The 57671-nt window shown below is 58.4% G+C and carries 41 protein-coding genes and 1 tRNA gene (2 of these 42 cut by a window edge); 21 read left to right on the forward strand and 21 right to left on the reverse strand.

Annotation, left to right across the window (positions count from 1 at the left end):
* Positions 1-2370, forward strand: the 3' end of a protein-coding gene (locus ACQK2L_RS19660; RefSeq protein ID WP_425398745.1) for an FG-GAP repeat protein. It extends 3225 nt beyond the left edge of the window; the window shows 2370 of its 5595 coding nt (coding positions 3226-5595); the start codon falls outside the window, past its left edge; the stop codon is at positions 2368-2370.
* A 182-nt stretch (positions 2371-2552) separates the two neighbouring features.
* On the opposite strand, the gene ACQK2L_RS19665 is transcribed toward ACQK2L_RS19660, so the two are convergent.
* The 6 genes from ACQK2L_RS19665 to ACQK2L_RS19690 form a co-directional block, all read right to left on the reverse strand.
* Complete coding sequence (locus ACQK2L_RS19665; RefSeq protein WP_425398746.1) at positions 2553-2723, reverse strand: hypothetical protein; 171 nt, start codon at positions 2721-2723, stop codon at positions 2553-2555.
* A gap of 514 nt (positions 2724-3237) precedes the next feature.
* Complete coding sequence (locus ACQK2L_RS19670; RefSeq protein WP_425398747.1) at positions 3238-4854, reverse strand: sialate O-acetylesterase; 1617 nt, start codon at positions 4852-4854, stop codon at positions 3238-3240.
* 6 nt (positions 4855-4860) lie between these two features.
* Entirely contained in the window at positions 4861-7119 is a 2259-nt protein-coding gene (locus tag ACQK2L_RS19675; protein ID WP_425398748.1) for a sialidase family protein, read from the reverse strand.
* An 81-nt stretch (positions 7120-7200) separates the two neighbouring features.
* On the reverse strand, positions 7201-11271 hold the full coding sequence (locus tag ACQK2L_RS19680; RefSeq protein ID WP_425398749.1) for a PEP-CTERM sorting domain-containing protein: 4071 nt from the start codon (positions 11269-11271) through the stop codon (positions 7201-7203).
* 245 nt (positions 11272-11516) lie between these two features.
* A complete protein-coding gene (locus ACQK2L_RS19685; protein WP_425398750.1) occupies positions 11517-12173 on the reverse strand; it encodes a PEP-CTERM sorting domain-containing protein in 657 nt (218 codons plus the stop codon).
* A 206-nt stretch (positions 12174-12379) separates the two neighbouring features.
* Positions 12380-13513 carry a substrate-binding domain-containing protein gene (locus ACQK2L_RS19690; protein ID WP_425398751.1) on the reverse strand — a complete coding sequence of 378 codons (1134 nt, stop codon included), beginning with the start codon at positions 13511-13513 and terminating at the stop codon, positions 12380-12382.
* A gap of 304 nt (positions 13514-13817) precedes the next feature.
* On the opposite strand from ACQK2L_RS19690, the gene ACQK2L_RS19695 reads away from it, so the two are divergent.
* The 4 genes from ACQK2L_RS19695 to ACQK2L_RS19710 all read left to right on the forward strand — a co-directional run bounded on the left by ACQK2L_RS19695 (position 13818) and on the right by ACQK2L_RS19710 (position 20404).
* The gene (locus ACQK2L_RS19695) at positions 13818-14837 is read left to right on the forward strand and encodes a DUF1559 domain-containing protein (protein ID WP_425398752.1); all 1020 of its coding nucleotides are present in this window, start codon (positions 13818-13820) and stop codon (positions 14835-14837) included.
* Positions 14838-15394: 557 nt separating this feature from the next.
* Positions 15395-16387 (forward strand): dihydrodipicolinate synthase family protein, encoded by a 993-nt coding sequence (locus tag ACQK2L_RS19700; protein WP_425398753.1) that lies wholly within the window; start codon positions 15395-15397, stop codon positions 16385-16387.
* A gap of 226 nt (positions 16388-16613) precedes the next feature.
* Positions 16614-19169 carry a sodium:solute symporter family transporter gene (locus ACQK2L_RS19705; RefSeq protein ID WP_425398754.1) on the forward strand — a complete coding sequence of 852 codons (2556 nt, stop codon included), beginning with the start codon at positions 16614-16616 and terminating at the stop codon, positions 19167-19169.
* Between the two features lie 11 nt (positions 19170-19180).
* Positions 19181-20404 (forward strand): AGE family epimerase/isomerase, encoded by a 1224-nt coding sequence (locus ACQK2L_RS19710; protein ID WP_425398755.1) that lies wholly within the window; start codon positions 19181-19183, stop codon positions 20402-20404.
* Here the strand turns inward: ACQK2L_RS19710 and ACQK2L_RS19715 are convergent.
* Positions 20401-22032 carry a sialate O-acetylesterase gene (locus ACQK2L_RS19715; protein WP_425398756.1) on the reverse strand — a complete coding sequence of 544 codons (1632 nt, stop codon included), beginning with the start codon at positions 22030-22032 and terminating at the stop codon, positions 20401-20403. The two genes, ACQK2L_RS19710 and ACQK2L_RS19715, sit on opposite strands and share 4 nt — an antisense overlap.
* Here ACQK2L_RS19715 and ACQK2L_RS19720 point away from each other — a divergent pair.
* A complete protein-coding gene (locus tag ACQK2L_RS19720; RefSeq protein WP_425398757.1) occupies positions 22031-24775 on the forward strand; it encodes an exo-alpha-sialidase in 2745 nt (914 codons plus the stop codon). The two genes, ACQK2L_RS19715 and ACQK2L_RS19720, sit on opposite strands and share 2 nt — an antisense overlap.
* Positions 24776-24997: 222 nt before the next feature.
* Positions 24998-26431, forward strand: coding sequence for a hypothetical protein (locus ACQK2L_RS19725; RefSeq protein ID WP_425398758.1), 1434 nt, complete (start codon positions 24998-25000; stop codon positions 26429-26431).
* Between the two features lie 513 nt (positions 26432-26944).
* Here the strand turns inward: ACQK2L_RS19725 and ACQK2L_RS19730 are convergent.
* The 9 genes from ACQK2L_RS19730 to acnA all read right to left on the reverse strand — a co-directional run bounded on the left by ACQK2L_RS19730 (position 26945) and on the right by acnA (position 35807).
* Positions 26945-27017, reverse strand: a tRNA-Lys gene (locus ACQK2L_RS19730).
* 357 nt (positions 27018-27374) lie between these two features.
* Entirely contained in the window at positions 27375-27923 is a 549-nt protein-coding gene (locus tag ACQK2L_RS19735) for a hypothetical protein (protein WP_425398759.1), read from the reverse strand.
* 27 nt (positions 27924-27950) lie between these two features.
* Complete coding sequence (locus tag ACQK2L_RS19740; RefSeq protein ID WP_425398760.1) at positions 27951-28394, reverse strand: hypothetical protein; 444 nt, start codon at positions 28392-28394, stop codon at positions 27951-27953.
* 54 nt (positions 28395-28448) lie between these two features.
* Positions 28449-29891, reverse strand: coding sequence for an NAD(P)(+) transhydrogenase (Re/Si-specific) subunit beta (locus ACQK2L_RS19745; protein ID WP_425398761.1), 1443 nt, complete (start codon positions 29889-29891; stop codon positions 28449-28451).
* A gap of 23 nt (positions 29892-29914) precedes the next feature.
* The gene (locus tag ACQK2L_RS19750; protein ID WP_425398762.1) at positions 29915-30187 is read right to left on the reverse strand and encodes an NAD(P) transhydrogenase subunit alpha; all 273 of its coding nucleotides are present in this window, start codon (positions 30185-30187) and stop codon (positions 29915-29917) included.
* Between the two features lie 29 nt (positions 30188-30216).
* Positions 30217-31380: a Re/Si-specific NAD(P)(+) transhydrogenase subunit alpha gene (locus ACQK2L_RS19755; RefSeq protein ID WP_425398763.1), complete on the reverse strand. Its 1164-nt coding sequence runs from the start codon at positions 31378-31380 to the stop codon at positions 30217-30219.
* A 207-nt stretch (positions 31381-31587) separates the two neighbouring features.
* Complete coding sequence (locus tag ACQK2L_RS19760) at positions 31588-32034, reverse strand: RrF2 family transcriptional regulator (protein ID WP_425398764.1); 447 nt, start codon at positions 32032-32034, stop codon at positions 31588-31590.
* A gap of 216 nt (positions 32035-32250) precedes the next feature.
* Entirely contained in the window at positions 32251-32937 is a 687-nt protein-coding gene (locus tag ACQK2L_RS19765; protein ID WP_425398765.1) for a lysophospholipid acyltransferase family protein, read from the reverse strand.
* 101 nt (positions 32938-33038) lie between these two features.
* Entirely contained in the window at positions 33039-35807 is a 2769-nt protein-coding gene (acnA, locus tag ACQK2L_RS19770) for an aconitate hydratase AcnA (protein ID WP_425398766.1), read from the reverse strand.
* 575 nt (positions 35808-36382) lie between these two features.
* Here acnA and ACQK2L_RS19775 point away from each other — a divergent pair.
* The gene (locus tag ACQK2L_RS19775; RefSeq protein WP_425398767.1) at positions 36383-36982 is read left to right on the forward strand and encodes a hypothetical protein; all 600 of its coding nucleotides are present in this window, start codon (positions 36383-36385) and stop codon (positions 36980-36982) included.
* On the opposite strand, the gene ACQK2L_RS19780 is transcribed toward ACQK2L_RS19775, so the two are convergent.
* Positions 36951-37700 (reverse strand): hypothetical protein, encoded by a 750-nt coding sequence (locus ACQK2L_RS19780; protein ID WP_425398768.1) that lies wholly within the window; start codon positions 37698-37700, stop codon positions 36951-36953. The genes ACQK2L_RS19775 and ACQK2L_RS19780 overlap by 32 nt on opposite strands.
* A 255-nt stretch (positions 37701-37955) precedes the next feature.
* On the opposite strand from ACQK2L_RS19780, the gene ACQK2L_RS19785 reads away from it, so the two are divergent.
* Positions 37956-39047 (forward strand): CAP domain-containing protein, encoded by a 1092-nt coding sequence (locus ACQK2L_RS19785; RefSeq protein WP_425398769.1) that lies wholly within the window; start codon positions 37956-37958, stop codon positions 39045-39047.
* Between the two features lie 50 nt (positions 39048-39097).
* Here ACQK2L_RS19785 and ACQK2L_RS19790 read toward each other — a convergent pair whose 3' ends face one another.
* The gene (locus tag ACQK2L_RS19790) at positions 39098-41029 is read right to left on the reverse strand and encodes a chloride channel protein (RefSeq protein ID WP_425398770.1); all 1932 of its coding nucleotides are present in this window, start codon (positions 41027-41029) and stop codon (positions 39098-39100) included.
* Between the two features lie 129 nt (positions 41030-41158).
* Between ACQK2L_RS19790 and serC the strand changes: the two genes are divergently transcribed.
* From serC to ACQK2L_RS19830, 8 genes are all read left to right on the forward strand, one after another.
* Positions 41159-42250 carry a 3-phosphoserine/phosphohydroxythreonine transaminase gene (gene serC / locus ACQK2L_RS19795; RefSeq protein WP_425398771.1) on the forward strand — a complete coding sequence of 364 codons (1092 nt, stop codon included), beginning with the start codon at positions 41159-41161 and terminating at the stop codon, positions 42248-42250.
* Positions 42251-42421: 171 nt separating this feature from the next.
* Positions 42422-44044, forward strand: a complete 1623-nt coding sequence (serA, locus tag ACQK2L_RS19800) for a phosphoglycerate dehydrogenase (protein WP_425398772.1) — start codon at positions 42422-42424, stop codon at positions 44042-44044.
* Positions 44045-44095: 51 nt separating this feature from the next.
* A complete protein-coding gene (locus tag ACQK2L_RS19805; RefSeq protein ID WP_425398773.1) occupies positions 44096-44410 on the forward strand; it encodes a hypothetical protein in 315 nt (104 codons plus the stop codon).
* A gap of 180 nt (positions 44411-44590) precedes the next feature.
* A complete protein-coding gene (locus tag ACQK2L_RS19810; protein WP_425398774.1) occupies positions 44591-44821 on the forward strand; it encodes a BON domain-containing protein in 231 nt (76 codons plus the stop codon).
* 107 nt (positions 44822-44928) lie between these two features.
* Positions 44929-46317, forward strand: coding sequence for a zinc-dependent peptidase (locus tag ACQK2L_RS19815; RefSeq protein WP_425398775.1), 1389 nt, complete (start codon positions 44929-44931; stop codon positions 46315-46317).
* A gap of 78 nt (positions 46318-46395) precedes the next feature.
* Positions 46396-46899: a DinB family protein gene (locus ACQK2L_RS19820; protein WP_425398776.1), complete on the forward strand. Its 504-nt coding sequence runs from the start codon at positions 46396-46398 to the stop codon at positions 46897-46899.
* Between the two features lie 84 nt (positions 46900-46983).
* On the forward strand, positions 46984-47685 hold the full coding sequence (locus ACQK2L_RS19825) for a SirB1 family protein (protein WP_425398777.1): 702 nt from the start codon (positions 46984-46986) through the stop codon (positions 47683-47685).
* Positions 47675-49444, forward strand: coding sequence for a matrixin family metalloprotease (locus tag ACQK2L_RS19830; protein ID WP_425398778.1), 1770 nt, complete (start codon positions 47675-47677; stop codon positions 49442-49444). The genes ACQK2L_RS19825 and ACQK2L_RS19830 overlap by 11 nt, the downstream gene beginning before the upstream one ends.
* Before the next feature lie 144 nt (positions 49445-49588).
* On the opposite strand, the gene ACQK2L_RS19835 is transcribed toward ACQK2L_RS19830, so the two are convergent.
* The 3 genes from ACQK2L_RS19835 to ACQK2L_RS19845 all read right to left on the reverse strand — a co-directional run bounded on the left by ACQK2L_RS19835 (position 49589) and on the right by ACQK2L_RS19845 (position 53113).
* Positions 49589-50536 carry a hypothetical protein gene (locus tag ACQK2L_RS19835; RefSeq protein WP_425398779.1) on the reverse strand — a complete coding sequence of 316 codons (948 nt, stop codon included), beginning with the start codon at positions 50534-50536 and terminating at the stop codon, positions 49589-49591.
* 151 nt (positions 50537-50687) lie between these two features.
* A complete protein-coding gene (locus ACQK2L_RS19840; protein ID WP_425398780.1) occupies positions 50688-51899 on the reverse strand; it encodes a hypothetical protein in 1212 nt (403 codons plus the stop codon).
* A gap of 62 nt (positions 51900-51961) precedes the next feature.
* On the reverse strand, positions 51962-53113 hold the full coding sequence (locus ACQK2L_RS19845) for a sugar kinase (RefSeq protein ID WP_425398781.1): 1152 nt from the start codon (positions 53111-53113) through the stop codon (positions 51962-51964).
* A gap of 273 nt (positions 53114-53386) precedes the next feature.
* On the opposite strand from ACQK2L_RS19845, the gene gnd reads away from it, so the two are divergent.
* From gnd to zwf, 4 genes are all read left to right on the forward strand, one after another.
* Positions 53387-54829: a decarboxylating NADP(+)-dependent phosphogluconate dehydrogenase gene (gene gnd, locus ACQK2L_RS19850; protein ID WP_425398782.1), complete on the forward strand. Its 1443-nt coding sequence runs from the start codon at positions 53387-53389 to the stop codon at positions 54827-54829.
* 17 nt (positions 54830-54846) lie between these two features.
* Positions 54847-55326: an SMI1/KNR4 family protein gene (locus tag ACQK2L_RS19855; RefSeq protein WP_425398783.1), complete on the forward strand. Its 480-nt coding sequence runs from the start codon at positions 54847-54849 to the stop codon at positions 55324-55326.
* 103 nt (positions 55327-55429) lie between these two features.
* Positions 55430-56209, forward strand: coding sequence for an SDR family oxidoreductase (locus ACQK2L_RS19860; protein WP_425398784.1), 780 nt, complete (start codon positions 55430-55432; stop codon positions 56207-56209).
* 80 nt (positions 56210-56289) lie between these two features.
* A protein-coding gene (gene zwf / locus ACQK2L_RS19865; protein WP_425398785.1) for a glucose-6-phosphate dehydrogenase crosses the window boundary here: on the forward strand, positions 56290-57671 show its 5' portion. It continues 70 nt past the right edge of the window; the window shows 1382 of its 1452 coding nt (coding positions 1-1382); it begins with the start codon at positions 56290-56292; its stop codon lies beyond the right edge, outside the window.

Below are 57671 nucleotides of genomic sequence, written 5' to 3' on the forward strand. Positions count from 1 at the left end.
GGCGACGTGGGAGCCGTCGACGCCCATGTCAGCTACTTCGGTGCCGGCGGCAACGACGCCTTGATTGTCGACGACACCAATGGCCTCGTCGGCCGCGACTACCTGTTCGATCGCATCGACAACGCCGGTACGGTGATGGCTCAGGATGCCGGACCGGTACAATTCGAAGACGACGTGGAATACGTTCGGCTAAACGCCAGCGACCTTGTCGACCACATCAACGTCGAAGCACTGGCCGAAGTGACCGCCCTCGAATTGTTCGGCTATGCCAGCAGCGACGAATTCCGCGTCGCCGAACTATCGCAAAGTGTCGAACAAGTCGTTGGCGAGCTCACCATCCACGGCGGAAGCGGCAAAGTCCAGGACTTTGTAACGTTCGAAGATTTTGACAATTGGAAGCCTGAAAACAACGACCGAGTCTATGTTTACGACCGCGCGAATCCCATCGTCGGCAACTACAAAGTCGACGCCAGCGGCATCTACAACGACTACGAATTCGAAGGAACCATCGCCCGCTCACAGCCGGGCGTTGACATCAACGGAATGCCCATCGAGGAGCAGGTGTTCTTGGTTACCTACGACGAGATCGAGTTCACTTACCTTTACGCCGACCAAGGCAACAACGATGTCGACTTCCGCGCAGCGCCGCGATTCAATACGCATTCCGTCGAGGCGAACGATGGCAAAGACCTGGTGATCGTTCGATCGACCCCAGCTATGGGACCTCTCTACGTCCAGGGCAATGGCGGAAGCGATACTATTAGGGTCACCGAGACTGCCGATCTCCGCTCGTTACGTAGCGCCGTGCATGTCGATGGTGGTGCCGACGCCGAATTGGACCGGCTGTACGTGAACGATTACGACTCGCCGACGTCGAGCTATACGCTCACCTCTTCCGAGTTCCACGTCACCACCCCCGCGAACCTGGGTCCCGATTCGCTGAAGGTCGACTACTCGGCCATCGAGTACATGGACATCCAGCTTAATAGCCTGCACAACCAGATCACCGTGGTGTCGACCGATGACGACACCCAAATCGACATCGACGGCCGTGAGGGTAGCGACACCATCACCATGCTCTCGACCGATTCGCAGGTGACCTTCTACGGAGGCGTCGATGTGAGCCCGACAAATCTCGATCGGGCGATTTGGCAGGGAGACGGCGAGGACAACGAGTTTATCGTTGCAGGTAACGCCATGGGACAGGGAGCCGGGTGGCTGACTACGGACAACAGCGTCGAACGGCGCGAGATCAACGGCCTTGGTGGAATCGATCTGTTGCGCGTCGAAGGCGTCGCTACCGCCAGCGAGGTGTTCGAGATCCTCCCCAATGGGTTCGAGGCCCACGAAGGCGAGGTCTTGGTTGGCAACTGGCAGCCGGTGTACTACTACCTGGAGGATTTGGCCGTCGTTGGCAACCTGGGAAACACCGATCGACTGCGTGTTCATGGACCAGGTATTGAAGAGAACTATTTCGACATCAACTTAGGTGCGCACGGCACGCACGCCTCTCCGCTGGCCGTGCTAAGCTACATCGGCGGCGAACTGATGCGTTTGCGAAGTGCAACCGGATTGACTTCCGGCGGCACCTTCGCAACCCCAGCAGTGGAGTTCCATGCACCGTCTCTGTATGGCGAGTTCAACGTCATTGCTCCCAATAGTGCGCCGCCCGCCAGCCCCTTGGAAATCTCGGTCTACGGCGAGGGTAGCCTGGCCGAGTTGAACGTGGTCCACATGGCGGGCGCGACGGTCGATCACCAACTGCCCGACGACGCAATTCCCGGACAGGTGACGGTCGACTACGATCCCCTCGCGTACGAGGTGACGTACTATGGCATCAATGCAGTGGCCACCGACGTATTGCTGCCCGGCGACTACGACGGCAACGGCATCGTCGACGAAGGAGACTACGACGTGTGGAAAGACCACTTCGGCGAGATGGTCGAGCCCTACACCAATGGCGATGGCAATGGCGATGGCAAAGTGAACATCGGCGATTACCCCGTGTGGAGAAACAATCTAGGTGCCATTTTGCCGAAAGCACCCATCGCGGCTATTTCTGTCCTCGCGCAGGGAGCACCGTTCAGCGGGAACTTGGTGCAACCCGATAGTTGGATGTTGTCGAATCATGAACGGAGCAATTCAAATGAGGACTATCAAAACCTGCAGTCCACGGCAGAGCCGTTTCGAGGGGCGGGCTCCGATAAGCCACTGACTCTGTTGCCCGTCCCCATAACAGACCGAACTGTGATATTGAAAGCAAAGCCTGGAACGATGCTCTCAAACGATGCTCGAACGGCCAAGCACGCCGCAGTACTGGATACGCTATTTGAGGAGCTAGGAGAAAACCGCTCATACCTTAGCCTGTAAGCGAATGCAGGAAGACTATCTGGAGAACTTCTACGCGAGGATGCTGCATTGCTGGACGTTTGTGGGTGACGAACGAGCTTCCAGTAGACCAGTATACGGTCAGTCTCTTGGATGGCATGTGTACGCACGGCGTTTTCAAGCACGAAGGCCGGAGTACGTTCTTTCTGGACCGGTTGGTCGACCTAGTAAGGCATGAGCGTACACTCGTTGCTCACGTAGTCGAAGGTTTTATCGAGGAAGCGACAGCCGAGTTGGCAGACATCAGTACCGCTTTCGCCGGGGCCGCCCCGCAGTTGGCAGATATCGCCCTGACACTTCAACGCTACGACGATACTCGCGACGATGGTCTGCAAATCTTCGAGAGATTGCTTGAGCTAGACGCTTACGGGGCTCAAGACGCCCTCAACGAACTTGACCAGATACCGAAGAATGCGGCTGCCCATCGCAGTAGAAGGCGTAGGCGACACGGGCCTCGAAAAAAGCGTTCATTTGAGTGAGATGTACTCTTACAACTCGGGAATATCGCAGCCCACAATTTCAAAGCTACTTCTCATAACTACGCAGGACGTAAACGCCGGTGCTCTTTCACAATGACTCCTGGCGGCCGAACTTGGACCCTCCCGCCCATGAACACCGCACCTTCCTACTGAGAGACCGCTGGCAAGTCGCAGAAGAGCAATAGAACCCGCAGCACGAGAGGCCATCGACTACGTCGACAGCATCGAAGGCAAGAAGGCAATACTGATCAGCGGCTGGGAGCTTACACGCCTGATGATCGACTACCAGGTGGGGCGTGCTTCGAGGAACAACTGACTTTGACGCTCTGGTAGGGAGGGGTGTAGCTCTACGGCCTGAACTGCATCGCAGTCACAGTGATTTTCGTAGCGCTAGCTTGTGGATGAGCATCGCTAAAATGAAACTGGTTGCGCCCAGCCAACAACTCGAGGGCTCTGGTACGACGTGGAGCGATACCTCGCTCCAGTACACGTCGAGTCCCGTGCCGCCAACGGAGCCACTGTTAAACACAAGTGAATTCTGAAATCCAGCAAGGCCCTCGCCACTAGTGAGATCGAGGTCTGCGCTCTGGAGTTCTCCATCAATGTAAAAATCGAACAAGCTTGATTCGGCAGCACCCCGAAGTTCGAGCGTGTGATAGTGGTCGGCCGAGCCAGGTCCCAGGTTCACCGGCGTCGCGCCTGACCACAGAGCGACTTCCAACTCATCGCCATTGACTCGCTGGAGCTTGAATCCGTTTAGATTGCCGCTGGTCCCCGCGACTCCCCAGCCGGGATCATTGGCCGTGTCGACTCCCCAGAGCACAAGCCCGCCTCCGCGAACGACTTTGGCAGTTGCGGTTAGGACCCATCCCTGGTCAAACATCTCTTGGAAGTCGACCGCGCCCAGAGTGTCGCGGTACCCTGGATTAGCGTTACGGCTATTATCGAGAATTCGCCACGCAGGCGTGCCGCCATCGTTGATCTCCTGCATCGTCACCCCTGGTACTTGTGCTCCGGTCTCTATGAGCCCCTGGGCAATCGGGTGTGGAATTGCATTGACGCTGCCTTCACTAGCTGAATAGCCGCCGAGCCGATGCGGAGCCTCGACCCACGACTGGCTGTTGAAGGCGTCGGCAAAGCGGCGGCCGATCTCAAGTTTGGCATTTCGACCAAAGTGAATGGCATCGCTCTTGAGTGAAAGGTCGCGAGTGCGAAAAAACGCAATGTCATCTCTGTTATCGCCCAGTTCTCCTTGAAGGTGGGCAGTAGTAACACGATTGGCGGTGGATTGGCTGGCGGCAGGCTCGGCAACAACTGTGTACATGCTTTCCGCAGCATTGGAATAGTTGGCATTGATGTGCGACCGCACGTCTGTGACCAACGATTGAAGTCGGATATCGGCCTCGCCGGCTTCAATGGCGTTGTTGCTCTCTCCTTGTAGGTACATGAATCCCTTCACCTCAAAAGTATGGCCAGCACTTTGTGCTGCATTCAAAGCCAAGTCGATCTGAGCCGTCGCGGAGGCCGAAGTCGAGGCGAGCAGGTGATTGTGCATATGTCCAGTAGTAGGTAGCCAGAACGAATTGCCACCACCTCCTCGACTCAGCTTGACAATGGCGACATTTCTAGCACCCGAGTCGAAGAGAGTGCGCGCGAAGCCGAACTCAGGTCCCCAAAAGTTGGGGCTAACACCATCGCCTTGCTGTATTTGCAAGGTCGAGAATACACCACCAGAATCTCCATACAGAACGATGTGCTTCGGATCTGAGGAAGCGGTTGAAACGTTGGACCAGAAGAGAGCGGTTTGGGAATCTGCGGGATGAACTCCTGGCTCAAAGTCACTACCCTCCAGATTCGTTGTTCCGAGAGAATTACTTTGGCCCGTCAGAACATAGACCTCCAGGTGCTCAGAAGCCGCGTCGACCGCCGAAACAGCCAAGAACACTACAACGAGTGCAGCCCTGTTATTTCTGGTAGAGAAGTGCATGTTGAATCATCGGTGCAACACCCGATTTACAGCGGCCCTCAGGTTTCGCGGGAGTCGTCGGCTTCGACACACCCACAGCAGGAAAATGGCCTGCACCGTCAGTAGCGTCGTCCCAGGTTCGGGAACGATTGTCAGAGCATCAAATGGAAACGCACCCCCCTGTGCCTCTAACGCGGTGTGCAGAATGAACACGTCGGGCAAGTTCGTTTCACCATCGAGATTCAAGTCCCCCAGCTTGACCTTGTCGACAGCTGGCAGTCCTAGGGTGGTAACTCTCCATCCCTCGATCAAGGCCGTGACATCATCTGTGTCAGCAGGGCCCGTTCCGTCGCCAGATACGATACCATCCTGGTTGACGTCGCCCGCGAGCCCGTTGGGGATTTCGCCGTCCCCCAACATGCTCGTGACTGCATCGAAAGTTGTCCCTAACCGCAGATCGTCGACCGACCAAGTTGCGTTGGAGTCTCCTAGCAGCGCCACCGACTCGATGATAGACGATAGATTCTCGCTATCACTACCGACCAGAGTCCAATCGAGTGAAACATCGTCAGTGGGAATGGCATCGACACCGGATTTGAACGCTTTCAAAAACACCTGGTCAGCCGGATTATTTACTCCGTCGTGCTGCGAGACAATCTTGGCTACCAAGAAGTAAGTTCCGCCTCGCTCGAATGCGTCTGTGGCTGTGGTAAGTCGGTCGCCAAGTCCATCAACAAAGAAAGCCTCATTGTCATCGACACCGAAACTAGCTTGTGTTGTTCCGGAGCTGTCGCGGAACTCAACAGCGAACGACTCGTCGCTGCTGTCGTCAGGTGTAGTGTCCAAAGCGCCGGACAATACTAACGAGAGATAGGTCGTCTGCGACTGTCCCAGTGCGAGTTGTGCCACGAGTGAACGACTGACTTCGCTAGCCTGGCCCGCGAGGAAGTCGACACGTCCGCCCAGATTGGTTACGCCGAGTCCAGGGAAAGGCACACTGCTATCGGCGTTGAACTCAGGCTGGGGAACGTTGGTAAACTCAGCGTTTCCTTGCCAACTTCCAGACCAGCCAACCCCACCACGCATGCGATCAATAGAGTTGCTAAAGCCATCATAGTGGGTCATTGCGGCCGAGTACTCACCATGCTCTAACTCCGCTACATCGAAGTTTACGTAGCGGATGGTGTTGTGACCAACCTCGTAAATCAGCCCGATGGTTCCATCCTGCAGTCGATCGATAACCGAGTAGGCGGCAGATCCGCTCTGAATTTGGACCGGATTGATGAATGTTTCTCCTTCATCATAGCTTGTCCACACTCCGATGTTAGAACGCCCGTTGCCGGCGCCGGCTGGACTTCCTAAGGGCCCTGAGAACAGGATGCGATCACGATCATCACCTGAACGTTGAGCCGAGTAGCGAACCAGCGCGCTATCGACGGCCGAGATCGGTATGTCACCCTCGTGTGCATCTACCCAAGTATCGCCGCCATCATGGCTGATTGAACGATTGCGTCCTGATCCACCACGTCGGGTGTCCCACAGAAGATCGCCATTCGTGAGCTCAATGACCTCCGATTCGTCAGCATAGTGCGGTGTCACGCCTGTTCCACGTGTCCATGTGGTGCCTCCATCATCACTGTAGATGGCAACGCCGCGATACGAAGGGGGGCGTTGATGAGCGGGGATGAGAAGGCGACCATTTCGGTCTGGGGCGCCGTCTTGCCACTGGAGTTGGATTCCGAGCCCCGGTCCCGTATTCAGCGACGCCCAACTTGGGTCCTTGACCTGGGCATTGATGTCCATCGGTCCCGACCAAGTCAGTCCGTTGTTGGTGCTTGATTGATAGTAGATTACCGAGGAATTGTTGCCTAATCCCACTGGAACACAAGTTTGCCCACATGTCGTAGGCCATTGGACGTACTGTAGATGAACTGTGCTACTTGAATTGTCGACGAGTGCTCGCGGATCGGAATAGTCAAAACCCGATTGCGCATGCAGAACGGACAGATTCGACCAAGTCGCCCCTCCATCTTCACTTCTTTTGAATACTAGATCGATGTCGCCAGGCGCGCCAGGATCGGCTCCTCCAGGACGCCCTTCGGCAAAGAGTAGAAGTGAACCATCTGCGGCGACGCTGAACCCAGGAATGCGATAAACGCTGTACCCCTCTTGGCCGGCTACTAGTACATCTTGCTCGGTCAGTATCTCAGCACCAGCTTTAGGACTAGGGAGAATCGCTGTCAACAGCACGCCAAATGATACGGCGCGGCAAAGGAACTGAATCACAACTGCCTCTTGTTCTTCTCTATACCACCCTGCAGAAATAGCTGCCCAATGACGACGTTCGCCACTTGGATGCTATCTTGCTCACGCTCTTGATCGTTTGCGGAGCAGGGTGCCGACTGAAATGACTACGATGCCCGCAAGGATGGCCGTCGATGGCTCGGGAACGCCAGTGCCGTTCAAGAGGCTGAAGTTGAATCCGCCAGCTCCGGACGCGGTCAAGCTATCATGCAGTATGTAGACGTCGAGGAGATCGACGTATCCATCGTAGTTCAAATCTCCTTCCTGGCGACTGTTCCAATCGCCAACTTGAACTCCATCGATCACTTGCCGTTTCCGCCAGTGGGTTACAAACGCCGCCTCGTCCGCGGCATCGGCAAGTCCGCCGCTCAGGTTCACATCACCGGGATCAGTCACGCCCATCGATGCCAATTCCTGGGCGATCCACTCATTATTGACACCTCCTGGTCGATCAAGGCTTTCAGGCCTCAGGAAACCAATATCACCCCAATCCTCTCCGTCGGCATTTAGCACGATAGGGGTCGGATCGGGACCACCCGAGTTGGTTCCACCCACGACGCCATCGGCGCCAAGTTGGTCGCTATTGTCACCCCAGAAGAACAGCCTGACGTCGTCGATGACTCCGTCGTAGTAGTTTTCGAACCCCTCTTCGCCGTCGCTGTTGGCGCCGATAACTAGCGGCGTTGCCTCGGGATCGTAGGAAGTGGAGCGAGTGATGACCGCGACGCCGTTGATAAGCAGGGCACCGCCGAAAGCTGCACCGCCAGGATGCGTGATCTCCATTACGTGGGCCCAACCATTGCTGTCGAGAGTATCGACGACGGCCACACCGGTATCGAATCTCTCGTCATCGTACAGCAGCTCCCAGTTGCCAGCGGCCGAGATTCCGATGCCATGCTCATTGGTATCGCTTACCAAAGTTTGTGTCGCCGTGCCAAGCGCGGTCTGATCGGGCTTGGCCCACAGTTGGATACCGTGCGAGAAGATCCCCTCGTAATTGTGTGGAAAGATTTGCGGTGGTGGACCGGGAAAAAACGTTGAGTTGTCCCACATCTGCGCTGGAGCGTTCATGCTGATGCCAGTATTGAGTGCATCAGACGATCCATTGAAGGAAGCGCCAAGGTCTGCTCCCAGAGCGCCAGGGCGATCGTTGACGCTCACGTACATCGGCGAGCCAACGACCGCCAGGTCTTGAAGGTCTCCAGCACCTAGAGATCCCGCGCTGTCAAACGTTGCGCTACTCATTGGTGTGTTCGCCGACGCGGTCTCGCCCGGATCGTCACCGAAATCGTACTGTCGATCATTCTCTACAGCAGTCACCGGTGCGGCGCAGGCAATCATGCACAGCAGAACCAAATATCGTCCTACGCTGGGAACGCGTCGACGAACCACTAGAGCCGCGGCGGCAAGGCCTAGCATGGCCAACGTCGTCGGCTCGGGAACGGTGGCTGGGCTGGTTGCGAGGGCTCCGGCGGTATTTCCAAATCGCTGCTTCCAGTAGGAATAGTCCGAAGTGGTCACTCCACCACCGTCTCCGTTGTTATTGAGCGCCGACTCGTCTGCTGCGCCCAAGTTGTTGCGCCACACTGTATAGTCAGCCAAATTCACCGTTCCATCTCCGTTGTAGTCGCCGGGTACTCCGGCAGTGCTCACGTATTCCACCAGTGCGTCGAACTCCTCGCCACTGGAGGTAGTCAGTCTCAATGTCAGATCCCGATCACCGGGAGCGGTGGCTGTGTTGAAGATGTTTCCAAGTGACAAGCTGGTGGTGTTGTCAAATGTCGTGAATGTCGTCAGGTGACCTTCGGCGATTTCCGTCGCGTTGGGAGTGCCAAGCACCTCAAATCCGATTCCATCGTCGGGTGTCATGCTGGGATCGCCAATTCCTTGGCTTTCGAGGCTGCTCAAACTCCCTGACAACAATTGCCCCAGTGCACTGGTAAGCGAGTATCCAGTGATGTCGAAATCAAAGACGTCGTCGCCAAACAGCGACACATTACCTGTCGTGGTGTTAACACGTGCCCCGATCTCGGCCTCAGTGGTAATCTCCACTTCGTCCACTCCAACGAATGGATTTGTTTCGTTCGTTCCATCAAAAGCGATCGAAATAAACAACTGGTCGCCTGCGTTGATCGTGCCACTGTTGAAGTTGAGCGTAGTACGCTGATCGTCGTACGTGTCATCAATACTACCTTCTACAGCCGCGTTAACGTCTCCCCGTGCTGTGAATGCCTGTGGGCCACCAATCACGCTAGTAGCGGTGCCTTGGGTCTGTCCGACCAGCACGTCGAAGGTCCCAGTTGCGGTGCGAGTGGCCTCGAATGTCTCAGCAACGAACGCCGCGCTAAAGCTGTAGTCAGTGTTGCTAAACAAACCTTCGGCCTCGGTTATACCCCGACTATCGATGCCAGTACCTGCTGCAGCGTTGGCGGCACTTGCAATCCAGAGGCGAGTGCCACCGAAGTTAACTGTGTCGAAGATGCGGCTTGCGTTTGGAGCAGTTCCGACTCCGTTGTGCGTCCAGTTGCTGGTCGGCGAAAAGTCGGCCGGATCCGACAGTGGATACGCCTGAAAGTCGTCCGAGAATATCGATACGGATACCTGAGCGGTTGCGATATTGGACAACAATGTCACGCATGCAATCGCGACTAAAGCAACGGGGACTAACTGAGCGAATCTGGGAGTTCTTTGGCAGCGCAGTGCAACTAAGCCAGCGCCCATTAGGGCCAGAACCCAAGTCGTAGGTTCAGGTACTTGCGCCCCTGAAATGGCCAGCGCAAATGCTCCCGGTCCGTTTGCAGCGTCGAAAAGCGAACGAAACTCGTTGAAGTCGCTGAAATCCGAAGAGCCATCTCCGTTGAGGTCACCGGCAATGTACGCTTCAACTTGTGTAAGTCCAGAGACGTCGCTGCCGTATACGGCCTTGAGTTTCTGCCAGTCGACCAAGTCGATATCTCCATCTGGGCCATCATTAATGGTGGCGCCGGCTAGATCGCCTAGAGCAAACGCCTCATCCCCGTTGCCCTGGTAGCTCAACTGAAAATCGGAGCCGCTGTTCAAGATCGTGCCGTCGTCGAGCAGCAACTCGACTGCCACGTCTTCGAATGGGCTCTTGGTCCAGACGTTTCCGAAGTTCCAAGTACCGGCAGCTGCGGCAAGGTCGCCACCATCGCCGGCGCCTGAAGTCGAAAGTACCGCTTCGGAAAGATCAGTAGTGTCACCGACGGACGTGATGACAGTCCAGTCATCGTCGTCGTTGGCCAGCTGTGTTCCGCTTGCCTGCTGATCCCAACCCGATTGCGTGAGTCCACCAGCGTCGCTCAGGATGGAATAGGCGACGATGTTTTGAATCGGTGAAGACGTCGTGTTCGTGAGAGTGATGTTGCCTGTGTCTCGATCGATAGTAACTGAAGTGACACCTTGATCGGATGTGGGTGAGTAAGCCCCCGTCATGTCGTATCGGATATATTCGATCTCGAAACTCTCTCCAATGCCGCCGAACGTGCTCCCCGCGATATTGGTGCAGCAGTCTCCAACGATTAGCCGCGTACTACCAGTACCCGCTTGTGGAGCGACACCAACAAGCGGGGTCAACTGTACCGCGTCGCGGAAGTAGTGATAGGCGTTGGTATCGGCGTCGTACACCAGGCGAAAGTCGTGGAAGTCATCGGTGTTGCTACTGGTGTTGAAAACCGTTCCACCCAAGTTGGTCACGGCACCTTCCCGAACGGTGAGAATGTCTCGGTTGCCGTTTAGGGCTCCCCAAACAACAAAACCACCGTTGCCGGTTCCCGTAACACCAACTCTCGCTCGAACCTCCATTGTCCAACTGCCACTTCCAAGCTCCCATGGTGTTGAACCGTTATCTTGCTGCAGCCAACCGTTGGTGTCATCGTAAGTCAATGTGACGTTTGATCCGTTCAGCAACAGATCGTCATCCTCTGCTCCTCCGGCGGTACCCCAACCATTAATGGCTGCGGAGCCATCAAAGATCTCGTTGCCGGCGTACTGGTTGTCGAATGTGCTCGATAGCACATTGAAGCCATCAAACGCAGCCCAAAGCGAAGCGCTGCCAGACATCACGGCAAGTACAGCTACTCCCGCTGCAAATCCCTGAACTCGACTAAACAACATCTTATACATCTCCTAAAGATGGATTGGGCTTCAATTCGATCGGATACTTACTAGGTCAACTATGCAAGTGCTCGGTGGTGCAAAATGCTCCATTATGGACCGGTGTTCTCTTGCCCTTGCAAGCCGAAAGCGACTGCCCACGTCACCTTGTAAGGGAATGAAGGCTTGCCGTCGCGTCGCTGCCCAAACGCGACGGCAAGCATCTTCACCCTCGTTGATAGGAGCGAACACCCGCCAACATCTTTTCAAGCTCGCGAACGCAAGATTGCGCACGCCCCGGCTAGTCCAATTCCAAGGATAAGCAATGTCGACGGCTCGGGAACCTCTGTAATCGCCACGTTGTCAATACCGACGAAGGGATTGGACGCGTCGGTGCCGTCGAAGGCGATTGAAATTGTCAGATCGCCACCCGCGCCCGAGTCGAAGACCTCGGTTGTTAATTGGTCATCGTACGCATTGCTGTCGTTAGGGTTGAGCCCATCGGCATCGTCTCCACGTGCGGCAAAGGCCTGAGGCCCACCGATTAGGCTTGTTCCTCCAATCAACAGGTCGTACGTGCCCGTTGCCGTTCGATCGCCGTCAAAGGTCTCTGTGACGATGGCTGCGGAGAATTCGTATGGAGTGTTGGGGGCGAGCGTTATTGTAGCCGTACTATCGATACCACTGCCTGCCGCTGCATTCGCGGCGCTGGCGATCCATAGTCGCGTTCCGCCGAAATTGCCTGTGTCGAAAAGGCGGCTAGCATTCGAGCCGGCACCGTTGCCGTTGTGGACCCAGTTGGCCATTACGGCCGGGTCGGCCGCGGCGTCCGATTCGAAATCGTCGTAGAAAATTGTTGCGCCCGAGGCAGCGACACAACTGGTCGCAGCTAGGGCAAACAGGGCTAGATGAGACCACTTCATTAGAGGCACCTCCAAGGTAGATCGCGCGGGTTTGTACGTGAAGAGAGAAGAGCAAATTGGAGCAGGCAGTCAGATTTCGTGCTGAAGGCCTTTCCAACCCAGTCAGATTATTCCGGCAGTCAAGCGAATATGCTTAGGAAAAGGCGCAATAATTGTCATAATTTGCGCAAGCGGCCGAGCTGGGCACTGAGGCTGCCCGCATCTGGTCAGGGGCGACGCACGAGCACATCCATTTGAATTTGCCGCCGATATTCGCGTGGACTGACGCCAGTCGCCTTCCGAAAAAGACTGCTAAATACCTGCCTGCTGTTAAATCCGCAGGCGAACACAACATGCGTAATTGAGTCCGTGGTTTCGGCCAACAGTTTCTTTGCCATCTCGAGTCGCACACGGCGCAGTTCCATTCCTGGCGTCCGACCGATGGACGTTCGAAACTTGGTTTCGAGAGTTCGTCGTGAGATAGCAGTGTGTTCTGCGATGTCGCTTACTTCAATTGGCAGATGAGCGTTCTCCCGAATGAACTTTAACGCCGCGCGGACATCTTCTTCATCGACAGCAAGCATGTCGGTAGATTGCCGGGCTGCAACTCCCAGTGGGGGCAACCACTTCACACTTGGCTCGGCCTGCTTGCCAGCCATGGCAGCGTCGAGCAGCACCGCGGCCTCATAGCCAATTTGTTCGGCTGGTTGCACGACCGCCGAAAGGTGGGGAACCGTTGACTCGCAGAGCAAAGGGTCGTCGTTGACTCCGATCACGGCAATGTCGTCGGGTACCTCGAAACCGCACTCCAGAGCGACTTCGACAACCAGTCGCGCCAGTCCCGAATTCGGCGTACAAACTCCCAGTGGCTTGCGAGCCAACTTTAGCGCCTTGGCAATCGCATTCAAATCAGGGCGGTAGTGTCCTGAAGAATCTGCGGCAACGTATTCGTTCACATCGAGCTTAAGCCCCTGGCACTGACTTCCAGCTTTAGTGACCGTCTCTTCAAAGGCTTCAAACCGTTGCCGCTCATTCTCCCATCGCAACTCGCTCATGAACAAGAAGTGCTTCAAGCCGCAATGCAACAGATGCTCAGCGGCGAGCTCTCCGATCGCCCGGCTGTCGCACGCCACATTCGCGAATTGGGGGTCGATAATGCGAGATCCAGTGTTAACCGCTGGCACGCCCGCACTGGTTAGTATTTCGAGATGCCGTTCGGAATTCACCACGGCAATCAAACCATCGCCACGCCAGCTTGCAACCTCCTCCCATTGCAGCAATGGATACTGTCCATCGCCTTTGATGCGCCAATGGCGATTGACGCGGAGGAACCGATAGACGCCCCGAGTGATACCGCGCATTAGCTCTTGCCCAGTCTGCATAACTAGGCCTACGCGGAAGGCGTCGGATGTCGGAGATGAGACGCGACGCGCCATACGTTACGACTCGATTGTGACCGGAGATTGGATCCCGTGTTGCGTATATTATGACAAGATTTGCGCCTTTTCGCAAGCATTGTCATCTTCAAATTGAGAGAATCGGAGCCGTATTGGGGGGAAAGTAATTTCGTTTCATATTGTGGCTAACTCGGCTAGGCTTTGTCCGGTTTGTAGATCCCCCGATACGCCTTTTCCAAAGTCATGAGATCATTATAAGGGAAGTGCCATGTGCCGGTCTCGTTCGTTCTTCAAGGTTGAGGTGAAGCGAGGTTTTACTCTTGTCGAGTTGCTGGTGGTTATTGCCATCATCGGCATTCTGGTCGGTCTGTTGCTTCCTGCTGTGCAATCAGCACGAGAGGCTGCTCGTCGAACGCAGTGTCAAAACAACTTTCACCAAATCGGTGTGGCACTGCACAACTACCATTCAACTAACGGGGAGTTTCCTGAGGGACAGATCAACAGACTGACGCCCAGTTACTATCACGCACCCGGATGGGGTGCCAAACTTTTGCCTTTCATTGAGCAGGCCTCGGGGTTTGATGGCTTCCAGGACGGACCGGCTGGCAACATCATCGATCCCGGCATGAGAGAAGTTGGGGGAATTCTCATCGAAGCCTACTTATGTCCGAGTGACGCCTCCGAATCGACGTGGGTCGAAGTTTCTAGCGGCTTCAACGTGGGTCCAGGCCCCAACGACGACTATCGACGCAGCAACATGGCTGGAGTAGCGGGTGCCTTTCTCTGGATCGAAGAGGGATCAATTTCAAAGTGCCGCGACAATGCCCGTGGCATGATGATAAACACCCGCGCGTTACGTGTGAAAGACTGCACCGATGGTACAAGCAACACGGTGATCACCGGAGAAGTGACAGGTGGTCGCGGAAGGCACCCATCGTTTGGTGAAGCATGGATCGGCCACACTTGGATTGGTTGGAATTTGCAGGATGTCAGTCGGGGTATCAATCCTTTTGGTTCGCTACCTGGTGGGCGGGACGATGGCATTGATCCATTCGACGGCGATGGAGGAAATCGGCACCAAGAGTACTACACCGAGGTTGGCTTCTCTTCATACCATCCAGGGGGATGTCACTTTCTGTATTCTGATGGTAGCACCCGCTTCCTAAACGAAGACACCAACCAGAATGTGCTGCATGCATACGCTACGCGCGCAGATGGCGAAATTATCACAGGCGAAAATGCCACCGGAATCCAGGGACCTGATCCGATCTCGCCACCCGTGCGATAGCTCCATTCAAGAGGGAATCGCTTAACCTTCATTAGCCGAACTTGACTCCATCGCAATCCAAAATGAGCTCTTTCCACCCTTTCAACCGTTTCCTCTGGTTGCTCCCTGCAGCGCTGTGCCTAGGATGCGCCGACTCTGGAGGTCTAGACAAAGTCACCGTCGAAGGGACCGTGACGTACAACGGAAATCCGGTACAGAACGGTGAAATCCGTTTTGTTCCCATTGAGGGGACACAGGGCCCTGTATCCGGCGCGCCTATCGTAGAAGGTCGTTATGAGGCGATCGCCAAAGGTGGTGTCCCCGTTGGCAAGCATACGGTTCAAATAGAGGGCTACGACACCAAAGGGGGCGGCGAGAGTCAAGACATGATATCTGGAGGTCGCACAGGCGCGCGTGTCAATTATATTCCCGCGAAGTACCACCGAGAGAGCCAACTGACACTCCAAGTGTCCGGCGACAAGAGTTCCATGAACCACGATTTCAACCTAGACAAATAGAGCGCCAGATGCATCTGGTGCGCAAAATCCCTCACCTGTCATATCACTGCGAATCGCGTCATGCCTATATCCCTGATCGCTCCCCCACCCACTCCTTTTGATGCCAAAGGTAACGTCGATCTATCTCAGATTGAGAAACTGGCTGCGCACCTGAGTAGTTCGGGCGTGTCGGGAGTGTTCCTGTGCGGCTCGACAGGCGAAGGCATGTCACTCTCGGTTCGTGAACGGATGGATATTGCAGAAGCATGGGCTGATTCAGCGCCCAACTACGGTTTGAGAACGATCGCACAAGTGGGAGCCAACAGTCAGCGAGACGCTATTGACCTTGCGGCCCATGCGGCCCAAACCGGCCTCGACGCGATATCGGCTCACGCTCCTTGCTACTTCCGTCCACAGTCGGTCAACCATCTTGTCGCATTCTTCGCCCCCGTTGCGGCTGCCGCAGCGGACACGCCATTCTACTACTACGATATTCCTCAACTGACCGGCGTCGACTTGCCAACGGCTAAATTTCTCAAGGTGGCGCCTACCGAGATTCCCACCCTCGCTGGAGTGAAGTTCACCAACCCAAACTTGGCGTTGCTTCAGGAGTGCTTGCAAGTCGACAACGGCCGCTTCGACATCTTCTTTGGCTGCGATGAAGCACTGCTCGCCGGTTATGCACTTGGAGCGCGAAGCGCTATCGGTAGCACTTACAACTACATGGCGCCGCTGGCTCACCACATTATTCGCGCGTTCGACGCAGGAGACTTTGACCTGGCTCGTTCATTGCAAATGAAGGCCGTTGATGCTGTCAGCATCCTGGCGGAGTACGGCTATCTGGTGGCAGCCAAGTCGATCATGCGAATATTCGATATCGATTGCGGAGGCGTCCGAGAGCCCTTGCACGGCTTGAAGGAAGATCAAAAAGGCGAAATCACTCAACGACTCTTAGATATTGGCTTCCCATTCGTGCACTCAACGCCAGATGAAGCCAGTAGGGTCAATAAGCCTCATATACCTACTTCGCCTTGGAAACGTGATGGCGTAAGCTCTAGAGCGTCATCTCTCTGAAGCAAAGTCACGGGCCAACTGCATTGGCTGCCTTAGTCACTCTCTCTAAACTCGCTTCCAACTCTTGATGGCGTCCTGGCGAGCAAACTGGTGTTTCCGTCTTTCAATCAATGCAGCGTTAGCAAGCGTGCTGCTTTGTCTGGCGAGCAACTGCTCCGCGCGAATCTCTTGGAGCCAATTGCCCCCTCTGCCAGACAAATTTGGCTTCGGTGGACCTGCGGTCGGAGTGCACAACGACGCACTGATAGTCGCCGGTGGCGCCAACTTTCCTGATGGGCCACCATGGACCGGCGGGGCCAAGAAGTGGCACGATGGTATTTTCGTCCTGACGCGGACGGCCGAAGGTGAGCCGGCCGACGAATGGATGATTGGTGGCCGACTGCCTAAGCGGATCGCATACGGTGCGTCCGTGTCGTACCCTCTGGGGGTGTTGCTGATTGGCGGCGAGGAAGATGGCACTCCGGTGCGCGATGTCTTTCGACTTGCCTGGGATGAAAAGACCAAGAACGTCCACGTCGATACGCTCCCGTCACTGCCCAAGGCAGCCAGCTACCTCTCAGGTGCGATGATTGGATCGACTGTCTACGTGCAAGGCGCAGGCAGATCTGAAGGCGCGGATCGGCTAGACGAAAAATTCTTCTGGTCTTTAGATATCGATCAAACTGAAGACGCGGAAGAGTGGAAGTGGACAACGAACCTCCCTGCCTATCCGGGATCTCCGCGACATAAGAGCGTGGTTGCCGCGCAGAGCATTGGTTCTGGTCAAGTTAATCTCTTCCTGATCAGTGGTTCCAATCCTCGTTACCAAGCGGATGGATCGCCCGACTTGGAGAGGTTTGAGCATTTCACGGATGCTTATCGATTCGACCCTATACGTGAGACATGGTCGGCGGTGGCAGAATTGCCAATAGTTCGGGATCCGCGACGAGGCATCCGTTCCACCAAGTACGCCCAATCTAGGTGGCCTGTAGTTGCTGGAGTAGGGCTTGGGCTCGGCCAGAGTCATGTGATGGTTTTTAGCGGCTCTACCGGCAGGTACGTCGTGCTACCGGTAGATGAGCGGCCGGAGTTTCCTAATACCGTTCTTGCATACCATACAATCACCGATACGTGGGCCGTAGTGGACGACATGCCACAGGGCGTTGTGACCACGGGCATCGCTCAATGGGGCGATCGGTATGTGATTCCCAGCGGCGAGGTAAAACCCGGCGTTCGCACCAATCAAGTGCAGTCTTTCAAAGTGTTGACGGCGACTGCCACGTTTGGCGGGTTGAACTATACCGTGCTTGGAGTTTATACACTGGGTATTCTCATCGTGGGCGGGTTCTTTGCGACTAGGACCAAAACCACCAACGACTTCTTCAGAGGGGGGCAACGCGTACCATTTTGGGTGGCTGGGCTAAGCATCTTCGCCACCATGCTGAGCTCTATCACCTTCGTGGCATTGCCAGCCAAGGCATACGCTACCGATTGGAAGTACTACCTTGCACAGTTGACCATTGTGCCCATCGCACTGATCGTCGTCTCCCTGGTAATTCCTTTCTTTCGGCGTCTTGACGCAACAAGCGCGTATGAGTACCTCGAACGGCGATTCAGCTACTCCGTGAGGGTGTTTGCCAGTCTGCAGTTCGTGTTGTTTCAACTGGCCCGCATGGCCATTGTGATGTACCTCCCCGCACTAGCATTGGCCGCCATAACGCCATTCTCGATACTTCAGTGCGTAATGCTGATGGGGATTCTGAGCGTCGTCTACTGCACACTAGGCGGTGTAGAAGCGGTGGTTTGGACAGACGCAATTCAGACCCTCGTGCTGCTGGGAGGGTTACTGCTCGCCTTTGGGGTAGTGGTAGCCAACGTAGAGGGTGGCCTATTGGGCGGTATTGATACAGCCTTCCAGGATGGCAAACTACATCTTGCGGATCTAGACTTCTCCTGGGGAAGCTGGGCGACCACTACCGTTTGGGTTGTAGTTGTAGGTCAGTTCTTCGCCTCCCTCTACTCTTACACCGCGGACCAAGCCGTCGTCCAAAGATATCTAACAACAAGAGACGAACGCGGTGCCCGTCGTGCCATGTGGACTACGGCTTGGATGGGGGTATTCGGTAGTAGCCTGTTCTTTGCAATGGGCTCTGCACTGTACGTCTTTTACAAAACGCATCCCACGCTCTTGGACGTAGGGATGCGAAACGATTCTATCCTACCACTGTTTGTCGCCAACCAGTTGCCGGCTGGAGTGGCGGGGTTGGTGGTTGCGGGGATCTTTGCCGCTGCACAATCCACGATATCTACCAGCATGAATAGCACAGCGACAGCCATTGTCGCCGATTTTTGCATGCCGTTTGGGACCTGCCGCACCGACGCTGGCTACCTTTTGCTGGCTCGCGTAATGACGGCCTCTATTGGCCTTCTTGGTACACTCATTGCCTGTTGGCTCACGGTGGTGGGTGGCTCTATGGCCATCGATTCCTTCATATCCGTGATTGGGTTGTTTGGTGGAGCTGTCAGTGGGCTATTCATGCTCGGGATGCTCACCCTTCGAGGCAATGCAACAGGAGGACTCGTTGGGGCATTCGCGGGCTTTGCGACCGTCTCTTGGGTTATGTTCGATGAGTCTCTAGCGATCAATCGCTTCCTATACGCTGCAATAGGTGCCGTCACCACGTTCGTTGTGGGATACCTGGTTAGCGCCCTCACAGGCGGCAGCAACCAGACTCAGTTGTATGGATTAACGGTCTACGACCACCAGGGCACCCTTCGACAGCAAGTGCGTGCTATCGCGTGAGCAACTCAACTATGAACACTTCACGTCGTCAACAACTAGTTAGTTGCTACCGAGAAGGTCTACTGCACGACGTGCTTCCCTTCTGGATCGAAAATGGCGTGGACCATGAATGTGGTGGTTTCTTTACTGCCTTGGATCGCGACGGAACGCTTATCGACACCGACAAGAGTGTGTGGCAACAAGGGCGATTCACTTGGCTGTTGGGAGAGCTTTACAACTGCGAGTTATTGGTTGAACATGCCTCTCGCGACGAGTGGCTCTCGCTCGCGATTCACGGAGCCGAGTTTCTTGCCAAGCATTGCGTAGACTCGACCGATGGACGCATGTGGTTTCATGTCACTCGCGATGGACAGCCAATTCGTAAGCGAAGGTACGCGTACTCTGAGAGCTTTGCTGCCATCGCCTATGGTGAACTGGCCAAAGCACTTGCGTCTGATGAATATGCGTCGGAGGCTACCAAAGCCTTTGAGCGTTTCATTGATCATAATCTGAATCCCCCTGCTGATCAGGCGAAGTTCACGTCGGTTCGCCCGACGAGGGGACTCGGCTTTCCCATGATCACAATCAATACGGCCCAAGAACTCCGAGAGTCTATCGGGCTAGAGAAGGCCAATGAGTGGATTGATCGCAGTATCGAGTCGCTGCAGCGTTACCATCTGAAGGAAGACTTGAAGTGTGTGATGGAGACCGTCTCCGACACTGGTGAAATAGTCGATCACTTTGACGGTCGTACGCTCAATCCAGGACATGCCATTGAGGGTGCCTGGTTTGTCATGCGTGAGGGAGAGTACCGCCAAGATTCGCAACTCATCAAGATGGGCTGCGACATGCTCGACTGGATGTGGCAACGCGGGTGGGACCTTGAGTACGGAGGATTGCTCTATTTCACCGACGTTCACAATTTGCCCGTCCAGGAATACTGGCACGACATGAAGTTCTGGTGGCCCCACAACGAGGCGATCATTGCCACATTGATGGCCCATCTGTTAACCGGTGAAGAGAGATACGCCGACTGGCACGAGCGGGTCCACGACTGGTCTTATCAACACTTTCCTGACCCTCAACACGGAGAGTGGTTTGGCTACTTGCACCGAGATGGCGGCCTTAGCGTGCGACTCAAAGGCAACATTTGGAAGGGCCCCTTCCACTTGCCCCGCATGTTGCTCACGTGCTGGAAGTACTTGGCTTCGCATGGCGCGACCAATTCGCCAAACACAACGATTGCCCAGAGTTAAGGTTTCACAGGCAGTTTGAACGGCGAGGCCGGTAGGCCCGCCTCGTTGACTAGATTGATCGGAGGTCGCGGGTATGGCAACCAGGCATAACGTACAAACCGAGGAGTGAGCACGTCATCGTTCCACACGACTATCGAATTCCTTTCCAAACTCGCGCTGGCTGGAACAAACTTCCCGTCGTTGCCCGCTATTTCGAAGTGGCGAATTGGATCGCCGTCCTTGGACACTAACGCGTCTCCAGTTTCTTCAAAGGTAATCCATGCAGTCTGCCCCTTTATCCTGGCATCCACAGCAATGGGAAACGAATGCCCGTCCGAACGTGCATACACCGTGTCCAAGGCCAAGTTTGCTAGCCGATTTCCAATCGGCTGTTTGTCGGGTGGATGAACATTGGTTGGGTGGCCGAGATCAATGGTTACGACCATGTCAGCATTCTCAATTGACTCACTGCATTCGTGTTGACTCTGTCGAAAAGCAGGCCAGTGTGGGCGATTTAAGCCAGGTAGTTGTACGAACAGGAAAGGCATGCTTGGGTGGCGAAACTGGGTTCGCCAATCAGTCACTAGCGTCTCCAGCAGTGGCCGATGCTGTGCGACAAGATTCGCTGATTCGGCGTTCGACTCTCCTTGGTACCAGATCACGCCTCGCAGCCGCAATCGACGCAAAGGTGCGACTCCAGCTTGCCACATATAGCCTGGCTGATAAGGGTGATACGGTCCCAAGTCATCGCCAAGCAACTTGCTGCGATCCACGACGCCCCAGTCCAAATTCACTTTGGCGCGCTCGCGACACCACTCGCACAAGCCCTGGTTTTCCAGCCAGGGTCCCTTTACAAGCGTCGATAACTGCTGCGACTCAACCAGAGCGTCGCGCCGAATCCAAGCTTCGGTTGGAGTTCCACCGATCGGAGGGCAGAGGATGCCAATGGGCACCTGTAACTCTTGATGTAGCCGTTTGCCAAAAAAGTAGGCTACGGCAGAGAACGACGCGGCAGTCTCCGGGCTGCATGGCTTCCAATCACCGCTTAGGAAGTCTTCAGGCGCGAGGCGAGAGAACTCCTCGGGAGTATACGCCCTTGCACCGGTTGGAGCTGAACCAGCGAGGTGGTACAAACGCAACTCTGGTTGGTCGCTTTGCTCAATTTCACTCTGAGCATTTTCTACACGACTCAACGGCCACGCCATGTTGGACTGTCCGGCGGCCAGCCACACTTCGCCGACAAGAACGTTCTTCACCCGAATTGCATTGCTTCCTTGCACCTGGATCTGAATCGCTTCACGCGAAGCCGCTCGCGGAGCAAAGCTCACTAACCACTGTCCTTTCGCATTCGCAACGGTACTCCGAGTTGCCTTGCCAAGAGTCACGGCGATGGCTTCGCCTGGGGCGCCAGCGCCCCAAACTTCAATGGGCATATCGGCTTGCAGTACCATATGGTCGCCAAACACATGCGCTAACTCAATTCTGGCGATGGCTGGGTGCGCGATACAGAGCAGCGCAATACAAATCCCCATCAACGTCCCTAGGCTTCCGGGCAACCGCCGTTGCTTGCGCGGCGCAACAAGATAGAAACCGCACCCGAAACGTCTTATTGTCCGACTCACAATTGACATGATCACTGAGAGAGCCATGCGTTTAACAACCTCAACTCACTTTGTTGTCGCGATAACAGCACTAGCTGTCGTTTTCGTTTTCGCCAGTTTGAGTATAGCGAAGGATACATTAACAAACGAAGCTAAGGATGCCAGCAGTCTTCAAGTAACGTCAAGGCCTCTCGTAGAACGGATTCGCGTTGCGTGCATAGGCGACAGCATCACGTATGGATCAGGCATTGAGAACCGCCATCGTGATTCCTATCCCTCGCAGCTGCAGCGCATCTTGGGTAGCGGTTACGAAGTCCGCAATTTCGGCCGCCCTGGCGCCGACGTCCTGAGCATCAACAACGGGCCTTACTCCCGCGCCGCCGAACATCTCGCAGCCCTGGAGTTTGAACCCAGTATTGTGGTCTGCAATCTAGGGATCAATGATCATGCGTTGATAGCCCAGAACCAGAACGCCTTTGTGCGAGACTATACCTCCCTGCTCGGGCAATACGCGGCACTTTCTTCCAAGCCTCAGCTGCTCATCTGGACCAAATTGGCTCCCGTGATGCGCGGCCAGAAGAACTATCGGCAGTGCCTTCAGTTGCAGAACACCTATGCGGCATTGCTGGAGCAGGTGGCAAAGGAATGTGAAGCCCGCGGAATCGACATGCATGCCCCGCTAGCCGGACATCCCGAATGGTTTCCGGATCATCTCCATCCGAACGCACAGGGCGCAGAGGTGGTCTCACAAACGGTCGCTGTGGCAGTCGCTCAGCTTAGCGCCGACTCCTCAGTGGAAACAACCACAAGTTCGCAGCGCTGCGACAACGGATTCGAAGGTGCGCCGGTCGGCGAGTGGCAGCAGATGACTACACCACTAGGCGATTGGCAAGCAGCCCCAGAGCATGCGGAGATCAACTCGCAGCACGTTCGGACAGGCAACCGAAGCCTGCGGATCATGGGCGGGAAGAATCGTCACCTGGAACTTTCCGCCTCTTCGGATGGTCAATCCAGGAAGGTGCTCAGCTTCTGGGCGGAGCGCTGGACGGCCCGCCAGCCCTTCCGTTTCCGCATTGAACAACAAGTCGGAGACAATTGGGTCGAAGTCTACGATGGCGACAAGGAGATTCGTGTTGGTGGATTCAACACCCACATTTCAGTTCCTCTGAAGAAAGTGGAACAAATTAAACTCCGTATGACTCTCACAACTCCCGAATCTACAGGGTTGCTTGTGGACGACGTGGAATTAGCCGACGGCACACCTATGATCGCCACGACTGCTGTCGTGGATCAACCCACACTACCTGCCTTGGTAGGAACCGAGTGGAGTGCTGTCACTCGAGTTCGCGTGGATGTCGATGGCAACCTTGGGCCGGCACCGTCACTGACGGCCTTGGAACTCACAACAGAGGGTACGACTGACTTAAAAGAGATCTCGAAGGTGCAAGCCTACTATACCGGTAGCCAACCGCTCGTGACTGCCAGAGGCAATCCTAATGCCTTCGTTGGGGCGACGCCCTTCGGAAAGGAATACCCGTCCAACAACACTATCTCCATCCCGGGAAATCAGACTCTTTCCCCAGGAGCCAACTACTTCTGGATTGCTTGCCAACTAAAGTCAGACGCCAACATCGACCACTTCGTGAATGCTGTACCGACCAAGGCGCAACTAGCGGGTGGACAGGCCTTGACCTTATCCATTGCAGAGGAGCTTGCCGGACAGCGACTAGGTGTTGCAGTTCGTCGCCGAGGAGACGATGGCGTCCACACCTTCCGCATACCAGGGCTGGCAACCACCAACGATGGAACACTGATTGCTGTCTATGACATCCGTCGTCGCGGTGGAGGCGACTTGCCGGGCGACATTGATGTTGGAATGTCCCGCAGCACCGATCGTGGCCAAACTTGGGAACCCATGCAGGTGATCATGGATATGGGAGAGGACCCGAGATGGCGATTCGACGGCATTGGTGATCCTGCAGTCTTGGTCGACCGCGAGACCAATACGATTTGGGTGGCTGCTGTGTGGAGCCACGGTAACCGTGGATGGCACGGATCGCAGCCCGGAATGGACCCCGAAGACACAGGGCAATTGATGCTAGTTCGCAGTGACGATGATGGCGAAACCTGGTCGGAGCCCATTAATATTACCACCCAAGTCAAGCGACCAGAGTGGTGCTTTCTTCTCCAGGGGCCAGGCAAGGGCATCACGATGAGCGACGGCACTCTGGTTTTCGCCGCCCAGTATCAAGACACATCGGCCAATAAACGTCTACCTCGGTCAACCATCATCTATAGTCGCGATCACGGTGAGACCTGGAAAATTGGTACTGGTGCTTTTGATGACACAACAGAGGCTCAAGTCGTAGAACTGGAACCAGGCGTCCTAATGCTCAACTGCCGCTACAATCGTGATTCTAAGCGTGTAGTTGTAACTTCGAGCGACATGGGGCAAACTTGGCAAGAGCACCCGTCTTCGCGGACCGCTCTCAATGAACCCCGCGCGTGCATGGCCAGCCTCATCCAGGGGCCAACCACTAGAGGCGCATCCTGGCTACTGTTCTCAAACCCGAACAATCTACATAGTCGCCGACAGATGACGATCAAAGCCAGCAGCGATCAGGGCCATACCTGGCGAGAAGACAATCAACTGTTGCTCGACGAAGCTCCGTCAGCTGGATACTCCTGTATGTCAATGACAGACATCGACGCCATTGGCATTCTCTACGAGGGAAGTCAGGGGCATATGACGTTCCAGCGGATACCAATGGATGGCGTCGTTGGCAAGTGATCGGCTTCTAGCGGTATCGTTGGGCTCGATGCGGTGAACAGCGACCTCGTTTCCAGCTCGAATTAAACCTTTTGAATCACACCTGCTGCGCGAATCGAGAGCATTAGCGTCCATGGCCAAGCCTCCTGTTCGTCGTTTGCCCCATACCACTCAACATGTTTTGGGTGGCAGTAGTGGGGCAGACAATTGATAATTCCATTCATGCCACACGGGATTCCTTCTATGTCCAAATGCAAGAGAGTGGGCGCGTTCACCGTGATTGCATTGCTTCATTTTTGTGCGAACTCCGCGAGTTGTAACGAGGCGAAACCGAGCCGTCGGGTTCTCCTGCTATTGGACGATCGCATCATCGAGCAAGCCGAAAATGCAGAGCTTACCCTCGGGCAGATATCTAAACACCCGTCCAATCCTCTGATGGTCGAAGATCAACCATGGGAGAAACGATTCGACAATCTCTACCCAAACATTATGTTCGACCCTCAAGATGGCACCTTTCGGTCATGGCATGGTACGCTAGTCATCGATCACTCTGCCCGGGGCAAATCGCCTGAGGAACGCAAGCAGCGATACCGACCTCCTAAAGACCGGGAGACGAGCCTGTGTTATGCGGTATCTCAGGACGGTCTGCACTGGAAAAAGCCGACTCTCGGATTCATCGAGTATGAGGGAAGCAAGCAAAACAACATCCTGGCCCGTGGGCCTCATGGAGTCGGTGTGTTTGAAGACCCACATGACGCGAATCCCGACCGCCGCTTCAAGCAGTTCTGTAAACGCAAGGAAATGTCCGTCGCCTTTTCTCCCGATGGATTGCGTTGGAGCGACTATGTGGACTGCCCGGAGATCGGCGCACGAGGCGACACACACAACAATGCTTTTTGGGCTCCGACGTTGGGAAAGTATGTCGGCATCACACGAGAGGTGAATTCCGAGTTTGGCCGCCTGGTTGCGCGGACGGAATCAGACGACTTTATTCATTGGACGCCCGCCGAAGTAGTCCTTCACGGGTCTGACCGTAACGTTCAGACCTATGCCATGACCACCTTCTTCTACGGCGACGTATATCTCGGGCTTCTGATGATACACGATCAAAAAAGGGATCGTGTTTGGACTGAGCTGGCGTGGAGCCCGGACACTAAAAAATGGCACCGCATCTGTCCTGGCGTTCCTCTCATCCCTAACTCAAGTGAGGAGGGAGCTTATGATTGGGGCTGCGCCTTCGCAGCGGCAACACCCATATTTTTTCAGGACGAGATTCGCGTGTATTACGGTGGCAGTGACGGACTGCACTTCGGGTGGCGGTGCGGGTCCTTGAACCTGGCGACGCTCAGGCCCGACGGCTTCGCGGGATACACCCAAGCTTCGAAAGAGAAGCCGGCGGTGGTGACCACAGTCCCCATCGACGTCGCAGACCGATCGCTTGCCCTCAATGCGGACATCGCGGAGGGTGGTTATGTCGAGGTTGCTGCGGTCGACCGTTCGGGAGTTGAGATCGCTCGCTGCCGGTTTAGTGACTCCTCAACCCACGTCACCATCAAGTGGGATCGACCCATCCATGCCAAGAAGTTTCGAGTAAGACTGAAGTTCTCCGATGCCACTGTATTCTCGCTTCGCCTGCAGGACTCGGTAGCGCTAAACAGTGCTGGAGCGTCACCGTGAGGGCGATACAGCGCGATTGAACACAAGTCGCATGACTCTTTCTCCGCAACCAAGCCCCGATCATGCCAGGTTTACCACCCCAGTTGTATATACACCTCATAGACGCACTTCAGCGCCCTTCTTGAAACAACTTGGCTACTTGCTTCACAAGCAAAAAAAGCTACTTCCCTCAATCCAATCGGCGAATCAGGTCGTACTACCACTCCGATTGTGGGTCGCCAGAAATAGTGGCCGATTATTTAGCCTGCGAAACGGATGCGAATAGCATTTCGATATTCCTTTGCATCGCGTCTGTACGGATTAGGCATCGGCGCCGCGGGCTTGGCAAACCCTTCTAACACGTGCATCCAACAATTCTGCGAATTACAATTGATGCCAGCCAGAATGCCCAGGACGCTGCTGCCAGCCTATGGGCAGCGTTAGGTAACACTTTAGGTAACACCCAGGCTGACGCCCGTTTACCACCCTCCCCCACAACGAAAAAAGCCCCTCGAAATCGAGAGGCTTTTCCAGTGACCCCGGCGGGACTCGAACCCACGACCAACGGATTAAAAGTCCGTTGCTCTACCAACTGAGCTACAGGGTCAAAACCCCGAAACGGGGATTTTGTACGGGCTTGGCCACAACCGCTTTGCTCCCGGCGGTTGGTGGTAGCACGGTATTCTAGCAAGGCGTAACGGTGCGACAAACCCCGGGCGGGGGGCCACGAAAGCCCCTGGAAAGGAGCAATTGACGTAAGAAAGGTTCACGCGCAGGGACAGTTGGAGAGTTCGCGGCCGAGGCGCGAATCGCCGTCGCTTGAAAAATGACTGGGGCTCCATCCTAGCGACTTATAGGCGATCAATCCCTGATAGGCCGAAGAGGTGGGAGCCGCGGCCCCAGCTGAAATGTGAGTATACCAGCAAGAGTTTGCTCGTGGTGCTGTGGTTTGGCGAAAAGTGTTTTAGCTGGGTTCGGCCTCCACCTTGGTGCTATGTCGCCAAGCGGCGCCGTGCGTGAACTGTTGCCAGCCTTGTTTCAGCCATCGCACTAGTGCACTGGCCAGCCACAAAGCCCAGAGCAGCATCAACGCACGGTACCACCACACGGACACGCTGACCGCAGTTGGTTGCGGCAGGTCGGCTCCGCTGCGAGGTTCGAACCACTGAAGGTGCGTCGGTGACGAACCATTGCCGATGACGAACATTTCGGGGTCGCCCAAGAGGCCTTCGCGCACCACCACCAATAGCACCGCTAGAGCACCCAACGTGAGCAGGACGAGCAAGCACTGAAGCAGGTTGAAGATTCCGACGTTCACCGAACGCGCATCCATGCGTCCGCGCCAGGAGAAGGCCAGTAGCCACACGACTACCAGTAACGCCGCCACCAGGTGTACCTGAGTAAGCTCCAGTCCCAATAGCACCCATTCCCACCAGCGCAGTGGCGAGTGAGGCAGTCGGCTAAGCAGCAGACCGGCGAGTATGGCGACCACGATGATGGTCCAGAATCGCACCGCGGGCCCTCGCAGTGGGCCGGATGCCTACAGTAGCCAGCGATCGTACGAAGGTTGAAGGACGGTCGTAACGTTGGCCGACTCGGATGGCAAGGTCACCGCATCAGGCGAAGCCACTCTCTCCATCAGCGCGACCAGTTTCCATGTGACTTCAACCTGTTGCCTGCCGGGCGTAGTGGGGACGATAAGCTTCTCGCCGTCGCGGCGAATGGGTATTCCTCGGCCAGCCAGCTTGACCGTTGTCACTTCCGCATCGGATGGGATTTGAATGACGAAGTCGCCAGCCAGGCTGCGTTCGATTTCCAGCGTAAGCGTTGCAGTTCGGAGTCTTTCGCCCAGCGATGTCTCGTGACGCACTTCGTGGATGGTGACCGTGTCGCCTTCGACGGCCACTGGTCGAGTGAACGAGAGCTTGGCTTGCTCGCCCATGCGAAGGTCCGAGAAGGTAGTCGTTGGACGCGATGGAGCCACACATAGTTCCCGAGGAATGAGGTCCTACGGGTCTTGTTAAGAGTTGGTCACGCGCTAGCTTTCGATCACCGCCGCTACCAAATCGACCATCGCCTGCTTGCCATCACCAAAAAGCATCAGGCAGTTGTCGGCGGCGAATAGCGGATTGGGAATGCCCGCGAAACCGGGCGAGAGGCTGCGTTTGATGACGACCACGGTGCGGGCTTTGTCGACTTCCAGGATAGGCATTCCGGCGATGGGGCTCGTGGGATCGGTATTTGCCACCGGGTTCACGACGTCATTCGCGCCGAGCACGATCACCACGTCGACTTGGGAGAAGTGGGGATTCATCTCTTCCATCGTTTTTAGCTGGTCGTAGGGCACGTCGGCCTCCGCGAGCAGCACGTTCATATGCCCCGGCATGCGGCCGGCGACAGGGTGGATAGCGTATTCGACGGTTACACCGCGGCTGGCCAACTCATCGGCCAACTCGCGCACCGAATGTTGGCACTGGGCCACGGCCATTCCGTAGCCCGGCACGATTGCAACTCGCTGCACTCCGTCGAGCAACATGGCAACTTCTTCGGGGCTGGTGGCTTTGATTTTGCCTTCGTAGACTTCGTCGGCCGAGGGGCCGTCGGCCGAGGGTTCGAGCTTGCCGAACACCACATTTGCCAGTGAGCGGTTCATCGCCTTGCACATGATATTAGTCAGGATCAAGCCGCTGGCGCCGACCAGCGAGCCGGCGATAATCAACACGTTGTTATCGATCAAAAAGCCAGCCGCCGCGGCGGCCAGGCCCGAGTAGCTGTTCAAAAGCGAAATCACCACCGGCATGTCGGCGCCGCCGATCGGCTGCACTAGCGTAATGCCGAGCACCGCGGCTACGCCCAGCAGCGCCCAGAACGCCCACATGTAGCCCAGCACTAGCAGCACCAACAGCACGACCGTGGCCGCCGCTAGCAGCGCACTGATCACCTGCAATCCCGCGGGCGGCTTGCGATCAACCAACGGGATGCCTTGTAGTTTGCCCGCCGCGATGAATGACCCTGTGAGCGTCACCGCGCCGATCAATCCGGCTGCACCGGCTGCCAAGAGAGCGAAGTCGGGCGTTAGCTGCTGTGTTTCTTCGGCAACCGATTTAACATCGACGCTAGTTCTTTGCGCGATCTCCGCGCCGGCGACCAGCAGCGAGGCCGCACCGCCGAAGCCGTTGAACAGCGCAACCAACTGAGGCATCTCCGTCATCTGCACGCGCACCGCCAGCACATACCCAATAGCCGCGCCAACGGCCATCGCTCCCCCGGCGAGGCCGATTGGCATTAGTTCGAGTTTGACGACGGTCACCAGCACAGCGACCAGCATGCCCATGGCGCCCAGCAAGTTGCCGCGCACCGCGGTGCGGGGGTGTGTCATGCCTTTGATGCCAAGAATGAACAGCACCGCGGCCAACAAGTACCCGGCGTCCGCCACTTCAGGGCGGTTCAGGTAGATCGAAATGTCGAAGGAGGATAACAAGAGCAATCTGCAAGCGTTAGTGATTACTTCTTCTTGAACATGGCAAGCATGCGATGGGTGACGAAGAACCCACCTACGACGTTAATCATCGCCAGCACGATGGCCACGAAGCCGAGCGTCGGCGCCAGCCAGGCGGCAGCGAAGTCGGCCCTCATCGCCAGGATGGCCCCAATCAGGGTGATGCCGCTGATCGCGTTCGAGCCGCTCATCAGCGGGGTGTGCAGCGTTGGCGGCACCTTGGTGATGATTTCGAATCCCACGAAGATGGCGAGCACGAAAATGGTGAACGTGGTCATGTTGCCGTGTGCAAACGAAGGAACGGTGCTTAGGTATTGGTTGCGTCGGCGATCAATTGCCGAATGCGGTCGTTGGTGATCTCGCCTCCGCGTGTCACGAGCGTGTCGCGGATGACTTCGTCTTCAGTGTCGATTACCAGTTCGCCCTCTTTAGCGAGCAGCGACAGGAAGTTCACCACGTTAGTGGAGTACATCTGGCTTGCGCTCAACGGCGCCGTGCTGGGAAGGTCGGTCGGGCCGAAGATCTTCACGCCTTGGTGTTCGATGGTTTGATCGGGCTGGGTGAACTCGCAATTGCCCCCGCGCTCGGCCGCCAGATCGACAACGACACTGCCTGTTTGCATGCTGGCGACTGCTTTTTTGGTAATTAGCAGCGGCGACCGACGCCCTGGTATGGCGGCTGTGGTGATCACCACGTCGCATTCAGCGACAACTTTGCCCAGTTGTTCGCGCTGTCCATCTTCCTGTTCCGCGGAGAGTGCCTTGGCGTAGCCCCCTTTGTCTTCGGCATCGTCGGTCGCCAGATTCAATTCGACGGCGCTCGCGCCAAGGCTCTCGATTTGCTCCCGCGCGGCAGGGCGGACGTCGTACGCCTGAACCACTGCGCCGAGCCTCCGCGCGGTGGCGATGGCTTGCAAGCCCGCCACGCCGGCGCCGATCACGAGAACCCTGGCCGGCTTCTGCGTGCCCGCGGCGGTCATGAGCAGCGGAAACATCTTCGGCAACTCGTGAGCCGCCAACAACACTGCCTTGTAGCCCGCCACGGTCGCCATGCTCGACAGCACGTCCATGCTCTGGGCGCGACTAATGCGTGGAAGCAATTCCAAAGCGAAGAGTGTAAGCTTCCGCGAGGCGTATTCGGTCGCGGCCGCGGGGTTGCCTAGTGGATCGGCCGTGCCGATGACCACCGTTTCTGGTTTCAGATTGTCGAGGTCCGTTGTCGCAGCGCCGGGGTCGGCGCCCAGGGTGCGAACTTGCAAAACCACATCGGCGGCTTGGAAGAGCGTCTTGCGATCGCTGACGATTTGAGCGCCCGCTTCGCGGTAGGCGTCGTCCGAAAAGCCAGCGGATGCGCCGGCACTGGTTTCTATCTGGCAGGAGATGCCTCGTTTGGTGATCGCCGCGACTCCGGCCGGCACCACCGCCACGCGGCGTTCAACAGTGCAGGTTTCGCGGGGGACGGCGACGATCATTCAGTTAACCAGACGAGAAAGGCAATGTAGGCTCCGCTGGGGCATTCTTTATCGTACTTGGTTTTCGTTGTCCGTAGTAGTCACATCCGAAGTGGCTAGAAATCCGCTCACAGAACGGCGGACCACGCGCTTGAAATCTCCATGCCATCCAAGCTGGAGATGAGAAGTCACGACGCCGAGTGCCAAGAAGATACTGCTAAGCCGAGCTCACGCCGTGTCCCAAACCGGCAGGCATAGCTGCCCCTCTATGCCTACTGGCCGGGAGTCGATGAGGTCCGACAAAGACACCTGCGACAACTCGTGATTTACGAGGTCGGCGGCGCGAAGCATGGTCTCGTGCAGTTTGGTGTGTGTGTAGGGATCTACCGCTGGCAGCGGAGGAACGCTTGGCACGATGGGGCTGTCGAGTGCTTCGTACAGATCGAGCAGCGTGATGCTGTCGGCGCTGCGCGCAAGGAGGTAGCCACCCTCCACTCCACGCACCGACTTCAGAACTCCATGCCCGACGAGCTTACGGAGAATCTGCAGCAGGAATCGTTCGGGCAGGCTTCCGTGGTTTGCCAGCACTCGGCACGACACGGGCTTTCGGCAGTCAGTATCCGCCAGTTGAATTAGCGATTGAATCGCATAGGCAAGCGAACGAGAAACTACCACAGTACAATCTCCAGAATCCTACAGTCGAAACGAACAAGGGTGCGACCGCTAACTCCCACATCGTCCGAATGCATTGGCGGCAAGTGCGGTTTTTGGAAGCAATGTGGAAAGTGCCATACCGCGATCGCCTAATAGATAGGCTGCCAATGAACAGCTCTGGCATGGGGATTCGGGTTACCACTCCACTCCGTTCGGACTGCCGCAAGAGATGGCCAACTACTGCCAGGTCTTCCAACCTTTTCCAGCGATCTGGGGTTCGAAGTCCTCGCGCCCTGCAAGTTTTGCAATCGCTTCAACACACTGGATAGTCAACTTGGCGACCACTTCGTTGTCGCGATCCTGATCGTAGTATTCGCTCAGATCGATGGGCTCACCGAACTGGAGCTTTACCCTGGACGGCATGAACACCGGCATCCATGGATACTTGCTGTAGGGTGTTCCTTCGAGGTAGCAGGGAAGCACTGGCACTTTGGCTCGTAGCGCCACGACGATCGCGCCTGGGCGGACCGGCAGCATGAAGTCGTTGGAGGTGTTGATCGTTCCTTCGGGGAACATACCCACCAACTCGCCCGCCTCGGCGCGGCGTATCGCGGCGCGGAGTGGCGAGACGTCGTTGCCGTCCTTGCGAACGGAGATCACCTCGAACACATCGAGCATGCGGGCGATCATCGTGCCGGGCTTGTAAAGTTGGGCGACCAGCCAGTGGACGAGTCGTCTCTTGGTGACGACTTGTATCACGCAAGGATCGGCGCTGCTGCGGTGGTTGCAGATTAGCACGGCCCCTTGGTCGTCTGCCAGCGGCAGCTTTTCCGGCACCTTCGCCCACCAGATCACCCGGACGATGAACAGGTTGACATAGTAGAAACACCACTGGACGAAACTGTACGAGCGAGGTTCGGCCATGGATGTTCTGGAAGTTTCGAGGGGACGCCCGAGTGGAAGCGGCGAATGGTGAGGAACGTCGCTTGGCGGCTAGTAGCCAGCCGACGGTCGCCACGATTTCGCTACTCTGCCAGCAGCTTTCGCAGCACGAACTGCAGAATGCCACCGTGCCGATAGTAATCGAGTTCCACTGGTGTGTCGATGCGAACCTTCATCGCAAACTCCTTGGCGCTGCCCGACGAGTCGGCGGCAGAGACCTTGATCGTTTGCCCCGGCTTGAGGTCTTCGCCCAGCTCGGGGATGGAGAAGGTCTCTTCGCCGGTGAGGCCGAGCGACTGCCAAGTGGATCCCGGCTCGAACTCCAACGGCAACACGCCCATCATCACCAAATTCGAGCGGTGGATGCGCTCGTAGCTGGCGGCCAGCACCGCGCGGACGCCCAGCAGAAACGTGCCTTTGGCCGCCCAGTCGCGGGAACTGCCGGTGCCGTACTCGCTGCCAGCCAGAATCACCAGCGGCGTGCCGTCGGCCTGGTACTTCATCGAGGCGTCGTAAATCGGCATCACTTCGTCACTAGGCAGGTAGCGCGTGATGCCACCTTCGGTGCCGGGCGCGAGTTGGTTGCGGATACGGATGTTGGCCAGCGTGCCGCGCGTCATCACCCGATCGTTGCCGCGGCGACTGCCGTAGCTGTTGAAGTCGACCGGCGCGACGCCCTGCTCTTGCAAGAACTTGCCGGCCGGACTGTCCTTGGCGATGGCGCCGGCGGGCGAGATGTGGTCGGTCGTCACCGAGTCGCCCAACAGCGCCAGGCACCTCGCGCCGGCAAGCGGCTTGATGGGCGACACTTCCGGTGTGAGGTCCACCAGGAAGGGCGGCTCCTGAATGTAGGTGCTGTCGTCGTTCCAGTCGTAGATGCCGCCTTCGCTGGTGGCGATCGCGTTCCACTTTTCGTTCTTGTTCCACACATCGTCGTACTGAGTCTGGAACATCTCGGGCCGAACGCAATTGGACACCACGGTCTGCACTTCTTCCTGTGTGGGCCATATGTCCCTCATGAACACGGGTTTGCCTTCGGTGTCCTCGCCGATCGGTTCGTTGTTCAAGTCGATGTCCGTGGTGCCAGCCAGGGCGTAGACGACCACCAGTGGCGGACTCGCCAGGTAATTGGCCTTCACGTCCGGGTTGATGCGTCCTTCGAAGTTGCGATTGCCGCTCAATACACCGGACACCACCAGGTCGTGCTCGCGAATTGCTGCGCTGATCGGCGCGGGGAGTGGGCCGCTGTTGCCGATGCAAGTAGTACAGCCGTAGCCGACGGTGTAGAAGCCGATCTTGGCGAGTTCCACATCGAGTTTCGACTTCTCGTAGTAGTCGGTCACCACGCGACTGCCTGGCGCGATGCTTGTTTTGACCCATGGCTTGGCGGCCAGTCCACGCTCGGCGGCTTTTTGGGCCACGAGGCCCGCGGCCACCATCACGCTGGGATTGCTGGTGTTGGTGCAACTGGTGATCGCGGCGATCACGACGCTGCCGTGCTTGAGATGAAATGTGCAGCCCTCGTTCTCCACGGAGACACCATCGACGCCTGGGTCGGCAATGGCCGTCTCGGCCGTGGCGGCACCAGCCGGATCGGGCACGCCGCCTCCTTCGCCCTCCCAACGTCCCGCCGGCGAACGATCGCCCGGCGTCTTTTCGTACACTTCTTGCAGGTCGGTGTTCCACTGCGACTTCATATTGGCCACGGTGATGCGGTCCTGCGGGCGCTTGGGGCCGGCGAGCGATGGCACCACGTTCGACAGGTCGAGTTCCACCGTCCTGGTGAAGGTCGGCACCGCTGCGGAGTCGGTGCGGAACAGCGAGTTCTCTTTCGTGTAGCGCTCCACCAGCGTCACTTCGTCGTCGGTGCGGCCGGTGAGGCGAAGGTAATCGAGTGTGCGATCGTCAATTGGGAAGAAGCCCATAGTCGCGCCGTACTCGGGGCTCATGTTGGCGATCGTCGCGCGGTCGGCGAGCGACATGGTGCTCACGCCGTCGCCAAAGAACTCGACGAACTTGCCGACGACCTTCTCCTTCCGCAGGATTTCGGTGACCATCAGCACCAGGTCGGTCGCGGTGGCGCCGGCCGGCAGTTTGCCAGTGAGCTTCATGCCGACCACTTCGGGCATGAGCATGTAGATCGGTTGGCCGAGCATGACGCCTTCGGCCTCGATGCCGCCCACGCCCCAACCCACCACGCCGAGACCATCGATCATAGTGGTATGGCTATCGGTGCCCACCAGCGAGTCCGGCAGGGCCACTCCGTCGCGGACAAACACGCACTTGGCCAGGTACTCGAGATTCACCTGGTGAACAATGCCGGTGCCGGGCGGGACGACGCGGAAGTTGTCGAACGCCTTCTGACCCCAGCGAAGGAACTCGTACCGCTCGCGGTTGCGACTGAACTCCATGTCGATGTTCAAATCGAGCGAAGATTCGCCAAGGTAGTGGTCGACCTGCACCGAGTGGTCGATCACCAGATCTGCTGGCACCAGCGGGTTGATCTTGTTGGCGTCGCCGCCCAGTCGCTGCATGGCCGAACGCATGGCAGCCAGATCGACTACCGCCGGCACGCCGGTGAAGTCCTGCAGTACCACGCGGGCGGGCTTGAACGGCACTTCCTCGCCGCCGGTGCCCTTGGTTTGCGCCCAATTGGCCACGGCCTTCACGTCGTCCTGCGAGACGACGTAGTCGTCGCAGTTTCGCAGCACGCTCTCCAGCAGCACGCGAATCGAATACGGCAACTCCGCCACCTTGGTGAGACCCGCATCTTCCAGCGCGGTGAGGCGGTAGTAGTCGGCGGAGCCATTTCCTGTGTCGAAGGAACTGCGGGCATTAAATACGTCGGGCATGGCTGAGATCGGGGTTTTGGGGTCGGTTGGAAAGGTCGGGCCGCCGAAACTACCGATTTTAGACAATTCTGGCATCCATCGGGAGGTGGTGGTACGCCGGGAAAATATTGGCCGCGCCAACTGTTTCGGTGCAACCCGCCGCCTGTCCTAGGGCTATCGCCAACCCTCAAAGCAAGCAGTTGTCCAGGGATGTGCTCTTGGCCATTTCATTAGCGCTGGCAAGCACTTTTAAGCCATTAAAACACATCGTTGTTGTTTTTAAACATTTTTCGAAAACCCCTATTGGAGAACCCTCACGCTAGCACGCATAATCCCTCCAACGTTGGTGACAGCCAAGGAGGGTTGGAACCAGAACTGAACACGGAGGTTCAGGATTTATGTTGCACGGATCGCAACGAGCGGTGGGCCTAATTGCCCTTGCACTTTTTTGGAGCGGTACAGCGTCGGCACCCGCGGCAAGCGTTGCCTCGTCGACACATTTCACTGTTCTCGCTGCAAACCAACGGTTAGCGGACAAGGTTGTCCAGCGAGCCGAAACTCTGTTAACGCGGTTGAGTGCGGCGTGGCTGGGAGAAGTGCTCCCAGCCACCCGCACAGCCAATCCAACCGCGACCACAACCATCTATCTAGAGATCGACGACGATCGATCTTCGGCTCGCACGCTGATCGGTACCCCCGAAGGCGGGCACATGATGTGGCTGTATGGCAGCGAGGAGGAGATCACCGGTTCCTTGCTCGACCATGAGTTGGCGCACGTTGTGCTTGCTTCGCGTTTTGGCGACGCGATGCCGATTTGGGCTAACGAGGGCATTGCCAGTCGTTACGACAACGAGCGGCGCAAGACCATTCGTCAGCAAAAACTGGCTGGCTTCGTTGCCATCGAGAGTTGGCCACACCTCGACCGGCTACTTGAGAGCGAAATACGCCAGCAGTGGCAATACGCGGCCGCGGAAAGTCTAACTGACTTTCTTATCGAGCGGGGCGGCCGTCAGAAATTCGTCGAATTCGTGGCCGACTCGAGAGGCAGCGTCGAACGAGCGCTAGCCGCGCATTACGGCATCCGGTCGGTGTCGCAACTCGAACACCAGTGGCGTGCGGCGGTGAGAAAGCAGGTTTCGCGCCAGCAGCGACCCGTGGCAGCAACTATTGCTGGCGAACCACGCTACGTTCGTTAGCATTCATGCCAGGCGTGCGGACTTCGTACTCCAGCTCGAATTGGTCGGAGCCTTCCACCTTGTCCCATTCTTGAATGCCCTTGAACTCCGGCTCGCCGGCGGGATCGTACAAGAAGGATACGGTGCCAACCGGTGCGTGGACGAACGACTTGCCCGGTACCACGGTCCAGGCGGTGCCATTGATGTACATGACCACCGATTCGTCCGTGGGGTTGTTCAAGCGAACCTTGCCTTGTAGAAGTTCGCCCACGCGGCCGCGTAGTGCAGCGTCCTCGCTCATCGCACCAAGGGTTTTGTCGCGAAACTCATCGGCCGTTACCATTTGACCGATCTTGCTTTGAGCGATGGCAAGGTTTGTTTTTAGGGCTTCCACCTCCGTTTCGAGCTCAACTAGACGAGCTCTCAGGTCTTCGATGGCTAATTGATCGACGGTCAGGGCGGGTGCACCGGCTTCTGCAGCGGCCTCTTCTGGCATGTCTCCGGCCCCTAAGGCATCTTCCGGCGGTTCGGCGGCTGCTTCCTCAGCTGCGGCAGGTTCTTCGTTGTCGACTCCCGCAAACAATTCGTCTGCGTCAGTGCCTTCGGCTTCGCCAGCGTTGTCGCCATCTTCCGCCGTGGTTTCTTTCGGCGGGAACTTTGTGGCGGTGGGTTCTTGTGCCCAACTGCATCCGGCGGTGACCAAAATGGCAACGAGGCAAACGAACAAGCGAGTAACCATGTCAGGGCTCCCGAACTGGGGGTGAATATGGGCTTGGGCTCACAGGCGGGGCTGCGGCTAACCTCTAAGTTGGCTGCCGCCACCGCGGGTGTCAACTAGATGCAGTGAAGTCACTGGAAGACTGGCGAAATAGGGGAAGAAATGCGGCGTTCTCGCGGCAATCTTCGGTGTGCAGCAGTGGTACGGCAAACAGCCCGATGATAAGCTGTAACCAGAGAGGCATTTGGGTGGAAACACGGAACATTGGAGCTTGTGATGCGCGCCCCGTTTGTGTGCCTGCTGTTGGCAGGTCTTCTGGCAGTACAACATCCCCCGGTTCAGGCCGCGGATGCCGAAGATGCCGCCCCTGCCCGAATTACTCCCAGCCAGCGACGCGTCGCCCGGCAGTTGGTAGCCCGTTTTCGCCGCGCCCGACGCGACCCCGATGCCCAGGCCAAGGCGCTTGCCGAGGCGATGCAGACCAGTCCTCTGGCCGTGGAGGATATCTGCGGCTTGATCGAAGCGCAATTGAGCCCCGCGGTGGGCAAGTATCGCCAGGACTTCTTCCGCGCGGCCGAAGGCGCTGCAGAGCGCAAGTTTGCCGAGGCCGACAAGGCGGAGATTGAGCAATTGCAGCAACAGGTCAACGCATTGCGGAACGACCCGAACCTGTCGAAGGACCTGATCAAAAAAGTGGGCGACCCAGCGATGAAGCGCCTAGCGGAGATCGCTCTGGTGGATCGCGCCGACGTGCTCAGTACGAATCGCAAGCTGGTCGAACGCCGCGAGAACTTGCTGCCGTCGGGCAAGCTGTGGGAGGTGGCGCAAGGCTACCTGGCCAAAGCTGCCCCCAAGGTAGCCGCCACCGACGATCAAGGCGGTGCGCTCACGTTCGACGAGTTCCTGACTCAAGAGGAAGAGATCGCGGTCCGCCTCGCCTTGCCGATGTCGGCCGAGCACCGCGCGGTCTTGGCTGCCAACGAGCGTCTGGCGGCCAAGCTCGATCCTGAGGAAGCCAAGTGCGTGTTGTCGCTCAATCTGATGCGCGTGCTGCTGGGCCTCGATCCGCTGCTGGTCGACCTGAAACTCACGGCCGCCGCCCGCGATCACTCGCACGACATGGTCGAACACAACTTCTTCTCGCACGAGTCGCCGGTACCTGGGAAGAAGAGCTTCGGCGACCGTGCAGCCAACTTCGGCGCACGCGCCTCGGGCGAGAACATCGCCCACGGCTACCCCACCGGCCCAGTGGTAAATCTCGGCTGGTTCCACAGCCCAGGGCACCACAAGAACATGCTCGGCGACCACCGAACCGTAGGCGTCGGCCGCGAGGGCCAACACTGGACGGAACTATTCGGCCGGGGATAGCGTTTTAGCCGGAGGCACCCTTGCCTCCGCGATTCTTAACTGCTCGACTCCTAGTGCCCACTGAGCATCTCTTGCCGATAGCGAGCCATGACGTCGCTGCGCAGCAGGAGTCCCACGAGGCGGCGGTTGGCGCCTTTGCCGACTTCCACTGGTAGCGTTTCCACGTCGCGGCTGCCGAAGTCGCTGAGGGCCTCGATCAGGTTTTCGGTGGGCGACACCGATAGCGGCGCGCGGAGCGCGATGTCTTCGGCGTTTACCAGCAGTGGTGAAATGTCGCTGTCGAGCATGCGGTGCAGGTCTTCGGCGCGGATGATGCCTATCAGCTTTCCCTCAGCGTCTTTGACCGGAAGGCTTTCGATTTCGGGATTCTCGCGGGCGACGCGGACGATATCCAGCACGGTGTCGGTGTGCTGGAGCACTGGGAATTGGCGAATCATCACATCGCGGACCATGATATGGTCCAGGTGGTGCAGATCATGCCCTCGCGAGATCCGTTCGCCACGGCGGCTGAGTTTCTTGTAGTAGATGCTCTCTGGCTCGATCACACGGGAGACCACGCTCGACAGGCCGGCGGCGGCCATGATCGGTAGGATGATCTCGTATTGGTCCGTCATTTCGTACACGATCAGAATGGCCGACAGCACCCCGTGCGTGGTTCCGGCTACCACCGCGCCCATGCCCACGATGGCGTACATGCCCGGCGAGGCGGTGTGCTCTGGCACGATCGCGTGCACTACAATCCCCACGCACGCTCCGAGCGTCGCGCCAATGAACAGCGACGGCGCAAACACGCCGCCCGACCCGCCGCCGGCCAGCGTGAGGCTGGTACAGATTGGCTTGAGAAACACCAGCGGCAACAGCCACCACAACTCTCGCCACATTCCTGACGGATCTACTTTGACGTGCTTCTGCGCGGTGTACTGCGTGTTGAATTGCTGGTTGGTTCCCGCTGGTTGTGCCTGCAAATGCAATGCATGATCTACCACTTGGTATCCGACTCCCAACAGCGGAGGCTGCACTTGACGCCCCTTATCCACTTCCATTTGGCGCGACACCGACATGTGAGGCGGCGACGCCGGGTAGATGATGCCGAAGAGGCCTACCACCAGGCCCAATGCCAAAGCTCTTTGCCACCAGGACGGCAGGTAGCGTTGCGTCAAGTCTTCGGTGCCGTACAACACGCGGATAAATCCCACGGCCACGATGCCGGCGATCAGCCCGAGCAGCAGGAACAGGGGCAATTGCAGCCAAGCGTCTTCGAAGTTATAAGTCAAATCCTGGAATGCAGGCTCCTTGCCATGTTCGCCTACTTGCTCTTGCACCACACTGGCAATCACGCTGGCAATCACAATCGGCGTGAGCGACTCCACCGCGAAGCTGCCCAGGATGATCTCGCTGGCGAAGATTGCACCGGCTAGCGGTGCGTGAAACGTCGCGCTGATGCCTGCGGCGCCACCGGCGGCCAGCAGCACTTTCACGTTTCGGGCCGAGAGCCGGAAGCGTTGCCCGAACATGCTGCCCAGCGTCGCTCCGATCTGGACGATGGGTCCCTCGCGGCCAATCGATCCACCGGTGCCGATGCACAGCCCACTTGCCAGAATCTTCACGATCGCCACTTGGGGGCGAATGATCCCGTCGTGCCGAGCAACGGCCGTGATCACTTCCGGAACACCGTGGCCTTGGGCCTCGGGTGCGAAGCGTCGGGTGATATAGGAGACGACCACCAGACCGAGCGCGGGACTCAGCATCACGGCGATTTTCCACGCTGGCTGCGTTGCTGCCAGATCGTTCGCCCACCCGTACGTCCAATCGGTGACCGTGTGAATAATCTGGGTGAACAGCACCGAGCCGTAGCCAGCCAGCAATCCACACAGGGCCGCCAGGGCGATGACGAGCCCCTGCCCTCCCAGCGGGTCGCGCCGGCCGAGCGCAGCGAACATCCCTCGAGCGCGGGCGGTCCATGAACTGGCGTCTGAAGACATTTTTGCGCGAATCGGATAGCTGGATGCGGATGTACGCGGTCGATGGCCCCTAACTGGTGACACTGCACCGCGTTACAATGCGCAGCCACGTTGCGTTTTTCAACATGTCATCATAACCCTACCACTCCGATGACCACACGAAACTACAATTTTTCTGCCGGTCCCGCTACGCTCCCCCTCTGTGTTCTCGAGAAGGCGCAGTCCGAAATACTCTCGCTGCCTGGCGTGGGCGCCAGCGTGCTGGAGATCAGCCATCGGAGTCCCGCATTTATCGAGATCGCCCAGGCGGCCGAAGCCAACCTCCGCGAGTTGCTCTCAATCCCCGACAGCTACTCGGTGATCTTCCTGCAGGGCGGAAGCCGGCTGCAGTTCTCGATGGTGCCGATGAACCTGCTGGGCGAGCACGCCAACTCGGCCGACTATATCCTCACCGGCAGTTGGGGCAAGAACGCCGCGAAAGAAGCCGCGAAGGAAGGCGACATCTGCGTTGCCTGGGACGGCGGCGACACCAACTACAACCGCCTGCCGGCCGACAGCGATTTGGACCTCAACCCCAATGCGGGTTACGTCCACTTTACGTCGAACGAGACCATCCAAGGTGTGCAGTTCGCCAACGAGCCCAACGTTGGCGCGGTGCCGCTGGTGTGCGACGCCTCGAGCGACATCCTGCATCGGCCGCTCGACATATCGAAGTACGGCTTGATCTATGCGTGTGCCCAGAAGAACGCCGGGCCTGCCGGGCTGACGGTTGTGGTCATGCGCAAGGATCTGCTCGACTGCTCCAGCGACGAACTGCCGGGCTACTTGAACTACAAGACCCACGCCGACAACGACTCGATGTGGAATACGCCGCCGACGTTCGCTATTTACATGCTCAAGCTGATCACCGATTGGCTCAAGGACGACATTGGCGGTCTACAAAAGATGCACGACTTGAACAAGCAAAAGGCGGCTCTGTTGTACGAGGTGCTGGACGCGAACCCCGATTTCTATCAGGGCCACGCACAGCCCGAGTTCCGCTCGCTAATGAACGTCACCTTCCGCCTGCCCGACGACGAACTCACGGCGAAGTTCCTGGCCGCGGCGAAGGAGCAACGACTCACCGACCTGAAGGGACATCGCTCGGTCGGCGGCATCCGTGCGTCGATCTACAACGCGATGCCGATGTCCGGCGTCGAGGCGCTGCGCGACTTCATGATCGATTTCGTCGGTCGACACTAGTTTGGCCAAGCCGGACTTTTCGGGTGGCGATCGTCAGGATTGGCTGGCACGACTAGGCCTTTCCCGAGATCGCCACGCGAAAAGATCCGTTTGACGAAGACCATAGTCGGTGCCCGATTGCGACCCTGCTAACACAACTTTATTCAACGTCTAACACCCAGCGAATCCAAAATGGCAAGCGTAATTGTTCTCGACAAACTGGCTCAGGAAGGGCTCGACATGCTCGAGGCGGCTCCTGGGATCGACTACGAAGTAATCACCGGACTCAAAGGCGACGAGCTGCGCGAAGCGCTTACCCGCTTCGACGGTGCGATTTGCCGCAGTGGTGTGAAGATCACGGCCGAATCGCTGGAGGGCAATCGCCGGCTGAAGGCCATCGTTCGTGCGGGTGTGGGTACGGATAACATCGACAAGCCGGCCGCCACCAAGGCCGGTATCGTGGTGATGAACACCCCGGCGGGCAACACGCTGAGTACCGCCGAACACAGTATCGCATTGATGCTCGCCCTGTCGCGGAACGTCGCGCCGGCGTACCAGAGCCTGATCGAAGGGCGTTGGGACCGGGGCAAGTTCATGGGCACCCAGGTGGCCGGCAAGACGCTCGGCGTCATTGGCCTGGGTCGCATTGGCCTGGCGGTGGCCGAGCGAGCGTTGGGCCTCGAGATGCGCGTCATTGGATACGACCCGTTTATGACCGAAGAGCGCGCCCAGAAGTTGGGCATCGAGTTGATCAAAACAGTCGACGAGATGCTGCCGCACGTCGATTACCTCACCGTGCACACGCCGCTCACCGAGGAGACGCGCAACCTGATCGACATGGCGCAGCTCGAAATCATCAAGCCCGGCGCGCGGGTGATCAACTGTGCTCGTGGCGGAATCTACAACGAGGCGGCCTTGGTCGAAGGGTTGAAGTCGGGCAAGCTGGCCGGCGTCGCACTGGACGTTTATCCCGATGAACCTTGCACCGACAACCCGCTGTTTGGCATGCCGGGCGTGGTGTGCACACCACACTTGGGCGCCAGCACCGAAGAGGCCCAAACTTCGGTGGCGACCGAAGCGGTCGATCTGCTTACGTCGTTCCTCACTACTGGCGCCATCCGCCACGCGGTGAACGTGGCCGCGCTCGATCCCAAGACGCTCGAAGCGCTCCGTGGCTACCTCGACGTCGCCTATCGACTTGGCCGCTTGTCGGCCAGCGCGCAGCCCAGCGGCCTCGCGTCGTGTCACCTGCTGTACCGCGGCGAGATCGCGCACGAAGACACCAAGTTGCTCACCTCCGCGTTCGCGGCGGGGCTGCTCGAAGGTGCGATGGACGAGCCAGTGAACCTGGTGAACGCCGAGATGATGCTGCACTCGCGCGGCATCGAACTGGTAGAAGAATCGAACTCCGACATGGGCGCGTTCCGCTCGTCGATGGCCGTGGAGCTTTCGGCTGGCGACGTCACGCAGCGATTCAGCGGCACGCTGTTCGGTAAAGAGATGCCGCGGCTGGTGTCGGTCGACGAGCACCGCCTCGAAGCGTACCTCGACGGCTCGATGCTCATCTTCCACCACCAGGACCTGCCCGGCGTGATCGGCGCGGTGGGCACCACGTTCGGCGAGCACGGCGTGAACATCGCCCAAATGGCCGTCGGCCGCACCCAAGCGGGCGGCGAAGCGGTGGGCGTGCTGAACCTCGACGGCGACCCCTCGCCCGAAGCCATGGAAGCCATCACCGCCCTGCCCCACATCACTTCGGCTCAGGCGGTTTGCTTGCCGAAGGCTGGGGAATTGCCGTCTTGGCTGGCAGGGTAGAGAGGCGGCTTGGTGAAGCCAAGACTACCGCGCCTGGTGTAAACTTGGCACATGCCCTTCGACCCCATCGTGCTCGCGTTCTTGCTGATCGGTGGCCTGATTCTGTACGGAATCTGGACCACCGCGCAGCCATCCTGGCCTATCAAGATCGTGGTCAGACGCCGGCGCGTGGTGTCGATTCGCGGGCTTCCCGAGGCTCGGGTCGGTCGCGTCGTTGAGTTTCTGGAGGAGGACGTGGCCCCGGAATCGCGGCTGGTGATTCAAGCGGCACACGCCCAGTCGGGCCGGCTGATGACCAAGGTATCGGGCGCGGTGGACGAAGGCACTCGCCAGCGTATACGCAACTTTATGCATGCGGAACTCTAGTTTCGTGCCCCGCGTAACCCGCACAGGCCGCACGGACTGGCCCGTTTGCCGGGTTTCTCCAGCCGTTAGATATTCTCTACTGAAATTGGCGCAGTTTCTTTCCGATGGCTAATACTTGTAAGCCCTCACCCGAGGCACGCCCTCCGTTCGCCGCCATCACACTGCTGGAGTCCCGCCGCCATGCTCGAAACCGTAAACGAAGTGCCGCAACTCATCGACCGCATCGCCGATGCTCTGAATTCCAATCCTTACATCGCCCCCGGCAAGGTTCGCGTCGAGTCGAGCGAAGATGGCCGCGTTCGGTTGCACGGCCGGGTGCAGACCTTCTTTGAGAAGCAGATGGCCCAAGAGTCGATCCGCCACATCGCTGGCGAAGAACGCATTCTGAACTTGGTGGAAGTTACTTGGTGAGCCCCAACTCAACCGGTGCCCGCGGGCGGGTAAGCTGATATCATTCACCGACGAGCAGTTTCGCTTGTCGCGTTTGATCCACCGCTTCGCACCAGATGGGTTTCACCGTGTTTTGTACATTCGCTAAGTGGCTGGGAATCGGGCACCAAGCGGATCCCGTACTGCGCCGCACGCCGCGCCAGTGGCGCGAATATCTCGATCAGCACATCTGGCAGTACCGGCACCTGAGTTCGCTACAGCGAGCGCAACTGGAAGATGTGGTGCGGCACGTGGTTGCCGAGCGGTATTGGTCGGGCGGAAGCGGGTTTGAGCTGACCGACGAAATGCGGGTGACGGTCGCAGGCCAGGCGGCGCTGATGACCTTGGGGCTCGACGAGCCGTATTATTTTCACCGCATCCCCGAAATCATCCTCTACCCGCACCCATTCTACGCCACTGCGGACCAGACGCGGACGTGGGGCACCGATCCCATTCGCGGCACACGCGACGAAAGCCCGCGATTGGGCGAAGCGTGGCATCGCGGCCCGATCATTCTGGCGTGGGATAGCATCATTCACCCGCGAGACGACCAAGGTTGGCGAGTGAACGTGGTGATCCACGAGTTCACGCATCACCTGGATGGACTCGATGGCGACATGTCGGGTACGCCGCCGATAGACGATATGCAACTCGAGCGCGATTGGTACCGCGTTACCGAACTCGACTACCTGCAACTGGTGGCCCAGGCGGAGCGCGGCGAGCCGACGCTGCTGAGTCACTACGGCGCGACGAACAGGGCGGAGTTCTTCGCCGTGGCAAGTGAAGTGTTCTTCGAGCAACCACACGAATTGCGTGAGCGTCACGCGGGCTTGTACGAGGTGATGGCGAGGTTTTTTCGTCAAAGCCCCGCTGACTACCTGCCGCGCGAGGCACAACCACCACTGAAAGAAGTTGACAAGCGTCCGCGCCGAGTTCGGCGCCCGGTCATGCGTCCGGCTATTGCTAATGATCCTTTCTCGCGCGGCATGGCCGAATACCAGGACGGTGACCACGAGGCAGCCGTGCGGTCGTTCACCAAGGCGATCGCCAGCGATCCAGCAGACAGCGAAGCGTACTCGACGCGGGCGTTGGCCTACTATGGTCTGGACAAGCTGACTGAGGCGCTCGCCGACGCCCAACAGGCTCTTCAGTTGGACCCCGACGACCGCGAGGCAATCTTCGTGCGTGGTTGTGTGTTGGTGCAGCGAGGACAGTACGATGCTGGGATCGAGGATCTGAGGCAAGCTTGTGAGACGGGCGAAATCGCCGAGGCCTACGCCCACTGGGGCTATGCGTGCATGAAGCAGGGCGACGTGAAGCAGGCGATCCGCCGACTGAACAATGCCAAGTCGCTCGATCCTTACGATCCGCAAACCTACCGCTGGCGCGCCGAAGCTTACCGCCTGGCGGGCCAAGCCGAGCTGGCCGCAGAAGACGACGAGCGCGCCCGCCGATTATCGGCGGATGGCGGTCAGTGATGGCGAACCTGCTTCCGCGTCTGCGGCTCCTACTGCTACAATTCGGCGGACCGAAAGTAGCCAACCCAGGAGCCCTTCATGGATTTCAAACCGCATGCGCGTCACTTGCTCGACACGGCCCGCCAATACACGCTGAAACAACTTGCCCAGCTTACTCAGCCTGAAGATTGGGTCTACCGCCCAACGCCGAACGCGAATCACGCCCTGTGGATGGTTGGGCATCTGGCGATCGCCGATAACCGGTTCGCCACGCGGTTTCGCGAAGCCACGCACAACGTTCCCGATGGTTACGAAGCGATGTTCTGGATTGGCACCGAATGCCAATCGTCGCTGGACGCCTACCCGGCTGTTGATGAAGTGCGAGCGTACATGGACGAACGTCGTGAAAACTTGCTACGCGTGCTGGACGAGGTAACGGAGGAAGAAATAGCGGCTCCGCTTCCCGCTATGGATCCCGCCAGCCCCATGGCCACGGCACCCAACCTGGGGCACTACTTCTTCTATGGCGCGGCGCACGAGATGATTCACGCTGGCCAACTGTCCGTTTGCTGCCGCGGCCTTGGGCACGCTCCATTACGGTAGCTCCGCATTTCGCAGGTGGGCAGATTTGTCGTAAGGGACTAAGCTGGAAGGGAACCCGCGTCCCCCTGCCCTGCCCCGAGCTTCATGTCTTCGCCCGCATATTGCCGCCCCTTGGCTTACGACGCATTGCGTCGCGAGCTACCACTGTTAAGCACCCGGCGAGGGCTGGTGCGGGCGGCCTGCGCGGTGGCGTCGCACGAGGCGGGGGAATCGGAAGCCGCGCTGGCGCTTAAGTCGCTCGACGCAATGGTCGAGGCAGTTCGCAGCCGCACGCCGAGCGAGTCGCCCGATGCCTTGCTGGCCCACATGCACGACGTGATGTTCGATCTGTTAGAGTTCGGCGGCAACAAAGACGACTATTACAACCCGTCGAACAGCTACCTGCCGGTCGTGCTGGCGACGCGGCGCGGCATTCCGATCACGCTGGCCATTGTCTACAAGTACGTTGCCGCCGAGCTGGGCCTCACCGTGCATGGCGTCAATTCGCCGGGGCACTTTCTGGTGGCGGTCGAAACCGAGGAGGCGCATCAGCGTTCGCTGATGTTTGTCGATCCGTTCTACGGCGGCACGCTGCTGTCGCTGCCCGAAGCGTTCGACCGCATCGCGCAGACCACCGGCACGCACATCGAACCCGACCCACAGTTGCTCGCGCCAGCGAGCCATCGCACTTGGATCGCGCGGCTGCTGATGAACCTGACCGCCATCTTCGCCCGCGCCGGACGCGAAAAGGATCTTTACGCCATGCAGGAGTTGCTGGACCTGGTGGAGCAAGAGCATGTGGTTTAAGAGTGCCTGGGTGTCCGCAGTGGCCTGCTGGCTTGTAATGATCAGCGGGCAGGCATGGGCCGACGTGATGGTGGTGGCGAACCGCACCGAGCGGCGGGTGCCAGTGGAAATCACGTTGCCCGGCGCTCTGCCGTGGCAGGTGACCCTCTCGCCGGGCAGTTCTCGCCCGATCTTTGCCGACAGTGCAGCGAGCATCTCATTCAAATCGGGACGCAAAACCCTGAGCTACAACCTCGAGCCAGGCGCGGTCTACTTTCTGGGCACTCGCGACGATAAGACGCTCGATCTGGAGCGGATCAGCCTGGGCGACACGAAGAGCTATGTCGCCGGGCTTCCCGGTGCGGCGGCAACCACGCCCGTGGCGACGATTCCCGTCAAGATTCTGGTAGACGATGACGAGCCCACCAGCCGCGTGATGTGGGAGGGCAAGCTCCGCAAGCGTATCGCGGAGGCTTCCAAGATTCTCCACCGTCACGCGATGGTCAAGCTCGAAGTGGTGGCCGTCGATACGTGGACCACTGACAACAGCGTGACGGACTTCCACGCCACGCTGGCTGACTTCGAGAAGACGGCCGACCCGTTTCCTGGGCAGTTGGCCATCGGTTTTAGCAGCCAGTACGAACTTTCCGCCGGCCGCACCCACATGGGCGGCACACGCGGGCCGCTGCGACCGCACATTTTGTTGCGTGAGTGGTCGCGTCATGCCAGCGAAAAGGGCCGCTTGGAATTGCTGGTGCACGAGTTGGGGCACTACCTGGGCGCCGCGCACAGTCCCGAAGCCGATAGCGTGATGCGGCCCGTGCTGGGCGAAAGCTTCTCGCGGCGTAAGGAGTTCGTGCTCAAGTTCGATCCGGTTAACACGCTGCTGATATCGATGGTGGGCGAAGAGATTCGCCGCCGCCGCGTGAGCCGCTTCGACCAGGTAGCGCCAGCGACGCGCGACCGATTGCACGAAGTTTACGAGGTACTGGGCTACGCCCGGCCAGACGACCCCGCGGCCGGCGTCTTGCGTCGGCAGCTTGGCCGCCAACGACGCAGCGATCCGGTCAGCGACGCGGTGCGGGGCGTGATTTCGAAGATGACCCAGGCCGCTCGGACCAACCAGCGACTGCCCGCGGCCGGTTCCGGCGGGGCGGGACCGCATCGTTTCGAGGGCGATGAGTTGTTCGAGCAGTTCGTCCGCCTGGCGGCGCAGGAGTCGGCCAAAGCGCCGGAAGAGGTGCAGGCGAAGGTGTTCTTGATGTCTGTCGGCATCGCCGTGGGCGATCCCGAACAGCTCAACAAGTTGCCAGCCATCGCGCCGGCGCTAGCTCGCGTCGAAACGCCCGCCGAGCGATCGATTCGCAGTAGCTACATCGGCAAGCCCACGGCGCTGGGCCGAAACGACTTGGCGCGGCACTTCACGGTGGCCGCCATGTTGGTCGGGCTGCAGGGGCGCGAGTCGGCCGAGACGCTTAGCATGGCCAAGGAACTGCTCGACTCCAATGGCGGCACCGGGTTCAGCTTCGCCGACCTGGCGGCCGACAAGGCAGGCATCCATCTGGCGAGCGAACTGTTGGACGGTCGGGTGAAGCTCGACACGTTGGCCCGCGAGTTCACCACCAAGGACTACCTGCCCGACGTGGCGGAGCTGCCCGAAGGCATGACCACCATGCAATTCATCAGCCAGTTCGGCGGCCGCGACGATGCACGATTCCAGCAAATGATGGAGCGGATTGAGGGGAGTATCCGCAAGCTGCCGGCGTATCGATCCCCGTAGAACGGAATTTATTCCGTTACGATGATTAGCTTATAGCGTAGCCGGATTCGCAAGAATTCGGACTTAGTGGTTAGGCCTTCTGAATTCTTGCGAATCCGGCTACAACGATACGGGCTAACGGAATAAATTCCGTTCTACGATTTGCTATCTCAGCAGCAGATTCTTGGCGTCCGCCACGTGAGTCCGTTTGTCGCGAAGCAGATTGGCGATTTCCTCGTGGCCTTCTTGCGTCTGCGAGATCACGAGCATTCGCTTCTTAGGATGACATCGCAACGAGGTATCGTTGTTCCACTCGACCGCTGCTTCGCTCAAGATCATGTCCATCACGAGCACGAAGTCGGTGTGTTGCAGCTTTTCGGAAGGTAGATTGCGGGCGTTTTCTTCCAGCAAGTCGCCCACGGCGTATACCACCGTGTGGACGGGCTTCGCGGATTCAGTGGCGGGTGGTTCCGCAGCACCGATCGGTGTGATGGCCGCTTCGTCGGCGCCGATGCGATCGACGGAGAGCTTGGCGATCAGTTGGCCGGGCGTTTCGCCTTGTATGGTGTCGCGGATTTCGATTGACTCGCCCAACTCCAACGTGCGAACGACGCGCCAGGCGTCGGTCTTCAGCAGCGGAGCCTGCGTAGCCGGGGTGCCCTTTGTCGATCCCTGCAGGGTATCGGTGCGAGCGACGTGGGACACGCTGAACGATGCGTCGACGTGTACCTTCTCGTCCTCCAGCGATTGAACGGTCACCGTGCCGGTGGTTCCTTCTCGCATCCGCGTGACCAGCGGCTTCACTTCACCGCTATCGCTGGAACGCATTCCAGTGACAAACGGCAACTCGGCCTGCGTGGCGATGTGACCTTCCTGCCCATCGGTCACCACAATGTGGGGCGCCGCCAGCAGCTTGGATTCTTCCTTGGCATCCTGGGCGAAGATTTCGCACTTGATAACGTACTGCTTGGCCACCGGGCTGGGCGGCGAATTCTGCGGGGCCGGCGCAACGATGGCTTCCGCCGGCGGCGCCGGCAAGATGGCCGGCTCTTGAGCCTCTGTCGGGGAGAACAGCCCCATCGAAACCAGTGCCACCGCCAGTACGAATCGCATACTCGTCGCCTCCAGAGAGAATGGTGCCGGCGCAACATCGCCAGAGCGCGAGGAGATTAGAAAAGCCCGCGCTCGAGGTCAACATTGAATAGACAAGCCTGCTGGTGGCGGGGAGTGCTAGCTTTGCTGCTGATGTTTCGTCAAGCCGCACCTACGGTGTCGTATCGATGTAGCCAATTTCGACGACCCACGGGAGGTTCCGTGGTTTGTGGCGCGGAGGCTGAATCGTCAGACCGATTTCGTGGTCGCCCTGTTGCCACATCAGCATCTTCTGAGTGCCTACCAGACGAACCGAGACGACTTCGTGCGCGTTGTCCGCGTATAGTGCAGGCAGGTGTATCCCATCTTTGGGCCACGCATCGCCGATAACCCAGAGTGTCCCATGTCCGCAGATGACACGCAGGCCCTCCGTAGCGTCATTCGCAATGTATGGCGGCGGCCCAATATGGCGATGGTCCCACGGGCTGCCGTAAGCTTCCATCCACTCTGCGACTTCCTGCAGTGTGGCAAACGCCTGATCGTCGAGCGACCCGTCGGCTTGCAGCGTCAATCGCAATCGAATCCTCGTGTTCCTACTGTCGCTGGCTGCGTCGATCAATTGATCCACAAACTGACGGCTTGCTCCGTCTCCGTTTTCCAGAGTGACTTCGAACTCTTTGGGCCATCTGCGGCCATATCGATTTGGCGGCTGCGCCTCCAGCCAGGGGGCTTTGGTCGCCTCGACGACGGTGGCCGCGAGGGATGGCTCCGTGCTGGCCGACTCCGGCAATCTTAGAACTCTCCATTCAGAACGTCGGTTGCCCGCTGAGGTTGACCACCAGTTGGTACGCTCATCGTCTCGCAGTTCCCGCCGGTATAGCTCATCCTTTGGGGCGGATAGAAAGGCGGCTACGGACGCCTGGTCGGGCAAGGCGATGTAGTCGTAATCGTCGCGGTCGACGAGTTCCACCACCCGAGTTATCCACTCGCTCTGTTGCTTGGCAGACGGGTCCACACCAACGGACGGAAGCACGACCCCCCGACGAACTCCCAAGTGGTTCGCGAGTCGGAGGTACGTGGTCGCCGGTTGGTAGGCAGGCTGACGGGTCCGCGGTTCACGCCGCCAGGGAAGATCGGCATCTTCGACGATCAGGCAACTTGCCTTGGCTCGCTTAACCAGTCGAACAATCTCCTCCGCGCGGCCAGCCATTTCGTAGAAGCCGCTCTGGACGTCGGAGACATCGACTACTACCACCAACGATCCCTGCCCGCACCAGCGAGGTAGTTCATACTTTGCAGGTAGTTCACCGAGAGCCGGAGGGCACGACCACAGTAGCGCGACGAATGAGGCGGCAATTGCAGCTCGGCTGTTCGGGTTTCGCATGAGCTAGTACCTTGCTCCGTTGGAGGCGAAAGGGCGTACCAGCTTAATGTAGCCTATCGCTACTATCGCTGCACGCGCGCCGAGCCGCCGAGGGCCAGGGCTTCGACTTCCGGCAGCGAGGCCATGGAGACGTCGCCGGTGAAGGTGGTGAGTAGTGCGCCGTGCGCCCAGCCCAGGCGGATGCAATCTTCGGGATGGCGATCGTTCAAGAGGCCGTAGATCAGGCCCGAGGCGAAACCGTCGCCGCCGCCGATGCGATCGACCACGTCGAGTTGCATCACGCCCATGTCGGTCTTGTCGATTAGCTGCGGGCGGTCGGGGCCTTCGGCGGGGTAGTCGGCTACCCGCTTGGGATAGCGTTCGCCGTTGTACCACAGCACGGCCGACCAGCCGTGGCGGTTGGTGGAGTGCACCTGGCGAAGCGTGGTGGCGACCACTTTCACGTTGGGGAAGTCGGCCTTCACACGCTCGATCATGCCGAAGAACGCGGCCGGGTCGAGGTCCGACTCTTTCTCCACGTCCTGCCCTTCGTAGCCGAGGCCTTTTTGCAGGTCTTCTTCGTTGCCAATCAGCACGTCGACATGCTTGACGATGTCGCGGTTCATGGCGATGCCCTTTTCCTTGCCGCCGGGCAGCGTGGCCCACAGCTTGCCGCGGAAGTTCAAGTCGAACGACGTGACCGCGCCAGCGCCCTTGGCCGCCTGCATGCCTTCGAGGATCAGGTCCGAAGTGTGCTCGCCGAGTGCCGCGTAGATGCCACCGGAGTGAAACCAGCGAACGCCGTGCGCGAGGATGCTCTGCCAGTCGATGTCGCCCGGCTTGAGTTGCGCGGCGGCTTCGTTCGCGCGGTTGTACTGTACCACTGGCGGTCGCACGCCGAGGCCTCGATCGCTGTAGACCGTGGCAATGTTCGGGCCGCGGACTCCGTCGTGCTCGAAATGCTTGTAGAACGGCCGCACACCCATCTCCCGCACCCGGGACTGCACCAGTTCGCCGATGCCGTAGTTCACCATGGCCGTAGCGACGGCCGTCCGCTGGCCAAAGCAACTCGCCAGGTTGGCCGATACGTTGTATTCGCCACCTGAGACATGGATCTCGAACGACCTCGCCTTGCGGAACGGAATCGTGCCGGGGTCGAGCCGGTGCACTAGGGCGCCCAGCGAGAGCAGGTCGATTTCACATTCGTCGGCGGGTTTCAGATTGAGTACGGACATTCGAGTGGTCACAAGCGGGAGGAAGGGGAACGGTTAGAACAGCTCATTATCCCCCGCGGTAGCGGGCTGTCAAAACCCGATTGGGGGCTCATAGGCATTCGCAGGATGCCCCATCCCGAAAATCGGACTGCCGATTCGCAATCCGTACCGTCGGTTGCAACCGACCATGCCCAGTGGCTGTCGAACGCGCGGCATATTGACGACTTCCGCCATGGTGCCGATGATTTGGTCTTAGCAAAGGCGCGTTCTGATTAACCGAGAGAGAATGTTGCGATGTCCGAATTATGCGATTTTGGCCTCATCGGCTTGGCTGTTATGGGGGAGAACCTCGCGCTCAACGTCGAGAGCCGTGGTTACAAGGTAGCTGTTTTCAACCGCACCACCAGCAAGGTGGACGAGTTCATGGCAGGCCGAGCGGCTGGCAAGCAGTTCGTCGGCTGCCACTCGGTTGAAGAAATGGTGAAGGCCCTCAAGCCGCCCCGCAAGGTAATGATGCTGGTGAAGGCTGGCCCGGCGGTCGACGCGCTGATCGAGCAACTCATCCCGCTGTTGGACAAGGGCGACATCATCATCGATGGCGGCAACACATTCTTCGAGGACACCGAGCGCCGCACCAAGTACGTCGAAGAGCAAGGGCTGTTGTTCTGCGGCACCGGCGTCTCCGGCGGCGAAGAAGGCGCGCTCAAAGGCCCCAGCATGATGCCCGGCGGATCGCCCGACTCGTGGGAACACGTCAAGCCGATCTTTCAGGCGATCGCCGCGAAGGTGGGTCCTAACGGCGACATCCCCTGCTGCGAGTGGGTCGGCCCACGCGGCGCGGGGCACTACGTGAAGATGGTGCACAACGGCATCGAGTATGGCGACATGCAGCTCATCTGCGAGGCGTACTTCCTGATGAAGGAAGTGCTAGGCCTCACCAACGACGAGCTGTACGACGTGTTCACCGAATGGAACAAGGGTGAACTCGACAGCTACCTGATCGAAATCACGCGCGACATCTTTAGCGTCAAAGACGAAGACGGCTCGTTCATGGTCGACAAGGTGCTCGACCGCGCCGGCGCGAAGGGCACTGGCAAGTGGATGAGCCAACTGGCGCTCGACCTCGGCATGCCGAGCACGCTCGTGACCGAAGCCGTGTACGCCCGCTGCTTATCGGCGCTCAAGGATGAACGCGTCCGCGCCAGCAAGGTGCTGAATGGTCCCGAGGTGAAGTACGACGGTGACAAGAAGGAGTTTATCGAAGCGGTGCGTCACGCCTTGTACGCTTCGAAGATCGTGAGCTACGCCCAGGGCTTCGTGCAACTGCAAGCCGCAGCGGCCGAACACGACTGGCCGCTAAACTACGGCGACTGCGCCATGCTGTGGCGCGGCGGGTGCATCATCCGCGCCGTGTTCCTCGATCGCATCAAGGAAGCGTTCGACAAGGATCCCAAACTCGAGAACCTGCTGCTCGCGCCGTACTTTGGCGAAGCGGTCGACAAGGCTCAGGACGCTTGGCGTCACGTGGTTTCCACCGCGGCCACGCTCGGCATCCCGGTCCCCGCGTTCTACACCGCCCTGGCCTACTACGACGGCTATCGCCGCGAGTCGCTGCCGGCGAACCTGCTGCAAGCCCAACGCGACTACTTCGGCGCGCACACCTACGAACGCACCGACAAACCCCGCGGCGAGATGTTCCACACCGAGTGGCTGGACCTGCGAAAGGATCCCTCGTAGTTGGGAGATCCACCAACTTGGCGAGCCGGAAGCGTCAGCGCCCGGAGCTGCGCCGCGGAGGGATTAACCACAGAGGACACAGCGAATGGGGGGTAAAGGTCGTGTCGGAGGACGATGTACTCCTTGTGGAGGGGCAGTTGGGAGTCGAGTTGCCCGAGGTCTATCGTTCTTGGCTGATCACTCTGCCTGATAGTTTTTCAGATGCGGTCAGTGCTCGCATTTGGAAGGAGCTTGGGAGAATCTACATCAGACCGGAGGAGATCATTGACTATTCGCGATTGTTGATGGGCACAAGCTGGCTCCAGGATACGGAGTGGTCCGGTACAGATGTCTCGGACTTCGTTGTGATCGGCGACGACGTTTGCGGGAACTATTATGTTCTTGATCCAGATGATAGCGATCCAGAGGTTCAATACCTGATTCACGATCCAGAAGGACTGGAAGAGTTGTTTCCGACGCTTGACGCATTTTGCAAGAACATTGACAAGTTCCTTTGAGAAGATAAGCCGGTTTGATCGAGCAATTCTCTCCGTGCCCTCTGCGCCCTCCGTGGTTAAACAAATTCCCCAGCGGTTCAACTAAATCCAACAGGCAATCTAAATGTCCTACATAGAAAAACTTTTTAGCTTCGATGGCCAGGTGGCCGTGGTGATTGGTGGCACCGGTGTGCTCTGCGGTGAGATGGCCGAAGGACTGGGGAAGGCCGGTGCGCATGTGGTTGTTGCGGGGCGGAGCGAGGAACGCGGTGCAGCACGCGTCGAGGCGATCGAGAAGGCGGGCGGCAAGGCGTGTTTTGCGTCGGTCGATGCGATGAACAAGGCGTCGATCCAGGAGCTTTGCGACAAAGTGGTCAAGGACCACGGCCGCGTTGATGCGGTGGTCAACGGGGCGGGTGTCAACTCGGCGACACCTTACTTCGACATCGAAGAGGACGAGTTCGACCGCATCATCAAGAGCAACCTGGCTGGTGTGCACTACAGTTGTCAGGTGTTTGGTCGGGCGATGATCGATAGCGGCAATGGCGGGTCGATTCTCAACATCGGCAGCGTGACCAGTTTCCTGCCGCTCTCGAAGGTGTTCACCTACTCGGCCTCGAAGGCCGCGGTGCTGAGCCTCACAAAGAACGTCGCCCGCGAGTTCGCCACCCAGGGCGTGCGGGTAAACTGCCTGTGCCCCGGGTTTTTCCCGGCCGAGCAGAACCGTAAAATCTTAAGCGAAGAGCGCGTGGCCGACATCATGCGACATACACCGATGGACCGTTTCGGTGAGCCCGAGGAACTCATCGGTGCGACGCTCCTGCTGCTATCCAGGACGGCCGGCAGCTTCATGACAGGCGAGGCAATTTACGTCGACGGCGGTTTCACCTCCATGACCATTTGACAAATACCCAATGACGGAACACCAAATGACCAAACTAAAAGTTGGTCGTTAGTCACTGCTCATTGGTCATTCACCACGCCATGCCACATTCCATAGTTATCTTCGGTGCGTCGGGCGATTTGACGCAGCGGAAGTTGATTCCTGCGCTCTATCAGCTTGATCGTAAGGGACGCCTGCCCGCCGATACGCGGGTGATTGGTTTCTCGCGGACCAAGTTCTCGCACGACGAGTGGCGAAAGTCGCTCACCGAGAGCACGCAAAAGTTCGCCGGCAAGAACTTCGATGCCGACTCGTGGGACGCATTCGCCACCAAGGTGTTTTACCACCCAGGCGACATCGGCAACGCGGAAGACTTCGCCGCGCTCGATAAGACGCTCCAGGAGATGGAGGGCGGTGATCAGAGCGAGCGCGTGTACTATCTTTCGACCGCCCCGCGGTTCTACGGCCCCGCGGTCGAGATGCTGGGCAATGCCGGCATGGCGGATGAGTCGACCGGGCCGCGGCGGGTGGTGATCGAAAAGCCCTTCGGCACCGATGGCGAGACCGCCCGCAAGCTCAACGAGGTGGTTCACAATCACTTCGCCGAACACCAGGTGTACCGCATCGATCACTACCTGGGCAAAGAGACCGTGCAGAACCTGATGGTGCTGCGATTCGCCAATTCGATCTTCGAGCCGATCTGGAATCGTAACTACATCAACCACGTGCAGATCACCGTGGCCGAGGAAGTCGACATCGGCAGCCGCGCGGGCTACTACGAGACGTCCGGCATCATCCGCGACATGTTCCAGAATCACATCCTGCAGTTGATGATGATCACGGCCATGGAGGCGCCGGTGAAGTACGCGGCCGATCCTGTGCGGGACGAGAAAGTGAAAGTCCTGCAGGCGGTGCGGCCGATGACGCCCGAGATGATCACCGCCGACACGTTCCGTGGCCAGTACGACGGTTACCTCGAAGAGAAGGACGTCGCCGCGGACAGCCAGACCGCCACGTTTGCGGCCATGAAGCTGTGGGTCGATAACTGGCGTTGGCAGGGTGTGCCGTTTTATCTGCGGAGCGGCAAAGCGATGAGCTGCCGCACCACGCAGATTGTGATCCGCTTCCGCCGCCCACCGCACATGCTGTTCGAGAATACGTCGCGCAACTGCGAAGCCAATCAGTTGGTGATTCAGGTGCAGCCCGCCGAAGGCATCCAGATGCACTTTCAGACGAAGGTGCCCGACCAGGGAATGCGCTTCCGCCAGACCGACCTCGACTTCCGCTACGACCGCGAATTCCAAGGCGTGATGCCGGAAGCGTACGAGCGGCTGCTCTTAGATGCGCTGGAAGGCGACGCAAGTTTGTTCGCTCGCGCCGACGAAGTGGAAGCCGCGTGGAAGATTTGCGATCCGATCCTGCAGCACTGGCAGAACGAAAACCAACCACCGGTCTACAAGTACGAACGTGGATTCTGGGGACC

It is taken from the genome of Aeoliella sp. (genome assembly GCF_965227375.1).
Lineage (GTDB): Bacteria > Planctomycetota > Planctomycetia > Pirellulales > Lacipirellulaceae > Aeoliella.

Coding starts and splice junctions, on each gene's coding strand:
- ACQK2L_RS19830 (WP_425398778.1), top strand. CDS start 47,675: ATGTGGTTTAAGAGTGCCTGGGTGTCCGCAGTGGCCTGCTGGCTTGTA.
- ACQK2L_RS19785 (WP_425398769.1), top strand. CDS start 37,956: ATGCGCGCCCCGTTTGTGTGCCTGCTGTTGGCAGGTCTTCTGGCAGTA.
- ACQK2L_RS19710 (WP_425398755.1), top strand. CDS start 19,181: ATGAACACTTCACGTCGTCAACAACTAGTTAGTTGCTACCGAGAAGGT.
- serA (WP_425398772.1), top strand. CDS start 42,422: ATGGCAAGCGTAATTGTTCTCGACAAACTGGCTCAGGAAGGGCTCGAC.
- gnd (WP_425398782.1), top strand. CDS start 53,387: ATGTCCGAATTATGCGATTTTGGCCTCATCGGCTTGGCTGTTATGGGG.
- ACQK2L_RS19840 (WP_425398780.1), bottom strand. CDS start 51,899: ATGCGAAACCCGAACAGCCGAGCTGCAATTGCCGCCTCATTCGTCGCG.
- acnA (WP_425398766.1), bottom strand. CDS start 35,807: ATGCCCGACGTATTTAATGCCCGCAGTTCCTTCGACACAGGAAATGGC.
- ACQK2L_RS19765 (WP_425398765.1), bottom strand. CDS start 32,937: ATGGCCGAACCTCGCTCGTACAGTTTCGTCCAGTGGTGTTTCTACTAT.
- serC (WP_425398771.1), top strand. CDS start 41,159: ATGACCACACGAAACTACAATTTTTCTGCCGGTCCCGCTACGCTCCCC.
- ACQK2L_RS19670 (WP_425398747.1), bottom strand. CDS start 4,854: ATGCACTTCTCTACCAGAAATAACAGGGCTGCACTCGTTGTAGTGTTC.
- ACQK2L_RS19685 (WP_425398750.1), bottom strand. CDS start 12,173: ATGAAGTGGTCTCATCTAGCCCTGTTTGCCCTAGCTGCGACCAGTTGT.
- ACQK2L_RS19780 (WP_425398768.1), bottom strand. CDS start 37,700: ATGGTTACTCGCTTGTTCGTTTGCCTCGTTGCCATTTTGGTCACCGCC.
- ACQK2L_RS19835 (WP_425398779.1), bottom strand. CDS start 50,536: ATGCGATTCGTACTGGCGGTGGCACTGGTTTCGATGGGGCTGTTCTCC.
- ACQK2L_RS19715 (WP_425398756.1), bottom strand. CDS start 22,032: ATGGCTCTCTCAGTGATCATGTCAATTGTGAGTCGGACAATAAGACGT.
- ACQK2L_RS19750 (WP_425398762.1), bottom strand. CDS start 30,187: ATGACCACGTTCACCATTTTCGTGCTCGCCATCTTCGTGGGATTCGAA.
- ACQK2L_RS19680 (WP_425398749.1), bottom strand. CDS start 11,271: ATGTTGTTTAGTCGAGTTCAGGGATTTGCAGCGGGAGTAGCTGTACTT.
- ACQK2L_RS19700 (WP_425398753.1), top strand. CDS start 15,395: ATGCCTATATCCCTGATCGCTCCCCCACCCACTCCTTTTGATGCCAAA.
- ACQK2L_RS19845 (WP_425398781.1), bottom strand. CDS start 53,113: ATGTCCGTACTCAATCTGAAACCCGCCGACGAATGTGAAATCGACCTG.
- ACQK2L_RS19860 (WP_425398784.1), top strand. CDS start 55,430: ATGTCCTACATAGAAAAACTTTTTAGCTTCGATGGCCAGGTGGCCGTG.
- ACQK2L_RS19695 (WP_425398752.1), top strand. CDS start 13,818: ATGTGCCGGTCTCGTTCGTTCTTCAAGGTTGAGGTGAAGCGAGGTTTT.
- ACQK2L_RS19725 (WP_425398758.1), top strand. CDS start 24,998: ATGTCCAAATGCAAGAGAGTGGGCGCGTTCACCGTGATTGCATTGCTT.
- ACQK2L_RS19825 (WP_425398777.1), top strand. CDS start 46,984: ATGTCTTCGCCCGCATATTGCCGCCCCTTGGCTTACGACGCATTGCGT.
- ACQK2L_RS19820 (WP_425398776.1), top strand. CDS start 46,396: ATGGATTTCAAACCGCATGCGCGTCACTTGCTCGACACGGCCCGCCAA.
- ACQK2L_RS19720 (WP_425398757.1), top strand. CDS start 22,031: ATGCGTTTAACAACCTCAACTCACTTTGTTGTCGCGATAACAGCACTA.
- ACQK2L_RS19790 (WP_425398770.1), bottom strand. CDS start 41,029: ATGTCTTCAGACGCCAGTTCATGGACCGCCCGCGCTCGAGGGATGTTC.
- ACQK2L_RS19690 (WP_425398751.1), bottom strand. CDS start 13,513: ATGCGCGGTATCACTCGGGGCGTCTATCGGTTCCTCCGCGTCAATCGC.
- ACQK2L_RS19805 (WP_425398773.1), top strand. CDS start 44,096: ATGCCCTTCGACCCCATCGTGCTCGCGTTCTTGCTGATCGGTGGCCTG.
- ACQK2L_RS19755 (WP_425398763.1), bottom strand. CDS start 31,380: ATGATCGTCGCCGTCCCCCGCGAAACCTGCACTGTTGAACGCCGCGTG.
- ACQK2L_RS19810 (WP_425398774.1), top strand. CDS start 44,591: ATGCTCGAAACCGTAAACGAAGTGCCGCAACTCATCGACCGCATCGCC.